49 protein-coding genes, 1 rRNA gene and 1 pseudogene are annotated in these 44,369 nt (G+C 37.7%); 49 read left to right on the forward strand and 2 right to left on the reverse strand.

Going from position 1 to position 44,369, the window contains the following annotated elements:
* Positions 1-325: 325 nt before the first annotated feature.
* Complete coding sequence (locus tag DXB63_RS15130) at positions 326-688, reverse strand: helix-turn-helix domain-containing protein (protein WP_122127240.1); 363 nt, start codon at positions 686-688, stop codon at positions 326-328.
* A 126-nt stretch (positions 689-814) separates the two neighbouring features.
* On the opposite strand from DXB63_RS15130, the gene DXB63_RS15135 reads away from it, so the two are divergent.
* The 6 genes from DXB63_RS15135 to DXB63_RS15160 are packed head-to-tail and all read left to right on the forward strand — an operon-like array spanning position 815 to position 2,455.
* A complete protein-coding gene (locus DXB63_RS15135; protein WP_122127241.1) occupies positions 815-1,027 on the forward strand; it encodes a hypothetical protein in 213 nt (70 codons plus the stop codon).
* A 4-nt stretch (positions 1,028-1,031) separates the two neighbouring features.
* Positions 1,032-1,241 carry a hypothetical protein gene (locus DXB63_RS15140; RefSeq protein WP_122127242.1) on the forward strand — a complete coding sequence of 70 codons (210 nt, stop codon included), beginning with the start codon at positions 1,032-1,034 and terminating at the stop codon, positions 1,239-1,241.
* A 10-nt stretch (positions 1,242-1,251) separates the two neighbouring features.
* A complete protein-coding gene (locus DXB63_RS15145; RefSeq protein WP_122127243.1) occupies positions 1,252-1,656 on the forward strand; it encodes a hypothetical protein in 405 nt (134 codons plus the stop codon).
* A 17-nt stretch (positions 1,657-1,673) separates the two neighbouring features.
* A complete protein-coding gene (locus tag DXB63_RS15150) occupies positions 1,674-1,904 on the forward strand; it encodes a hypothetical protein (protein WP_122127244.1) in 231 nt (76 codons plus the stop codon).
* Between the two features lie 19 nt (positions 1,905-1,923).
* A complete protein-coding gene (locus DXB63_RS15155) occupies positions 1,924-2,118 on the forward strand; it encodes a hypothetical protein (RefSeq protein WP_122127283.1) in 195 nt (64 codons plus the stop codon).
* A 10-nt stretch (positions 2,119-2,128) separates the two neighbouring features.
* A complete protein-coding gene (locus DXB63_RS15160; RefSeq protein ID WP_122127245.1) occupies positions 2,129-2,455 on the forward strand; it encodes a hypothetical protein in 327 nt (108 codons plus the stop codon).
* 81 nt (positions 2,456-2,536) lie between these two features.
* Here the strand turns inward: DXB63_RS15160 and rrf are convergent.
* Positions 2,537-2,647, reverse strand: a 5S ribosomal RNA gene (gene rrf, locus DXB63_RS15165).
* A 236-nt stretch (positions 2,648-2,883) separates the two neighbouring features.
* Between rrf and DXB63_RS15170 the strand changes: the two genes are divergently transcribed.
* The 43 genes and pseudogenes from DXB63_RS15170 to DXB63_RS15380 all read left to right on the forward strand — a co-directional run.
* Positions 2,884-3,315, forward strand: a complete 432-nt coding sequence (locus DXB63_RS15170) for a hypothetical protein (protein ID WP_004314111.1) — start codon at positions 2,884-2,886, stop codon at positions 3,313-3,315.
* A gap of 9 nt (positions 3,316-3,324) precedes the next feature.
* Positions 3,325-3,561: a hypothetical protein gene (locus DXB63_RS15175; RefSeq protein ID WP_122127246.1), complete on the forward strand. Its 237-nt coding sequence runs from the start codon at positions 3,325-3,327 to the stop codon at positions 3,559-3,561.
* Positions 3,562-3,572: 11 nt separating this feature from the next.
* Positions 3,573-3,824, forward strand: coding sequence for a hypothetical protein (locus tag DXB63_RS15180; protein WP_233522875.1), 252 nt, complete (start codon positions 3,573-3,575; stop codon positions 3,822-3,824).
* Positions 3,821-4,129 carry a hypothetical protein gene (locus DXB63_RS15185; RefSeq protein ID WP_122127248.1) on the forward strand — a complete coding sequence of 103 codons (309 nt, stop codon included), beginning with the start codon at positions 3,821-3,823 and terminating at the stop codon, positions 4,127-4,129. Before DXB63_RS15180 ends, DXB63_RS15185 begins: the two co-directional genes overlap by 4 nt.
* Positions 4,110-4,448: a hypothetical protein gene (locus tag DXB63_RS15190; protein WP_233522876.1), complete on the forward strand. Its 339-nt coding sequence runs from the start codon at positions 4,110-4,112 to the stop codon at positions 4,446-4,448. The genes DXB63_RS15185 and DXB63_RS15190 overlap by 20 nt, the downstream gene beginning before the upstream one ends.
* 21 nt (positions 4,449-4,469) lie before the next feature.
* The gene (locus DXB63_RS15195; RefSeq protein WP_122127249.1) at positions 4,470-4,748 is read left to right on the forward strand and encodes a hypothetical protein; all 279 of its coding nucleotides are present in this window, start codon (positions 4,470-4,472) and stop codon (positions 4,746-4,748) included.
* Complete coding sequence (locus tag DXB63_RS15200) at positions 4,745-5,134, forward strand: XRE family transcriptional regulator (RefSeq protein WP_122127250.1); 390 nt, start codon at positions 4,745-4,747, stop codon at positions 5,132-5,134. The genes DXB63_RS15195 and DXB63_RS15200 overlap by 4 nt, the downstream gene beginning before the upstream one ends.
* Positions 5,131-9,150: a DNA primase gene (dnaG, locus tag DXB63_RS15205; RefSeq protein ID WP_122127251.1), complete on the forward strand. Its 4,020-nt coding sequence runs from the start codon at positions 5,131-5,133 to the stop codon at positions 9,148-9,150. Before DXB63_RS15200 ends, dnaG begins: the two co-directional genes overlap by 4 nt.
* Positions 9,151-9,722: 572 nt before the next feature.
* Positions 9,723-10,205 (forward strand): hypothetical protein, encoded by a 483-nt coding sequence (locus DXB63_RS15210; RefSeq protein ID WP_122127285.1) that lies wholly within the window; start codon positions 9,723-9,725, stop codon positions 10,203-10,205.
* Between the two features lie 116 nt (positions 10,206-10,321).
* Positions 10,322-10,669: a hypothetical protein gene (locus DXB63_RS15215; RefSeq protein ID WP_122127252.1), complete on the forward strand. Its 348-nt coding sequence runs from the start codon at positions 10,322-10,324 to the stop codon at positions 10,667-10,669.
* Positions 10,670-10,726: 57 nt separating this feature from the next.
* A complete protein-coding gene (locus DXB63_RS15220) occupies positions 10,727-11,695 on the forward strand; it encodes a S49 family peptidase (protein ID WP_122127253.1) in 969 nt (322 codons plus the stop codon).
* Positions 11,696-11,713: 18 nt separating this feature from the next.
* Positions 11,714-13,732: a hypothetical protein gene (locus tag DXB63_RS15225; protein WP_122127254.1), complete on the forward strand. Its 2,019-nt coding sequence runs from the start codon at positions 11,714-11,716 to the stop codon at positions 13,730-13,732.
* Positions 13,733-13,865: 133 nt separating this feature from the next.
* Positions 13,866-14,825, forward strand: coding sequence for a hypothetical protein (locus DXB63_RS15230; RefSeq protein WP_233522877.1), 960 nt, complete (start codon positions 13,866-13,868; stop codon positions 14,823-14,825).
* Positions 14,826-14,873: 48 nt separating this feature from the next.
* Positions 14,874-15,482, forward strand: a complete 609-nt coding sequence (locus DXB63_RS15235; protein WP_147332296.1) for a hypothetical protein — start codon at positions 14,874-14,876, stop codon at positions 15,480-15,482.
* Positions 15,483-15,523: 41 nt separating this feature from the next.
* Positions 15,524-15,898: a hypothetical protein gene (locus tag DXB63_RS15240; RefSeq protein WP_122127257.1), complete on the forward strand. Its 375-nt coding sequence runs from the start codon at positions 15,524-15,526 to the stop codon at positions 15,896-15,898.
* Between the two features lie 4 nt (positions 15,899-15,902).
* On the forward strand, positions 15,903-17,234 hold the full coding sequence (locus DXB63_RS15245; RefSeq protein WP_122127258.1) for a site-specific DNA-methyltransferase: 1,332 nt from the start codon (positions 15,903-15,905) through the stop codon (positions 17,232-17,234).
* Positions 17,231-17,575 (forward strand): hypothetical protein, encoded by a 345-nt coding sequence (locus DXB63_RS15250; protein WP_178300958.1) that lies wholly within the window; start codon positions 17,231-17,233, stop codon positions 17,573-17,575. Before DXB63_RS15245 ends, DXB63_RS15250 begins: the two co-directional genes overlap by 4 nt.
* A 10-nt stretch (positions 17,576-17,585) precedes the next feature.
* The gene (locus tag DXB63_RS15255) at positions 17,586-18,227 is read left to right on the forward strand and encodes a hypothetical protein (protein WP_178300959.1); all 642 of its coding nucleotides are present in this window, start codon (positions 17,586-17,588) and stop codon (positions 18,225-18,227) included.
* The gene (locus DXB63_RS15260) at positions 18,227-19,987 is read left to right on the forward strand and encodes a hypothetical protein (protein WP_122127259.1); all 1,761 of its coding nucleotides are present in this window, start codon (positions 18,227-18,229) and stop codon (positions 19,985-19,987) included. Before DXB63_RS15255 ends, DXB63_RS15260 begins: the two co-directional genes overlap by 1 nt.
* 252 nt (positions 19,988-20,239) lie before the next feature.
* Positions 20,240-20,548: a hypothetical protein gene (locus tag DXB63_RS15265; RefSeq protein ID WP_122127260.1), complete on the forward strand. Its 309-nt coding sequence runs from the start codon at positions 20,240-20,242 to the stop codon at positions 20,546-20,548.
* On the forward strand, positions 20,545-22,026 hold the full coding sequence (locus tag DXB63_RS15270; protein WP_122127261.1) for a hypothetical protein: 1,482 nt from the start codon (positions 20,545-20,547) through the stop codon (positions 22,024-22,026). The genes DXB63_RS15265 and DXB63_RS15270 overlap by 4 nt, the downstream gene beginning before the upstream one ends.
* Positions 22,023-22,880, forward strand: coding sequence for a hypothetical protein (locus DXB63_RS15275; RefSeq protein WP_122127262.1), 858 nt, complete (start codon positions 22,023-22,025; stop codon positions 22,878-22,880). The genes DXB63_RS15270 and DXB63_RS15275 overlap by 4 nt, the downstream gene beginning before the upstream one ends.
* The gene (locus DXB63_RS15280; RefSeq protein ID WP_122127263.1) at positions 22,877-23,845 is read left to right on the forward strand and encodes a hypothetical protein; all 969 of its coding nucleotides are present in this window, start codon (positions 22,877-22,879) and stop codon (positions 23,843-23,845) included. The genes DXB63_RS15275 and DXB63_RS15280 overlap by 4 nt, the downstream gene beginning before the upstream one ends.
* Positions 23,842-24,414 carry a hypothetical protein gene (locus tag DXB63_RS15285; RefSeq protein WP_122127264.1) on the forward strand — a complete coding sequence of 191 codons (573 nt, stop codon included), beginning with the start codon at positions 23,842-23,844 and terminating at the stop codon, positions 24,412-24,414. Before DXB63_RS15280 ends, DXB63_RS15285 begins: the two co-directional genes overlap by 4 nt.
* Before the next feature lies 1 nt (position 24,415).
* Positions 24,416-24,799 (forward strand): hypothetical protein, encoded by a 384-nt coding sequence (locus DXB63_RS15290; RefSeq protein ID WP_147332297.1) that lies wholly within the window; start codon positions 24,416-24,418, stop codon positions 24,797-24,799.
* On the forward strand, positions 24,796-25,290 hold the full coding sequence (locus DXB63_RS15295; RefSeq protein ID WP_122127266.1) for an N-acetylmuramoyl-L-alanine amidase: 495 nt from the start codon (positions 24,796-24,798) through the stop codon (positions 25,288-25,290). The genes DXB63_RS15290 and DXB63_RS15295 overlap by 4 nt, the downstream gene beginning before the upstream one ends.
* Positions 25,287-25,751: a hypothetical protein gene (locus DXB63_RS15300; protein WP_122127267.1), complete on the forward strand. Its 465-nt coding sequence runs from the start codon at positions 25,287-25,289 to the stop codon at positions 25,749-25,751. Before DXB63_RS15295 ends, DXB63_RS15300 begins: the two co-directional genes overlap by 4 nt.
* A gap of 183 nt (positions 25,752-25,934) precedes the next feature.
* Complete coding sequence (locus tag DXB63_RS15305) at positions 25,935-26,873, forward strand: amidoligase family protein (protein WP_122127268.1); 939 nt, start codon at positions 25,935-25,937, stop codon at positions 26,871-26,873.
* Complete coding sequence (locus tag DXB63_RS15310) at positions 26,873-27,109, forward strand: hypothetical protein (RefSeq protein ID WP_122127269.1); 237 nt, start codon at positions 26,873-26,875, stop codon at positions 27,107-27,109. The genes DXB63_RS15305 and DXB63_RS15310 overlap by 1 nt, the downstream gene beginning before the upstream one ends.
* Before the next feature lie 92 nt (positions 27,110-27,201).
* A complete protein-coding gene (locus DXB63_RS18140) occupies positions 27,202-27,372 on the forward strand; it encodes a hypothetical protein (RefSeq protein ID WP_178300960.1) in 171 nt (56 codons plus the stop codon).
* 75 nt (positions 27,373-27,447) lie between these two features.
* A complete protein-coding gene (locus tag DXB63_RS15315) occupies positions 27,448-27,879 on the forward strand; it encodes a DUF5053 domain-containing protein (protein ID WP_122127270.1) in 432 nt (143 codons plus the stop codon).
* Positions 27,880-28,123: 244 nt separating this feature from the next.
* The gene (locus DXB63_RS15320; RefSeq protein ID WP_122348248.1) at positions 28,124-28,465 is read left to right on the forward strand and encodes a hypothetical protein; all 342 of its coding nucleotides are present in this window, start codon (positions 28,124-28,126) and stop codon (positions 28,463-28,465) included.
* Positions 28,466-28,502: 37 nt separating this feature from the next.
* A complete protein-coding gene (locus tag DXB63_RS15325; protein WP_122127272.1) occupies positions 28,503-28,847 on the forward strand; it encodes a hypothetical protein in 345 nt (114 codons plus the stop codon).
* Between the two features lie 25 nt (positions 28,848-28,872).
* Entirely contained in the window at positions 28,873-29,319 is a 447-nt protein-coding gene (locus tag DXB63_RS15330; protein WP_122127273.1) for a hypothetical protein, read from the forward strand.
* Positions 29,320-29,536: 217 nt separating this feature from the next.
* Positions 29,537-30,778 (forward strand): exonuclease domain-containing protein, encoded by a 1,242-nt coding sequence (locus tag DXB63_RS15335; RefSeq protein WP_158563695.1) that lies wholly within the window; start codon positions 29,537-29,539, stop codon positions 30,776-30,778.
* 319 nt (positions 30,779-31,097) lie between these two features.
* The gene (locus tag DXB63_RS15340) at positions 31,098-31,358 is read left to right on the forward strand and encodes a hypothetical protein (protein WP_122127275.1); all 261 of its coding nucleotides are present in this window, start codon (positions 31,098-31,100) and stop codon (positions 31,356-31,358) included.
* Entirely contained in the window at positions 31,355-31,552 is a 198-nt protein-coding gene (locus DXB63_RS15345; RefSeq protein WP_122127276.1) for a hypothetical protein, read from the forward strand. Before DXB63_RS15340 ends, DXB63_RS15345 begins: the two co-directional genes overlap by 4 nt.
* A complete protein-coding gene (locus DXB63_RS15350) occupies positions 31,533-31,823 on the forward strand; it encodes a 5-formyltetrahydrofolate cyclo-ligase (RefSeq protein ID WP_122127277.1) in 291 nt (96 codons plus the stop codon). The genes DXB63_RS15345 and DXB63_RS15350 overlap by 20 nt, the downstream gene beginning before the upstream one ends.
* Before the next feature lie 89 nt (positions 31,824-31,912).
* On the forward strand, positions 31,913-32,311 hold the full coding sequence (locus tag DXB63_RS15355; RefSeq protein WP_122127278.1) for a hypothetical protein: 399 nt from the start codon (positions 31,913-31,915) through the stop codon (positions 32,309-32,311).
* 298 nt (positions 32,312-32,609) lie between these two features.
* On the forward strand, positions 32,610-36,254 hold the full coding sequence (locus tag DXB63_RS15365; RefSeq protein ID WP_122127280.1) for a hypothetical protein: 3,645 nt from the start codon (positions 32,610-32,612) through the stop codon (positions 36,252-36,254).
* Positions 36,251-38,314, forward strand: a complete 2,064-nt coding sequence (locus DXB63_RS15370; protein ID WP_122127281.1) for a hypothetical protein — start codon at positions 36,251-36,253, stop codon at positions 38,312-38,314. Before DXB63_RS15365 ends, DXB63_RS15370 begins: the two co-directional genes overlap by 4 nt.
* A gap of 60 nt (positions 38,315-38,374) precedes the next feature.
* Positions 38,375-42,559 (forward strand): hypothetical protein, encoded by a 4,185-nt coding sequence (locus DXB63_RS15375; RefSeq protein WP_122127282.1) that lies wholly within the window; start codon positions 38,375-38,377, stop codon positions 42,557-42,559.
* 1 nt (position 42,560) lies between these two features.
* Positions 42,561-44,369, forward strand: a pseudogene (locus tag DXB63_RS15380) (hypothetical protein); the annotation flags it as partial.

Genomic DNA, 44,369 nt, shown 5'->3' on the forward strand with positions numbered 1-44,369 from the left:
TAATTGGGAGGCAAAGATAAGAATTTAGACTTAATCCCTCAGGTTTTTACGTTGATCCGTGGAAATTCCTGTTAAAGCAGAATTAGTGGCAGTGCTTCACTAGCAAAGTCCGGCATATTCTTTTGTCCGACCTCTTTTAAAGAAAAAGAGGCAAATAACTGTATTTTAGTTATTTACCCTCTTAAAAGTTGCGGAGGCCTGACCTAATTTATTTTTCTTCAAAAAAAACATATTTGAAAATCAATTGCTTACATCCATTTCATTTTGTTTTTTATATACTATTTGTCCGAAATTTGTCCGAGTTTTAACGGAAATTCCTTAGACTTCAAATGCTATTTTGTTTCATTAAAATTTGAATCGTTCTTTCTTTCTCAGAAAGTAATTCTTTCAAGTGCTCATTTTCTTTCTTGCATTCACTTAAGGTTATGTCACCGGAAACCTTATTCCCATTTCCATTCACATGATGACCAATGTTGACAGATGATGTTTCTATGCTTCTGTCAAAAAAGTAATCGATCGGAACTTTAAAGAAATCAGCTATTTTTTCAATTATTTTTCCATTTGGGATATTCTTCCCATTAATTATATTGTCCAATTGAGATTTGCTTATTCCGGCATAATTATAGATGGATACTTTTGTCGCCATCTCTTTTTCTATTAATTCATTTATTTTCTGTCCATTAAACATGATTCTTTATTTAGATTTAGTATAAATAATACTACTTATAGCAAGAAAAAGTATTATTAATTTGCTATAATGGTTAATTAATACAACCTTTGCACTATAAATATAGCACTAAAAATTATACTACGTATGAAAAAAGAGCAGAAATTGAAGAAAATAGATTTTAGAGATTATTATTCAGGATTACCGGATAATAAAAAAGAAGAAGTAAGAAATGCGATACTAACGGAAAGTGGAATGTCATATACTACTTTTTATTACAAACTTAGAAATAATTCCTTTAAACCTTTGGAATTAAAAATGATAGATGAAATAACTAAATTATCCACTTTATCCGAGTAATATAATGCTTAATAAATTATTAGTAAATCCCAAACTAATCAATGCGATCATTGAGAAAGTACATGATGATAATCTACCAATTATTATCAATATAGGTGAATCTAAAGATGAATTGGTAAGCGTTTTATTTGAATATCCTGATTCCTTCGATGAAAATTTTAATTCATTAATTGATAATACTTTTAATGAAGTTTTTAGTCCAATAGAATTATAATAAAACAAACATGGAAATACACTATTTTTACAGGAGAGAATATGATAGTTTCTTCTATAATATTGAGCTTGTTGCCTGGTTGGAAGAAACAGAAATATCAAGGCAAGGGAATAAACGTTTGAGTTTTACCCAATTAGAAAGGTTGAGAATCTTTCTATCAAAGGATAATGAATCCTACCATAACCATCTAATTAAACATGAATTTGCGGAGAACAGCTGTATGGGACATTACGCCCATACCCGTAAAGAGTTATTTGAAGCTATGAAAAAGAATTTATTATTTCCAATAGATAGTCGTAATTACGAAAGATTCCGGAAAGTTGCTATTGCGCTTTATCACAAGCAACCATTAGTCGATTTTTCTAAATTCAAAGGGAAGCAGACATACTCAATACATCAAATCATAGGTGATTAACGTATAACCAGATTGAAATGAATAAAGACAGACGTAAAATGATTCAGGACATCAGAGATCAATTGATAGACCTGCAAACCGAAATCGAAGATATTAAGGATGAAGAGCAAGAAGCCTATGACAATCTCCCTGAGTCACTACAAGATGGTGAGAAAGGTGAAAAAATGACAGACGCAGTTGATAACCTTGATTCAGCATATTCATCACTTGAAGATGCAATAGGTTATCTTGACGAAGCAATACAATAACATTCAAAAAGATACAAGTATGAGTAAAAAGAAGCAAGCAGATGACCGTAAGCAGCTATTAATACGGTATAGGATTGACGAAAAAGGATGCGTGTCTTTTATAGATCCTTGTTGTGAAGAAATGCCAATTAGACTTTTTAGCACGATCATGGAAGCCATATCCAAAATAGAGAATGAATGGAATACCCGTAAGAAAAACAAACTTAACGTATAATAAAATAGATATGAGTGAAAATAAGAAACCGTGTCCTCAATTTCCATATTGGGGCGCAAGTTATCCCGATGCGTGCTGCGTTGGTGGTATATTACAAGATTTAGACTACTGTGATGAGAATGGTAATCTTTATGACAAAGGAGAGGGCGTTCCTTGCCCGTTCTGCCGGACGGAAGAATTTATAGAGTATGACCCGTTTAGTTGGGTTGACCATTTTTGTGAGGACATGGAAGAGAACGGCGATACTATCACTGATTCAATGGAGCAACTTGCTAAACAAAAAGCAAGGCAGGCTTATTTGGATTGGATTGAGAAAGTAAGAGAAGTATATGGCTAATAACAGAACAAAGTAGAAATGAGTAAAATCAAGTTTAATATAAAAGTCCTGTCATCAAAAGAGATAACAGGACTAAAAGTAAAATGGCAGCGACCTACTCTTCCACTGTTATGCAGTACCATCGGCGCTACAAGGCTTAACTTCTCTGTTCGGAATGGGAAGAGGTGGCCCCCTTGTGCAATAACCACCATAGGTAAAACGTTAGCTTACAATTTTTTTAATCCATGCCTATATAGCATTAATTATAGACTTTATGCCTAACTCTAATTCCAGAGAAAATTCTGTACTAGATTGCTCGCCCACGTTTTCAAAGCGAACAATCTACTTTTTGAATGAAGTTTTTAATTTCATTTTATCAAATTTTAATTGTTCCTAGCAATATTGCTAGTATGACAAAAGTAGTTATAAATAATAAAATATAAAAGTTTATGGCAAAAATTTATGTAGCAAGTAGTTGGAGAAATGTATTCCAACAAGATGTTGTAGATATTCTCCGTGATTTAGGACATGAGGTCTATGATTTTAAGAATCCCCCACATGGGAATGGTGGTTTCCAATGGTCTGATATAGACCCTGATTGGCAGAACTGGACAACAGAGCAATATCGAGAAGCACTTAATCACCCAATTGCACAGAAAGGTTTTGATTCAGATTTCAACGGTATGCAGTGGGCTGATGTCTGCGTTATGGTTCTTCCTTGTGGTCGGTCTGCTAACACAGAAGCGGGCTGGATGAAAGGTGCAGGTAAAAAGGTGATGGTTTATTCTCCGAAAAAAGAAGAACCGGAACTTATGTATAAGATATACGATTTTGTGAGTGATAGCATATTTCGTATCAATGATGAGATAATTGGAGTATAATGAATAAAAATGAGTGATTCTGATAAAGCAATAAACGTTCCTCTTTGGGAACTAAGAGAAATAGCCGATACACTTCGAATGGTAGCCAATGCTCTGGAATCTCCTAAAAGAGAATCGTGTTTAGATAGAAATGTTATGCGTTCATGGAACCATGCAGTTGATTTGATAAATGGGCACTCTACATCTATCAACGAAAGTATTAGCTATTATAGTGAAGTGGGGCAAATGCCGAGTATTAACGTATAACTAGTCGAGATATGAATACTATGACACGGAAAGAATGCTTAGATAAAATTCAAGAAGTAGTTGACAATTTAGATACGCTTCTTACTGTAATAAAATCACCTTCTAAAACAACAGTTGGTTGGGATTGTGAAGTGTACGAAGATGAAGCAAAGAATCTTACAAATGCGTTAAATGATTTGCGTGTTAATTACGGCAATGAGACAAGGACAGAGTTTAGCGAAGGATTAAATAACGAAAAAAAGAAGAAAGGAATAAAAGAATGATATTTAATAAACAACTTACGGAAAACATCACCCTCCTTTACGGAGAGCTGAATAATTGGAAATATGATGAAAATGATGTTCAGTATCCAATAATGTACTATCTCGTTTTTAAGTTTTATAGTTATGAGTATGAAGGTTATTTCTCTCATAAACGATTACAGGACGATGATTCTGAACCAGTATCCTTATCAGGTAATACTGAGTTGTTCGATAGTTTCAACAAGAAGTTGGAAGATGGTGATTTTTTAGAAGAAATCAAACAAGCCTGTGCAGATATTTGGGAAGATGAGAAAGATATTGATTAATGCAAAATCAGATACCAGAGCTATGTACACAGCAGAAGTTTTTGAAAAGGCAATGAATTCTTGTGGATACATCCTTGATCGCATCATTCATACAAAAGATTCACGTAATGTTCTAAAAGTAGAAGGAAGAATAAATATACCGAAAAGGATTACTATTTCTGGAGAACGAAAAATCATTATTTGTCAAAAGAAATTCCGATGGGATGATGCAGGGCGTTGTTTTTCCTTCCGTTCTCACATTCGAAAGCGTAATTTTGATTTGCCAATCAATACGATATTGGAATATCAAAAGCAAAGAGAAATTGAATCACAGATGTAGGATCTTAATAATAAAGGGGTGATGGAAGTAAGTTTGAAAAGATATAAATTAATCACAATGGACTGGATAGATGAATATATCGAAAAACTAGGATTGGAGGGATACTGTGATTTTGAAAACCGGGTAAATAAGGCATTGGATCAATTGCGTCCTGGTAAATGCTATGATATAGCAACAGATGTGAAAGAAGAGGATCAGGAATTGTTTATTAAGATTTGTTGCTGCTATATCAACCAACACCCCGAATATGAGATGAGCGATGATTATTGTCGAATTTATAATAGATCAGATAGATTATGAATAATGGCAGATGGACCCCGGAAGAGGAACAATATGTTCGGGAAAATGCCGGGAAAAAGACTTTTACGGAATTGGCAGAACATATTGGCCGATCGGAATTAGCAGTACAACTGTTTCTACATAGAAAGAAGATTGTGATCGGGAAAACTGTGAAACGGAATTTGGTACAGGAGATTCTCCGTATTAAATTTCGTCATCCCGAGAACTTCATGCCGAACCGTAGTTTTTACAAAGAAGTGAATATTAACCAGATGCGATTTTGGGATATATATTTTGGTCGTAAACAAGTCACACAAGAAGAATACATCGCTCTCTCTGAATATTTCGGACTTACGCTTCAGGAAGCATTTGAAGCACGCCAATTAAATATATTTGATGAAATATGATTAGTAAACAAGATATTGACCGGATAAAATCAGCACTGAATATTGTTGATGTCATTGGTGAATTCGTATCACTTAGGAAAGCGGGTTCCAGCTACATAGGCATTTGCCCTTTCCATTCTGACAGTCATCCTTCAATGACTGTTAGCCCATCTAGACAAATTTACAAGTGCTTTGTCTGTGGAGCTGGAGGAGATGTGATACAATTTATCCAGGAACACGAAAATATGTCATTTGCCGAAGCTATTACGTGGTGCGCTAAAAAAACCGGTATAGAGATTCAGAATAAGGAATTGACGGAAGAGGAAACAAAAAAATACCAGGAACTAGAGTCCATGCGAATAGCATTAAGAGGAACAACCGTCTTTTTTCAAAAGTATCTTCCTGAAGTGCAAAAATACCTTGATGAACGAGGTTTCCGGTTAACGGATAAAGTTATCTCATCATTTGCAATCGGCTATGCTCCTGAAGGTAATTTGGCTGCCAAACAGATGCCTTTGGCTGGATTTTCAGAATCTTTACTGCTAAAAGTTGGAGTTTTGAGCACAACAGACAATGGAAAGATTTATGATGTATTCCGGGATAGGGTTATGTTCCCATTCATAGACTTGAATGGAAATGTAACAGGTTTTTCAGGTCGTATAGTAACAGCGAAAGAACATACTCCTAAATATGCTAATACCGGTGATACACCTGTATTTAAGAAAGGCACACAACTTTTTGGTCTTTACCAAGCCCGGAGAGCTATTGGCCGGATAAATAATGTATATTTAGTAGAAGGGCAATTTGATGTGCTTTCCATGCATGCTGCTGGTGTCGAAAATACAATCGCCGGTTCTGGAACTGCACTAACTCCGGATCAAGTAAAACTTCTATCTCGGTTCTCACAAACTATTACGTTAGTTTATGATGCGGACGCTGCCGGTTTAAAAGCTTCACTTAAAAATTGTGAACTTCTACTTCGAAATGGTCTCTCCGTGAAATGTATTATACTCCCGGACGGTAAGGATCCGGACGACATAGCACGTCAGGAGAAAGAAAATACAGCTAAATGGATGACTAATCATACCATAGATTTTGTCTCTTATTTCGCAGAAGTTTTACCCTCTAATTCTTTGGATCCGGAGGAAAATGAACAAACGATCAATACGATTTGCAATCTTATATCTTATGTATCTTCCGCAACATTAAGGCTCAATTATATTAGAATTCTAGCGGATAAACTCTCCATTACAACCGAGCTTCTTGAAAGAAAGATAAGAGATATCTTGAGGAATGTAAAAGATGCTCCTAAACAAGAGGAAATGAAGCCTGGAATTTATGGGCTTGATTTACTTCAGGAAGTAAGGAGAGAAGGAGAGTCTTGTACATTAACAAGTGATTTTGACCAGTTCATAAGGATGTATGGCGATACGCCGGTACTTTATATTCATGGCATTCCTTCCTCTACGGATATACAAAAAGTTAGAAAAGTATGCACCTTTTTTACTACGGATTGTGATAATCTTAAAGTTAACGGTGATGGTGATGAATCCGATTATTTAGAGTCTCTGGCTACCTTTTTTCGTGCCGGCATAACTAATATTACAGTAATTGTTCCTGCAACCGATCAGGAGCAAGAACAAAATGAAGATGAAGAATATGAATTTGAGCAAGAGAATCAAAGAAAGGATATCAGTTGGATTTTCATAAAATATTATATTAAGATTCATAGAGATTTCTTTATCACTTATCAAGGGGATAAAACCCCATTCATTGAACGCTGTGCAGACCTTATTAGTTACGCCGACGATTCTGTACGTGTTGTTAACTATAAATACTTCCATGATTCATTAGGGCTGACGAAAGGAGCTATGACGGATATCCTTAAACCTTATCTCGGCAAAAGGAAGTCACGCATGGCCATCAATGCGCAACGGACTGATGATGATGGTGAAGACTATGATCCCAATGTCTTACCCACTTATGTAACAGAAAATCCATCTTACAATGAAATGCACACGCAGTGTGGCTTTTATCCAAAATTGAACAAGGACGGTGAACCTGTCTGTTATATGTTCAAGAATAATAATAATTCCGGTTATAGCCTCATTGGTGATTTTTTCATGACTCCTTTATTACATATTTATTCGGATGATGACGAAGCCAACAAACGTGTGCTCAAGATAAATAGACGATATTACAAAACTCCATTATATATCGAAGTTCCTTCGAAAGCCCTATTGAAAAAATCAACCATAGAAGAAAAACTAATCAATCTGGAGGCGGTCAACTTTACCAATGGGGAAGAAAAGCATTGGACTAAAATAAAAGAATATATGAGTAGAAATTTTATCACATGTACAGAAGTACAAACTTATGGGAATCAACAAATGGATGGAACTTCAAGGCGGGAAGACAATATGTTTTATGCCTTTTCCAATGGTATATTCCATGTCGTGGATGGCTTGCCTAAATTCGATCCGGTAAATGAACTCGGAGTGGTGATGCACAACAACCGTAATTATTACCTGCCGGCATTCTCAACTATCTATGCCGGATCTGGGCGTCAGTCTGATAAATACGAACTGATATCGCAGCTTGTTTATAAGGATATCCCGAAGGAAAAGCAATGCTCTTTCGAACAATGGGCAGAGCTGATGGATCAAGTATATAAGATAAATGATAACGGAAAGTGGGCTATTCTCTTTACCATTATGTGTGCTTTCCGAAGTAATATTCATTGTATTGACCGATTATTTACAGCTCCTTTTTTCATGGGACCTATGTCCTCTGGGAAAACGCAGATAGCGATATCCATCCGTTCCATGTTTGTTTCACCCAAATATCCCATCTTTAACCTGAATATTGGTACGGATGCTGCCATGTCCACGCTGATGAGTACATTCCGGGATATGCCGGTGGTATTGGATGAGTATAATAACAAAGATATATCAGATGCTAAATTTCAAGCACTCAAGGGGATTGTTTATGATGGTGATGGTCGGCAAAAAAGGAAAGGAACTTCCGGTAAAGAGATAGAAAATGATAAGGTGTATGCACCGGTTATTCTTTGTGGCCAGGAAACCCCGCAGCGCGATGACAATGCACTTATGTCGCGTATTATTGTATGCGAAGTTCCCAAGCCTAAAAACCGTACTCCGGAGGAAGTCGAACTGTTTAATCGGCTCAAAGAAATTGAGGATCCGGATAAGATAGGACTTTCCAATGTTCTTTTTGAAATACTTAAACTCAGACCTCTGGTAATGGATCATTTTCGCAAACTCAAGCAGAATGCCTATGATGAATTAAAAGAAGCATTGGCTAATTCCGGAGAGATCGACCGTCTTATGAAGACTGCTTCTTTATTCCTGGCCACTTGTCGGCTGATTGAGGATTATACTTCTCTGAAATTACCATTTACTTATGATGAATTTTTCATTGTGGCCAGAGATAAGATTAAATTCCAAATCGAATTGATTAGCAAAACAGACAAGTTAGCAACCTTCTTCAAAGCTATGGACGTAATGATTGATACGAAAGCGGTACGTGAGGGGCGGGACTTCGCTATTGATACTCCGGACAAAGTCACGATTAAAATGCCCGGAGGTGAAAAGAAAGAGGTCGCTTTCCCTGCAGGAACACGCATCCTATTTTTACGCTTGAGTACAATTTATACGAACTTTGCACGCAGTTCTTTTAACAGCGAAGAATCGACTCAATCTACCATCGAGCAGAATTTACGCTCTCATCCGAGTTATATCGGTTTAATCCATGCCCGACGGTTTAATTGGTATGATGTCACTGAAGTACCTAGAGGGGGATTTGAAGAAGCAAAGATTGTTGATAATGGAATACAAGCCACGACCGATAATACAATGGTTCGGAAAATGGAAAAGAGAACTATGAATTCCAGCTGTATCGCTCTCAACTATGACATATTCCGTGAATTGTATGATATTGACTTACAACGTTCTGCTGACAATATTTCCTCTTTCGATCCGGATAATGAAAATGAGAAGCAGGAACTACCGTTTTAAGCAATATTTTTCTGAATGTACTCCTCTCTAGCTCACGCCGGTAGAGGAGTATTATTTATAAATATACGGACATTTTAAGAATTCAATGATAAACCGGTGTATTCTATTAACTATTTAAATCCCCCGTACCCCCTAGAATGAAAAAAAGAAAACATAGAAAGAGAAGTTTTGAAAAGAAAATATTTCAAAACACACGTCCAACTGTCCAACCGTCCAACAAAAAAATACTTTTTAAAATGTAAATGCCTGTAGTATAGTAGTATATGATTAATTTAGTAGTATATATATATACAACATTGTTGTTGTTTTGTAGGACGTTGTTGGACGTGTTGGATTTGCCTTTCTCTACAATCCAACAACTAGAAAAATGCTAAATCCAACAAAATGACTAAAAAAAGCCGTTTGTTGGATATGTTGGACGTCATCCAACACTATTTTTAAGTATATATATTTGTGTAACTAATTAATAATTAGTAACTTTAGTAGTATGATAAACGCTATGTTGGACGGTTGGACAGTTGGAAGCGAAAATGAATAAAACCATTTCAAAAATATTTTTTAATAAGAAAGCTATGATAACGACTAAAATTAATGTTACCCCGTATCTTGCCGAATATATAAAAAGCAAGTTTAATTGCTTGTCTGATGAACCTCTGAAAATTCCTGACGCAGAAGACTTGTATCATGTAATATGGAAACTAATGGTAAAACGTCCGGATGGAATAAGCCCTATCGATACTGGAAATCTGGCTATTATTTTACCGGAAAGACGTGTTGGAAAAGACCCGATGTATTATAACTATCTTAGCCCACGTTCACAAAATATAATAGAAAAATATATCAGTAGGCATTTTAATAATGAGCTTCACCAAATGCTTGAAGAGAATGAGCAAAATGGGCGTCCATTAAACAACATAGATGTCGTTCATCAATTTATGTGTGTGTATAATATTGATTCAATAACAGAAGATGCATTGTTAAAAAACTATTATCGGTGGCGTGATCTTGTTCGTCGGAAAGATCGTAGACGGGAGTATAAAAGAAGATATAAATAAAAAACAAGAAAAAATGGTCAAAATCACTCCGACCAAACTATATGTTTTGTCCCAAAAAGAGGATAAAAAGTCGTAAAATGTCGAACTTGTTAATTATCAACTAATTACCAATATATATGAATGAATTATCAATTATCTTCTCAGTCGTTCCTGTCGGAAATATGAGAAAAAGCAATTATCAGTTTGTAGCAGATCCATTTGAAATCAAAGCTACACCAGAATTATCCGATTCCGGTCTTGTGTTTAACTGCGACAATGAAATAGTAATAGAACTCCCTGATAAGAAAACATTAGAGGATTTTTCTTCGGGACAATCTGTGCTAATAAACTGCCAGGACTCGTCTGGTCGCAAATTCAAGATCGGTACTCAAAACATACCGGCGATTGCTTACATTGCTCCCAATTTGAATTCTGCAAAGCTGTTTATCAAGTGCAAAATGCTCTCTTCACCTCTTACAGTATAATATACCGTCCTTCACCTGCAGTCTTTTTCACTCTACTTTCGTGGAAAAGACCGCAGAATGAAAAGAAATTATCTTCGTAAGCTCTTACTCTCTCCGGAAAGCAGATTACTCATGACCTCAGATGCATATACTGAGGCTATGATGATTTGTTTTCCTCCATCGCTGTCCGGATCACAAATTCAGCCACAATCTTTTTGGGATGAAATTCCGAGTTATAAGGATGAAACAAAAAAGGCAATAAAGGCAATTGCGGATGACCTGAAGAAATACAGTGAAGTAGCAGCTATTCCTATTTCTGTTGAATACTCTTCAGATGAACTCCCTGAAGGTACGATCGCTTATCACCGTATTAAAGGTACAATACTTTCTGAATCGTATTATTGGTTCTCAACTAAACAATTTGAACAGGATCTTCTTACTGCCGAATCTAATCCGAACATTTCCGTTCATTTCGTCCATATCAATTCAGGAGGAGGAGAAGCCTGGTATCTTGACCGCCTAAGCGATACAATGCGCTCCCTTTCCAAACCTATATATGTGCTATTTGAGAAAATAGGAGGTTCGGCTGCATATTATATCGGTTGTCATGGCTCTACAGTCAATACTTTAACTAAGAATGACAGTATTGGATGCATAGGCACGATGGTTAGCTTCTATGATTTTGAAGGTTATTATAAAAAGCTGGGGATAAACAAAGTTGAGGAGTATGCTACGAAATCAGATCTGAAAAATAAAAAATATAAAGATCTTAAGGAAGGCCATCCGGAGCAATATATCAGGGAAGAGCTGGACCCTTTATGTGAACAGTTCATTTCGGAGGTCAAACTGTCACGTCCTGCGCTTTCCAAACTACCGGAAGATGATCCTGTTTTTCGTGGTGAAACATTCGATGCCATTACTGCCCAACAGAAAGGACTCGTTGACGGAATATCCACCATTTCTGAAGCTATCTCTGAAGCATACAATATCGGCCAGGAATGGCTCACCAAGCAAAAAACTCAGAGCCAAATTTTACAGTATTTATAATCATTAATTTAGTTAGTCATGAAAGAAAAATTAAAAAAGCAGCTGGCTGCTATCTTTTCAAAGTTAAAGTTGACAGAGAAAGCATCTGCCGGTGAAATGACACAGGAAGATTGGAATAATGTATTCGAATCTTACAAGAAAGAATTCGGAACAGATCTTCGTGCCGACATGCAAACGGCAGAACAGGAGAGGTTGCAAGCACTTGAAAGCCAGCAGTCTCAAATCTTGGATATTCTTAACGGAGGAGAAAATAGTGAGGAAACTCCTAAAGGTGATAATGAAAAACCGGATAGTGAGAATTCTGCAGACGATATCGTGAAGGGTATACAGGAACTTAAAAAGTCAAATGAGGAGTTAACCTCTAAAGTGAATAAGATGGCATCCAAGGCAATTCCGGATAGTCCTGTAGAAACATTGAACTCAGAAATTAAGGTGAATGGTCCCGGTACCAATAAAACCCATTTCCTGGGTATTGAAAGTGATATGTTTGCTTTGACTCATCGTTGGAACATGGTGGCCGTTAATCCGGCTTATGCAAGTTTGAATCCTGTTGATGAAGAAGAGGATGGGGTGAAATTCCGTTCTGCAGCAGTTAAGTTTGGTCGCTCTCTGGCAAACAGATATGCCTTTCTGAAGAATAACAATATGCTTGATCCTAAAAAACTGTCAGCTGGTGAGTTTGGCTTTGATACCTCCAAGCTTCCTGACGCTGGTTTAGGTGATCAGTATATGATCCGCCGTCAAGATGCATTGATTGCACGTATTCTTGAAATCCGAAATGTAACAGAATTCTTCCCGGTTCGCTATGGTATTCAGGATCGTGAGATGATTACCAATGCTTATTTCACCGAAGTAACCCAGGCTTATCAGAAGGGTGAGATTTGGAAAGGTGACATGAAACTTGAGCCGGAATTCGGTTATGTAGATGACGCAATGATTAAAGTGCTCTTTGGTACAATGAAAGAAATTGAGCGTCAGTACATCGGTTATTTGAATACGGATGGATCTGATCCTATTAAATGGTCGATGATTGAGTTTAACCTGTTGAATATCTACAAGAAGATGCAATATGAGCAGAATGAACGTCGTATCATGGGTATCTATGTGAAACCGGAATCGGGTGTTGCAGGAAGTTATCTGAATGCATCTACAGGTATTGTTTATACATTGGTCCGTTATTACCATGAAAACAAGATGTTGCTTCATGGTGATGATGCTTATCAAGATTATGATAACCAAACAATGTTAGAGGCCGTTCAGCAGTTTGTTGAAGATATTCAATCTACATTACCACAAAATCAGGTACTCAAGGATAAATTCCTCTATTTAAATGAGAACCATAAGTCATGGTGGAAAAAGAATATCCGTACCATTTATGGAAAGGATACGGATTTCAGCGGACCGGACAGTTATCTTAATGTTGTACCTGATACGGAAGTTCACATTAAATGGTTACCTAATATGGGACAATTGAAGCTCATGTTCATGCAGACTCCGGGTAACTTGATGTTCCTTGAATTCATTGCCGGTGAAATGTTTAACATCAAGATTAAGGATGACATGGAACTTGTCAAGGCATGGTCTACGTGGAAAGAAGGTACGGGTGCAAGTTTTGTTGGTCCTACATTCAAAAACAAGGCAGATCTCGTAGCCAATGCTTATGAGCTTCAGCAGATATTCATGAATAAACCATGCAAATCTTTAGCTGCGGATGATACAACTGTAACTACTGGTCTGAAAGAACCGTTCTGGTTTGTTACAGCAGAAAATACCAAGGCTACTGCTATTACCGATATTACCGGAGCCCGTGCGGGAGTTGCTTATATCATTGAATGCGGTTCTACAACCAATGCATCGACTATTGCCAAATCTGGAAAGTTTGATAGTATTACCGCCGCCTGGAATCCTACGGAACTTGGCGACTATATTATGGTAATCCTGAATTCAAAGAATAAATTCATAGAATTGGAGCGTTGTGTTGGTGGCGTTAGAGCTGTAAATAAGCTTTTGCAACCGAATGTTCCGGGAGCAAGATAGTTTTTCATAGGTTGTGTTTTTAAGGTTAGGGGGCGCACCATCGGCGTGCGCCTTTTATCAGAATCAATTAATTATTAACTCAAATATTATTTTTATGAAACCAAATGATTTAATTCGTTCTCTTCAAAAAGGCATGAAAGCTAGACATCGCCTTCAGTTGAAGTTTTTTCTTTCGTTAATGACTTTTTTTGCCATAATTTTTATTGTTGGTGCAATACTTGATCATGAATCTGCAGCATTTTGTATGACAGGTTTTGGAGGCGTGTCTACAGCAAGTATGATGGCAATAGGTTCTGTTGGTGATGTATCAGATAAGTTTACCTTTGGCAGCAATATTACTTATCAAGTTTATTTAATTGATATCAATCAGTTAGACAGGTCTAAAACTTTTCCGAAGCCCAATGCGAGTCGTCAGGTTTCAACTCTGCCTATGCTTAATGGAGAATATATGCAATATTTTGAAGCGCATGACTTCCCGACGTATGTAGGTAATGGAGAAAAAGGGGATATCACTTCTACCGGTACCAATACTTTTTCCATCATCATGGGAGGAATAAGGGACAAGCTGATGAATTTTGCTGAAGATCATATCGGAGGAAAATTTATTATACTGTTTAAGGAAATTGAAACCACCCAGTGGGAGATACTTGGTTCTGACGAACGGCCGATTATTCTGAAATCTTTTGAGGCAAAGAATGATAAAGACGGACGTTATATAACTTATACGTTTGAACGCAGTTCTGTAAATCAATACAACCATTATACTGGTAATATTATTACTGCTCCTCCTGCAGTTCATACGGCAGGTTCTACAGCTCTTGCCATTAAAGCTGGTCAGGATATTTATTCCATACCTGATGGAGCGTCCGCTACTTATGCAATAGCAACTGTATCGGGAGTTACGTCTTCAGACAAAGGACGTATTATCACTTTAAGGGGTACAGGAGCTGATAAGGCAGCTACTATCGCAGACAATACAACTTTCATATTGGAGGATTCTGCGACTTGGACTGCAAAAGCCGGCTCATCGATTACATTTAAAGTTTTCGATGCAAGTACGCTTGTAGAGGTATCACGTGTGCAAACAGCTTAATTTATAGCCATGTATAGTTTTAAAGAGAAAAATAAAATCTATAAGGATATGCAGAATTCAAACTTTGTTGAAGCAGATCTTGACCTGCTTCACAAAGTTTGGCCTTCGCATCCTCTTATTCCAAGAGCTAGGCGAAATCCTATCCGGTATGCGAATGAGGTGCTTTATGCTCTTTTGGATAAAGCTACGAGAGAAGATATCCGGCTTAATCGCCGGCAGTATGAACAAACTAAAGAGCTGAATGATGGAGACAATAATGCCGGGGGATCAGACACAATTCCCGAAGGAGGAGATAATAAATCCGATATCGCCAATGCAGGAGCAGACAATCCTTCCTCCGATGATGGAGACGATAACATCCATGTAGAGGATAAATCAGAGCTGGAGAAACAATTGGAAGAAGTCACTCAAGCACATGAGGAATCAGAACAACGTGTAATGGAAGCTGAAGAACGTGTGGAAGAGTTGGAAGCTGATAACGAGGAATTGCAGGAACAGCTAGAGGATGCAGCTCAGGCATGTGAAGATGCTCAAGCAGCTCTTGAGGAAGAAAAAAAAAGTCCGAAGCCATCCAAGCTCAAAACCGTAAGTTCCAAAAAGAGTCCGAATACCCGAACATCAAATGGAAAAAGCTCGAAGACAAAGACGTCCAAATAGCAACTATCATTTATAACGATCGTGTCAATACGTATCGCGAAATGAAGGTTCTAGATAAGGAACTCGACCAGAAACCAACTCCACAGAAGGTGAAAAAAATGGCAGAGTTACGCATCCGGAACCTTCTTGCTTTTTCCGAGTTGCAGAGTTACAACGATACCGGCAAGTGGAGATACAAACATCCCATCATTGCCCATCAGTCGGAACGTTCGCAATTGGAAGAATTACGTCGGACCAATCCACAGGAATTTCTAAGACAATACGCTGCCTGTCATGACAATATCAAACGTTATACAAGCTATCTCAAGAATCCATCTAGGGAAGTCCGACGGGAGAAAGATAGGATTAATCTCACTCGCCATAAGGAGCGCGAGATACTGTTCAAATCAATTTTAGAATCAACAAATAATAATTAAGATCATGGAAAAGCTAATAGAAGTATTTAATTTGGGTGGTTTGCCTACTGCCCCGCTGGATTCGTTCTTGGAGCTTCAGGAGGATTTCAAGAAGTCCGATCCTGATAAATTATCGAAACTGCAGATGCTCATCATAACTCGCGGTTTCAAGTATGCATTCAAAGCATGGAAAGATCCGGAGGGGAAACTCTGGATCATTGATGCCCATCAACGGCGTAAAGCACTCCTTGCATTACGGAAGTCAGGATTTGTAATTCCGGAGATTCCGTATGAACCGATATTCGCATCGGATAAAAAAGAGGCAGTGGAAGAGATCGCAGCGTATAATTCCGAGTTTGCAACCAAGAATCCGGATACACTCCTTTTTAAAAAGTACAATATTGATGCGGATACGCTTGAAAGGTTCAATCTCGGATTTGAAGTGAAAGCTATTGATTTCACTCCGAAACCACTCTTCGCTCAGGAATATGATTCATCCGATATAGAAGAAGATTCTGTTGACTTTACCATTCCTTCAGAAGATGAGAATGATAAACTATTTACTATTCCGGGTGATATATGGCTACTTGGGAATAACCGCCTAATGTGTGGAGATTGTCGTTCCAAATCTGATGTCACTGCGCTGATGAATGGTCAATACGCAGACCTGATCGTTACCGATCCACCCTACAACGTAGCTTATCAGGGAGCTACGGAAGATGAACTTACCATTCAGAATGACAGTATGGAAAATGATTTGTTTGCTACCTTCCTTCGCCAGGTATTTGCTGTCATGTTTTCTATTCTCAAGCCCGGAGGTTCATATTACATATTTCATGCTGACAGTGAAGGTGAGAACTTCCGTGCTTCCCTTCGGAAAGCCGGCTTTAAATTGGCTCAATGCTGTGTTTGGGTAAAGAATTCGATGGTAATGGGACGTCAGGATTATCAATGGAAACACGAACCTTGTTTGTATGGGTGGAAGCCGGGAGCAAGCCACTATTGGAATTCGGATCGAAAACAAACTACTGTCTGGAATTTTGATAAACCGCAACGAAACGCAATACATCCGACTATGAAGCCTATTGCACTGATGGCTTATCCTATATGCAATTCAAGTGTTTCAGGTCAGATTGTTGCAGACTTCTTCTCCGGTTCCGGATCTACCCTTATGGCATGTCAACAGACTGATCGTATTTGCTATGCAATGGAAATAGATCCACGTTATGTTACAGCTTCAATTTTGAGATACTGTGCGATGTTTCCTGCACAACCTATAAGGTTGATAAGAAATGGAAATCTATTGACGGTTGAAGAAACAGCTTCTATCATGAAACGTAATAATTTGAAAAAATGAAAGAAGAAATGATCTTGGATCCTGAAAAAAATACGCTTATCAGTGATGAGTATTTATCCCAAGTGCGCTCTTTCGGTGCGCTTGGGTATTCTCCTGAACGGATAGCCAACATTCTAGGCCTTTCCAAAAAAGAAAAGTTTGCCTTGTTATTGCGCATATCCATTCCCGGAGATACATATTTCCAGGCTTATACCAATGGAAAATCCATTGGCGAATATAATATTGATGCCGAACTAGCCAAGCAAGCGGAAAAAGGAGATGTAGCAGCCATTGAGACGCTTGAGCGAAGAAAGAATGATCGTATAGAACTTGATCTCCGGAAACAACTTCTCGGAGTATAACTTTATAATTATGACATACCTTGATCAAATAGACAAACTTCATCCGGATTTGATATCGGCTTTCCTCACATCCGGGCATTGTGACGGAATACCTGTAGAAATACAACTATTCCTCAAGCAGCTTCAATGGGCAGCGGAGGTATACGAGTATGAACGCAATATCAGCCGTGCTGCAAAGCAGCTCCAAACTAGGATATTGGCAATGCAAAAACTAACGATAGATGTACGTACTTGTAAAGCACGTATATATGCAGCTATCAGTTATTTCAATATTGATAACAACGTAAGCATCAAGGTATGGGAAAATAATTATGCTGATAAATATGAGGATCTTGCCAAACTAGCTGCGGTTCGTGGTGACTACAAAACAGTCGGCAACTGTTATCAGGCTGCATTGGAATGCCGACGTCGGGCAAGTGAGGCGGATCAGGCAGACAGGCAATGGGCTCCGGTATTCATCATAACTCCGAATCTTACCCCGGAAGATCTAGGTTATAAAAAGAAAAGTCTTAAGGAAATTGCCCGTAAATCCAATGAAGGATATTATATCAATCTGATTGAGAGTCTTCCGATCGAAAAGGAAGATAAAACCAGGCTATTGAATGATGCCGGTATTATTGATGTCGAACCTGAAGAAATAAATGAAGAATAATGGTTACTGATATTGCAAAGATAGATACATCACCTTTGAGTTTTGAGGAGTATTATATGAATGCTATGCAGATACTTCTTAACATTATCGATCCCAATGTCTTAATTGCAGAAATAGCACGTGCTGGCGGTAAAACAGAAGCTGTAATGACTCCACGCATTATCCGCGTAGCTAATGATATGCCCGGTGAGCTTGCATTTCTTGTGCACAAAACATACATTGCATTAATGACCAACGTATGGCCAAACATAGCGGCTTCATTCGCCCGTCCGATACAAGGAGGAACGCGCTCCATGCTGGAGTATGGATTGGACTTCATTGTAGGAGAATCTAAGATTCCTTCCCATTTCAAAAAGCCTAGATATCCGATATCTTATCCCAAACACAGCATACTTTTCAGAAACGGTTTCCATCTTCAGATGGTAAGCTCCGATCAGCCGGAATCCGTCGCCGGACGTTCCGGAGTTCACGCTTTCATTGAAGAGATGAAACACAATAAAGGAGAGAAACTAAAGTCCCGTCTATTCCCGTCACTTCGTGGATCATCTGCCAAGATACGTGAATCCCGTTATTATCAAGGAATTACTGGTGTATCCGATACTGCACGCGTGGATTTAGGTGAGGATAATTGGTTTGAGGAATATGAGAAGAATGTAAATCCCGATCTTATCGAAGAAATTATAACTGTTAGTTTATACGTAAATGCAGCCTTGTATGAAAAATACAAAATAGAGCAACTCTTCCGGCAGGAAACCAATCCTATTGCCATTGAGAAACTTCGTCTTGCTCAAGAGAAAGCAAACCGGCAGCTCGCCTTGTGGACTCCACGGCTTAACGATATGTGCCGGAATGCAACTTTCTATATGCGTGCAAGTTCATTTGTAAATAAGGATATTCTAGGTCCTAAATTTTTTAAAACTCAGCTGGATACATTGGATATTGAAGAATTTCTAACCGCTATCTGTGCTATCAGGAAAAAGGCTGTTGTAAATCGTTTCTTCGCTTACTATAATCCTAAAATCCATCAATTTAGTGATAGTCATAAATATGATGCTATTCTCAAACTTGATCTGAAAGAACATTTTACGCTGACAGCCAATTACTTAAAGCATTACGATAGACATGAAGATTTAATTATCGGTTATGATCCAGGACACTTTTCAAGCATGGTGGTTTCTCAGGAACAAAAGAATGGTACAATCAATCGTACAATCAAAGAATTCTTTTGCTATTATCCATTTGAACAACCGGAATTGGCAAAGGCTTTTAATGACTTTTTTGGTCCGGCAGCAATAAACAAACATATCCGTCTATTTCATGATCGAGCAGCTAATAAATCACGCGAAGAGTATGAACAAATAACGACAGATGCCCGTATCCTAAAACGGGAGCTGGAGTCTTACGGCTGGGTTGTAGAGCTTCAGAACGAAGGGCAGGCGACAATATATCATTGGCAGCAGTTCAAACTGTTACAGCTTATTTTTGGTGGCCATACCAATTCAATCCCGGAATGTATCATTGATGAAAATGAATGCCCTAATTTGTGCAGTGCTATTATGTTGTCTCCCCGTAAAAATACAGATGGTAAAATAGAACTTGACAAGACTAGTGAAAGGAAAGTTCCATTAAAACATCAGGCAGGCTTAACGACGCAATTACCATCGGCCTATATTTATATGCTTTATGGTCTGTATGGAGACAAGTTACCCGCAGAATGTTCTAATATTCCCGATAACTTACCCGATAATGAAGTGATTTAGTCGTTACAGGACATATAAAATACACGCTCAAACATATAATAATAGACCTGTTTGACATCGTTCTATATGCTAACCTTTTGAAATTTAGTAGATTCACTTTTGGAAAATGGAAATAAAAAAATCCATCAGACGCGAGGGTACACGCCACGCTGAGAGCTGGAGTTGTGTTGCATACTCTTGAAGGGTCTTGGAAATATGACAGAGGACTCTTTTCGTCCTTTTTATTACTTCTTTTCCATATTACTTTCGGGCATGGAAACAATTACCGGGATACAGGCAATGCAATGGGCTAAGGAGATATCAAAGCTTCCTCAAGGGTGCTTTACCATCTCGTTCTTTCCCTGTTCCACAAAGAAGGGAGAGGCATCCTCGAAGCTGATGACTAAGACTGGGTGTAAGTTCCGTGCACAGTTACCACAAGAAAGGTTCTCTATTGATAGTGATAATTTTTTTCTTTTCACAGATGCCGATGGTGAGCCTAAGATGTGTTACAGAATCCTTCTCCGATATATGGGTTTCCCAAACGATAATTTTCAACTTCATAAAGTAGATTGGCTATGAGTGAGCGAATGCAGATGGTAGGTAATGTAGGTTGTTACCTGGATGATAATAATGTTATTTCATTTCAGATCGGAGCAGATCCATTGGGATCGTCTGTTATGGATGAAGATGAAGGATTCTCATCATCTCCATCTATTAATCACTTTGGTGAAATACAATGGTTGCATATACGAGGTTACAATGTCGCTGCGCGTGGCTGGAATAACAGACAATGTGAGGAAATAGAACGCGATATAAAAGATAACCGTTTACTTCCTCGACTCATAAACAAGCAGTCCAATATGTTGTACGGTTCAGGACCTGCCGTCTATCGTCCTGCATTAAAGAATGGTAAAAAGATACGGGAGTGGGTTGAACAGCCTGCTATTCAGGAATGGCTTGAAAACTGGCTGGATAATGGTATGGAAATGAGTTATAGGGATTTTGCTTTAGCTGTAATAAAAGCCTATTATTATTATAGGGATTATTTTGTGAAATGGAGAATAGCCTACGGAAAAGCTATAGGTAAATACCCCATTGCTGGACTTGAATTAATGGAACATAAGTTATGCCGGCTTGCGACGGACAAAAAGGATATAATTACAGAAAACATCTATTATAAAGATTTTAGGTACATTCTTGTCGGAAATTGGCAATATGGAGCAGCTAAATTCCAAGTCTATCCGAAGTTTGATATTCGCGATGTAAACAACTACCGGTATGCAGCTATTTCCCACCATCGTGAAAAATCAATAGGTGATTTTTACGGATGCAACGAAACGCATCAGGGTACAAAAGGCTATATCAAAGGCAGTAACCAAACAGCTGATTATATAAATTCATTCCTAAAAAACTCCCTTGCTGCGAAAGTACACGTCATAATTCCAAGTGCATGGGTTGAATCAAAGAGGAAACAGATTAAAGCAATCTGCGATGAGAATAAACTTCGGCAGAAAGATAATAAGGATTTGTTGCTTTATAATGGTATAGATATTGGCACTACTTTTAAGGAATCCAGCCTTATCCAATATATAAGTCATGAACTTCGGAAACTTTCTAAATACCTCTCCGGATCAGGAAATCAGGGAAAGGCCTTTTCTTCCATCAGCTTCAGAACTGGTAATAATAGCGAGGAAGAAAGATGGAAGATAGAAACCGTCGATCTCAAATACAAAGAGTATATTAGTTCCTTGATTGAATATGACAAACGCGCTGATGAAGTGCTTGTCTCTTCTGTTGGTATGGATTCATCTATCTCAAGCATTAGTAAGGACGGTGTAATATCCAAATCAGGATCTGATGTATATTATAACTACCTGATCTATTTATTGACTTTGACTCCGGATGATGAGAAATGTGCTGAACCGTTCAATATGGCCATCAAAATCAATTTCCCGGAATTGTATAGAGAAGGATATCGTATCGGCTTCTATCGGGATATTCCAAGTCGTCAGGAAGAGGTATCAGAAAAAGATCGTTTAAAAAATCAGCAATCATGAAAGTATTAGAAGAATTATTCAGTACCCTAAAGGATTTCCAAACAATGGTGTCCGGAGTAGATTCCAGTGTTGATTTTTCCACACTCAACAGTTCTGCAATCTCAGCTAAGAAACAAATCGTGAATATTCTTTCTGCTGATATTTATAAGCGACTGCTTAATGGAGAAGGGGAGCTGAAGGAGATGCTGCAGCTCGCAGTTGGAAATCTTACTATGGCCAAGGATGTACCATTTGATGTTATCCGTAAAAGGAAAGCGGATGTAGATGTGTATAAGTATGAAATGGAGAATATGAGAAGATCCTACGTTGACAATTACTTCAATGCAATGGATTCTTTGATTTCTATTCTAGAAAGTGACGAAAAAGATCCGGTGAAGTGGAAGGATACACCATATTGTAAACTCCGAGAAAATTTGAAGATTAAGTCAACGGATGAGTTTAATCTACTTTATCCTATCGACAGCTCTTATTTGTTTTTCTTCCGGACAATTCCGATCCAAAATGAAATCCTGGATGATACGATGGCGGACTATTTTGTCCGTGCAGAAAAAAAAGAAGAATTGGCCAGACGTTTAAAACGGGCTTTGGCGCAATTAACTGTTGCTACAGCCATTCGTCGTTTTGATTTGATTGAGTTACCGGCAACGATTCGCAACCTGTATGAAGATAATACTTCGCAACGCCAGGCTTCAAATGAACAATCACGCCTGCTTGAGTTAGCTGCAGATCTTGCAAAATCAGCAATGGAAACGATGCAGAATGTTGACTTAACGCTATCCGAGCCTGAAACAAATAATATTGAAACCGAAACATCGTTTAATCGTCCGGAGGATAAAATTTACCTGATGTCATGAAAACAATAGATTTTTGCGTAAAAGACGAAACATTCCAGATTCCAAATGCTTGGGAACTCCTTACTCCTTCACAGTATGAAGCTCTGGTAAAGGACCTGAATAAAGTTGCTTTGGGAGAACTCTCTGTCGCTATGCTCCGTGTGAACTTTGTATGCAATGTAATGGAGTGGGATCCTAAAAAAATAAAGGGCGAGGAAAGCCTTGCCAATCTTGCATGGCTGGCAGAGCAGGTTACTTTTATTTTTAATATTCAATACCCGGAAAATAATGAAGCTTTGAAAGGATTGGATCCGGAAACAAGAGTAAAACTGCAAAAAACTCCTCCCGATCGGATTCAGGGACTTCCCATTGCCCGATATCTTGTTCGGTTGGATTATAAATATGTGTTGGATGCTTGTTTTTGCGCACAACTTATTCCAAGTATAAAGATTGTCGGTAAGGTATATGCTGGCTATAAGGTTGATACTTCTTTTGATAACCTGACGTGTTCATTAACCGCTTTACAATACATAGAGGCACGTAAATTGATCGGATGCGGTGCAGATAAGCTCCCATTGCTTGTTGCCATACTCTACACTCCCGGAACCTACAGCTCAGAGGTGGCACACGCTTTGGCCCATGATTTTGCACGGCTGCCGGAAGATACACTTCAGGCAATAGCTTTTAATTTCCAATGCTTTAATAATTTTCTGTTCACGAAAACCGATTTTTATGTCTTAACTGCCGGCAAAGAACAAAAAGAAAATCCAATCTCTACCGGTGCATTGGAGTCATTGTATAACCTGTCATCGGATGGCATGGGAGATATAAGGACTGTCGAGCAGATGAATATCATACAATATCTGACCATTCTCAGAAAAAAACTCATTGAGTCTGTGCGTAGTATGAATGATATGAAGCTTGAGCGGACGGAAATAGCATCAAAAACAGGTTTGCCACTTAACATTATAAACTCCATATTATGATACTAGACGTTTTTAAATATTATGCCCAATTCCCGAAGCTGGAAGGAGTCAAGGAGATATTTGCCAATGGAAAGAGTGAATACCCGTTATATACTCAGCTTGAGGACTATATTGATAATATGTCTTCCCATTCACTTATCCCGGAAATAGATGGTTATGTTTTCGGGCAATCTTATGATGATGTGAAAGCGCAAATAGGGAAATTGACAGGAAGTTATCTGTTCGTCGATTTTGGAAGTTTTACATCGAATCGGGATCAACGTAACTCTATACAGGAAACTTTTGAATTGGCGGTAACGATTGCATCCAAAATTCCTGATGCTTCGGATTTAGTAGAGATTGCCATCATTACCGATCAATTACTCCAGCTGACAAATAAACTACGTGCTTTTCAGATTAATGACCAGGCAAAGCACTCATGGCTGAAGGAATTATCAAATAAGCACAACATCATTCCATTTGTAGCGCCGGAATTCTCTTCGATTGGATGGACGGTTGTTCTCAGTCGTGAAGGTGCTGATTTGCTTGATGTAAAAGAATTAGCAAGTAACCTTAAAAACAATGGATAATATGGATTGGATATTAGGAATATTAGCAACGTCTCTTGGAGGAATTAATATCTTTCAATTTGTCTATTATAAGACGCAAAGGGATAAGCTCCGGGCAGAAGCTGATACAGCGACTACCGAAGCCAAACAAAAAGATATAGATCTGCAGCAGGATCAGTATGATTATCTGTTGTCGAAGTTAAGCCAATTTCAAAGAGATTACATAGAGCTTCAGGAAAAAGTTCAGTCGGAAGCTAGGACACACACCGAAACTATCACCACCAAGTGCAATGAAATTGCAGAACTGAAGTCAAAAATCATTTATTACAAAGGCCTGAAATGCTATAAAAGTGATTGTTCGATAAGAGTAGTAACTAACCCTAAAGATATGGAGGACAGAAAATGAGAAATATTGATGCAATCATCATTCATTGTTCGGCAACGAGATCCGGACAGGATTTAAGGGCCAAAGATATCGACCGGATACATAAGGCTCGTGGATTTAAGCAGATAGGTTATAACTTTGTGATAGACCTGGATGGATTGGTGGAAAACGGTCGTCCACTCTCAATGGATGGAGCGCATTGTAATACGAAAGGATTCTCAAAAGAATCTTATAACAAGCACAGTATCGGTATCTGTTACATTGGAGGTTTAGATAAAAATGGCAAGCCGGCAGATACGAGGACTGAAGCCCAAAAGAATGCCCTTCGTGATTTGGTTGCTAAACTATGTAAGGAATATGATATCATTGAGGTACTCGGTCATCGTGATACCTCTCCGGATCTGGACGGCAGCGGAGAAGTGGAACCGGCAGAATTTATCAAGGCCTGTCCGTGCTTTGACGTGCGTAGCGAGTTTTGTAATTTCATGAAAAATATAGTTATACGGCCATGAAGCAGCTCATTGTGATTTTTACGCTTATATTGGTTGTCTCTGCATTTTGCATCGGCTGCCGTACAAAATATATTCCTGTTGAGATAAAAATAACGGATTCAACTGTCGTCCACGATACGACATTCAATGAGAGGCTGATACCATATCGGGACAGTGTATCAATCAAAGATACCTTCTCATTCCTTACTAACCCGTATGCTTATAGTTGGGCAGTTTGGGATAATGGTATTCTCCATCATTCACTTGGTATATGGCCTGGTGCGGTATTGGTAGTGAGAGTTCCTTATTATACGGAAAGAATCAAAAGGATAGAGGTCCCGGTACCTTATCCGGAAGAAAAGATCATCCAAGTTGAAAAGGAATTGAATTGGTGGCAACGGTTACGGATTTGGATTGGTAATATCGTTCTTCTAGGCATTGGAATATATGGAGTTACATGGCTGATTAAAAGAAAAATATGATACCTTTGCATTGATAGTGGAAGCGTCTGCTTGTTATTAATAAATGTGGCCTCGGTTCTTCGGAATCGAGGTTTTTTAGCTTTAGCTAAACTAAGCTAAGTTGCTGATAATAAATGGGATATAACTACGTTGTTTGCCATGATAGTGTTATCTTAGCTGTATAAAAATAAAGGATAAAGCATTATGAATGAGCAAATTAGAGAAATACTGAATCAGCAAGTAACAAAGACAAGTAAGATACAGCAGTTACTTCTTTTGGGGTTAACCAGACGCCAGGTGGCAGACCTTGTAACAAATGGAAATTACGGTTTCGTTCAAAACGTATATAGGAATATGCTCGATGCCGGAATTTTTACTCCTATAATAGCTCCGGTTTCTTTCCCTACGATTGATTATACTTTCAACAGACGGTTTGGGGTTGAAATTGAAGCTTACAACTGTACGCGTGAAAGACTTGCAAGGGAGCTTAGAGAGGCGGGAATAAACGTAGTAGTAGAAGGCTACAATCATAATACCCGTAACCATTGGAAACTTGTAACAGATGGCAGTCTTTGCGGAAATAACACTTTTGAGCTTGTCTCTCCGGTACTCGAAGGAGAAGCCGGTTTAAAAGAACTCGAAAAAGTCTGCTGGGTGCTTGATTATTGCGATGTAAAAGTAAACGATAGCTGCGGGCTTCACATCCACATGGATGCAATTAACTTCACAATGGCTACTTGGAAAAACCTAGCCCTTACCTATAAAAATATAGAAATGGTAATTGATGCTTTCATGCCGAATTCACGCCGTAACAATACCTACTGCAAAGGATTACGCCACATAACAGAACGCGAGATACTTAGCGCAAACAGCTTGACGGATTTAAGACGCGCTTTTAATAACGACCGATATCATAAGCTGAACCTTGAATCTTATTCCCGCCATAATACTGTAGAATTCAGACAACATTCCGGTACCACGAATTTCACAAAGATGGAAAATTGGATACGGTTTATAGCCAACATGATTACCTTTGCCGAACAAACAATGGTAACCAACGGGACAACATTGGTAAATTTGCCTTTCCTGACGGATGACCAAAAAACATATTTCAAATTAAGAACAAAAAAACTTAGCAGATAATGAATAATACAATTTACTTCTTGCAGGATGGCGGTACAATTACCGCTGCCTGCGCAACAGAATTTGTTACTAAACTTCGTGAGGGCAGTCGTTTTGATTCAGAACATACAGATCAGGAATATATGTACCGTTTTGCCGACCGTTACCATGACCAAACGGGAAAGATTATCCGAGCTGATTCGCCGGATCATTTCCTTGAGGATTTAATAGGATTCGGATATGTAACTGTTAAATAATTATTATGATAATGATTTTATTATCAAATAATTGTTTTTATGATAATAAAATTATTATCTTTGTATCGTCAATCAAAAGAAGAGCTCTTTGAATGAATGATGAAGAAGCGCTAAAAGCGCGAGAAGCTGAGTTATTAGAAAATCTCAACTTCTTCCTGATGAACTATCGCCGGCTCATTGCGAACGGTTATAGGAAACAGGTGTTGGATGATGAAATTAAGCTGATTCAGCTTGAGCTGGAAAGACTTAAAGGAGTCACTTAACAGAAAGAAGGTTCACCGACTAGCTACCGGTGAACCTATCTTCATTAAAAAAATGGTTATTTAAATAGTGATATTATGGGAGTAAAAGAGGATTATTTCAGACTGAAGGAACAATGGATAAAAGCTCGCGGTGATGAACGCGATGCTGCCCAGCGTGAACTTGATGCTTTCTTCGATTCCCTGTCGGAATCGGACAAAGAGTTGGTAAATGAAGCCGTGAGTGAGGATTTTGCCCGGATCCACAAAAAAATAGATGAAGCTAAAGCTCTGAAAAGGGAGATTGAAGTCCGCCGTATTTTAGCTGATACCCTGCCGTTCATTTCTGTATCCGAATTTGCAAAGCAATATTTCGGAAAGTCGGCTTCCTGGTTGCACCAACGGATTAATGGTAATGAAGTGCATGGGAAGAGGGCATCATTTACTTCGGAGGAGATGAATACATTGGCAAGTGCATTAAAAGATGTGGCTAATAGGTTGACTAAAGCTGCTTCTGCATTTACTCATTAAACTAAATATTAAGATTATGAATAATAAGGATAACTTCGTAGGATAGATTGCGTTCAAAATACTTTCAATTGAAAAAGGTTTCCACAAGTTGGAAGCCTTTTTTTATTACTGTATATTCCATATTAATGGAATATATTTTATGAATCATAGCTTCAAATATAAAAAAATGTTACCTTTGTAATACCCAATAAAAACCAAACATCATCTCCTCATGTCATGTAATCCGTAAACAATCGGATTCTGGATGGTTCCAGTGGGTGCATGGCATGAGGAGTTGATTTTATTACTTATGGAATACACGGAAAATCAAATTATTGATATAATATTAAAGGATTTATACTCTGCAGGAAGTTATTCTCAATATCTTGATTCGAAGAAAAGAGAAATCAGTACGGAAATGCAAACCAAAGAACTAACCAAACATAATATAAGGCTCAATAATTGGAAATTATCCATTGCGTTGATTGCTGCTATTATATCATTAATTGTTTCCATTTTTGCAATATTAAAAAGTTCAAATACAATCGAAAGGTTAAGAGAGCTATTTCATCAGAATGGAATTAAAGATGTAACTCATTGGTTTTGATACAAAAATAAGAATATTAATTAAAAAAACACGCATCATGAAAAAAGTATTGCTATTTACGTCTTTGTTTATTCTCATTGTTTTGACCTCTTGTTCCAAAGAAGACAATGAAAGGTATTGTTGGAAGTTTACGGTAAAACAGACAACAAGTGTTTCTCCAGCAATGAGTGGATATCCTAAAACGGTAACATCTACCTCTACACAATGTGATCTTACCGAATCAGAAGCGGATGAAGTAGTTGAAAAACTAACTACAACCTCTACTTCTTCAACCAATGGATATAAAATTACAGTTAAAACCACTGTTACCAAAACGAGAACTGATAAAAAAGATAATTCTGAAGATAAAGAAACGGGAATAAGAGTCCCTACTGGAAGATAAATTGAAATCACTAAAGATATATATTATGAAAAAAGCATTATTTCTTTTAGTCAGCATGTTCATATTTGCATCATGCGCAACTTATCAACCAGCTCCGAAATCTTTCATTAGCATGATTGATTATTCAACCTTTACCAAACAGGGCATCTACGTAACTGAATCAAACTCTGTTAACTTCGATTATGAAGCCATAGGAAGTATTTGTGTTGAAGAACTTGGAGGTTGGGTTTCAAAGAAAAAATCGGAATATTCCGATCCAAAAGAACAATATTATATAGGTTCTGGCATGAGTAATAAAGTTTATATTAAACCGGATATTCAAGAAGCATTTAAAAAATTAATGGATAAGCTGTCACAGTCAGGCGCTAATGGTTTAATCAATATGAGGATAGAATTCACTACGGAGTTAGACCTTACAAGTAAATTGACCATTGATAAAATCATAGTTAGCGGTATGGCTATTAAACGATAAACTTAACAAAATCCCCGCTAAAATAGGCAGGGATTTTGTTGTAATATAAATATTTTTGCATTATATATCATTAAATTCCAATATAAGAGCTACATTTGCAATGCCCGAAATTTAACAAGCAATATGGATCCCTTTTCATTACGTAATCCGTAAAACCGGATTAAGGTATAGTTAAACCTTTGGGCACGTAATGATAAGGGATTCGCCATCTAATATAATGGAAATTATCATCATATTGTTGATAGTAGTTATTACTATACTCGGAATCAAAAAAATAAGTTCAAGTAATAAAAAAGAAACTTCCAAATCTTCATATAAGGATTATGATATTTCTAAACGTTCATCACCTCATCCCAATGATACGCCTTTGGGATATCCTCATTCCAATACATCAAAAAACAAAAAAGTCTGGAAAAGTGATTATGTAGAAAAAATACAGACACAATTAGATGTGTTATCCAAGCTTCCACATGATAGTACACAAGAAAAGGGAAAATATTTATTTTTTGATACGGAAACTACAGGTCTTCCAAGAAAAAGAGATGCCTTTCCTGAAGATTTTTCGAATTGGCCCTATATTGTCGAAATAGCATGGTTGTTAGTCGATGAAGAAGGTCTACAAGTATCTGGCGGGCATTATATCGTTAAGCAAAAGGTATCGATTCCGCAAAAAGCCACCGAAATTCATCACATAACAACAGAGAAAATGCTTTCTGAAGGAATAGATCCTAAAGAAGTTTACACTGATTTTTTGGAAAGCGTTAATAATGCAGACTACATTGTAGCCCATAATATTGAATTTGACGAACCAATTATTGAATGCGAATTGCTTCGTAATGGATTCGATAAAGCATTATCAAGCAAAAAACATTTCTGTACAATGAAAGCAGGAAAAGACTTCTGTACGGTATATAGCAGCTCTGGAAGTATTAAGAATCCTAAGCTTTCAGAGCTTTTCGGAAGTTTATATTTTGATAATCCGTATCTGACAATTGAGGGATTACACAATGCCTTATCCGATACTTTAATGCTCTACCGCTGTTTTATGAAAATGAAAGAAATAGAGCCACATCTGCTTGATGAAAAAATAGATATAAATGTTATGGCTCAAGTGCAATATTCAAAATCTGATATTCCGGATTTCAGCATGGAGAATCAGCTACCAATGATTTCTGAAGAAGATTTATTCAGTTACTTTGGAGATAGCTTATTTAATGGAAGCCAAGTGCTGGTAACAGGAGTGGATAGCGAAGATAAAGAAAACTATTGGAAGATGATTACTGATTTAAACGGAAAAGTAGTGAAATCAGTCACTAAAAACTTAGCAATTGTCGTACTTGGCCCAACTCCGGGTTGGAAAAAATTAGAAGCTATAAATCAAAAAATCCAAAATGGAGAGAAAATCATAGGCATAACTGATATTCAATTAGAACTTTTATATAAACATTCCATGAATTGATTTTATTCTATTGCTTTAACATCTTCTCCCACTTTACTTTGGCAGGGAGTTTATTTTAAAATAAAGTTTCGTAAAACGTACCTTTTATGAAACTTTATTCATATATTTGCATTGTCAAAACACTTACGGAGTGTATCCGTATCGCAGAGCGCGGTTAATGCTCAAATATTGATTGGGCTTTTTTTATGCCCTAATTTATTGATATACGGTTGCCTTTCCCATTACTATTTTGCTCTACGAGCGGAACCTGTAAGTGTTTTGACGAACTCGGGAAATGGCAGCCGTTTTTTACTGCCTACAATGTCAAAACACTTACAGTATGAAAAAACAAACAGTAACGCTTCCCATTCCAGAAGCAAAAGAATCAGCCTTTAATTTATGGCTAAGAAAAGAAGCAAAGCTTCACACCCTTTGCTTAGGTCGTTCAATCAGCAACGCCACTGTTCTCCGAATTATCCATGCCGAAATAGCTGGATTATTCATAGTGTTCTCTCCATCAGCCGGAGTCATTCCTTGCCTAATATGCTGTACATGGTTCATTGTTTCACTTTATCTTTGCAAGAAAGGAGGTATGAAATGAGTAAACTGAGGTTTAGAGTCGAAAAATCTTCTTATTATTCTGGAGGAAAGAAAGAAAATGAAGAATTTACTATTTATGGATATGGCGATATGCTTTGTTCCGGAGTACGTGAAGATATTGAGGAATTATACGAACAATTAACCATGGCATTAAACGATCATAAGGAGACAAAAAATGAAAAAGCAGCAAAATAACTCGTCAGAAGAAAATAAAGACGAAAAAATAACTGATATAAGTATTTACATAGCAGCATTGCAGGCTACCTACAAGCCTGCACCCGATGTCCGCCACACCACCCATTGGTTCACTACCAATGAAGTATACGATGCCATCAAGCAGTTAGATCCGTCAGCCGATATCTCCAAAGAACAGATATTTCGGGCTATGACCGAAGCCGGCTTCTCTTTCCGTGTTCGTCCGGGAGCTTCCGGGTGTGATTTTCGTTGGATGCTTACAGAAAAGTAAATTAGAGTATGGGGAGGTTTATTCCTCCCTATTCCTTGTCCTTCTTTATACTTTCTGCAATAGATACTTTTGAAGAAAAATAAAAAACTATGGTAACAGACGAACTCATCCGCAAACAATTCATCCACCAGATACTCCGTCGGGATGCTGCTTTTATTTATGAGACTCAAGCAAATGTCGTCCGTCAGAATTTCACGAACGAGCGTGCCAAGGCATTAGCTAGTTTTCTCGCCTCACGTCCATTTTCCCTTTCAGGAGATGGATTAAGGCCAAATTACTATTTTAACATCTTTCCTTATCTTCGTTTCTTAGATATCAAGTACAGTAACCAGGATGCTGGGCTTCGTAGTCGTTTGGCACTTTATAACCGTGTTGTATGGGGGCGTTTATACCATGAAACGATCTCTGATCTCAAATATGGTTTAAGCAAAGATATTTATGATTCTATTAAGGAAAGATTAGAGAAAATGAATCCCGAAAAGCTTTGATTATCAAAATAAAATATATATATTTGAAAATATAAAAACATTGCATTATGCTCATTGCTATTATTAATATCGTATTATGCGTGATATTTGTTCCTTTGCTTACTCTCAAATGGAAAAAGGCGCAACGCTTCATGGCATTTCTTATATCACTTTTTATAACTCCGTTCTTAGGAATTCCACTCGTACGATTACTTTTACATATGGTTGGCGAGACGCCTCAATCTGAATAATTGTCCTTTCATTCTATACCATATACTGCTACTTTCGTGATTAATCACAATAAAGTAGCAGTTTTTTTATGGGTAAATCAAAATTGTCGGAAGATCACATTAATTGGATACTTTCTCTTGACGCCAGCAATGCTGACAAAGAAATACATAAGCTCACAGTTCGTAATAATGAGCTCAAACAGAGCAATAAGGAAATAAGTAAATCTCTTCGTGAGGTAGAAATTCGTTTAGGTAAAGACAGTAAAGAATATAAAAATCTTTCTGCTGAATTAAATAAAAACAATAACAAGCTAGTAAAAAACAGAGAGGCTCTCAAACGATTAGAAAATCAACAAGATGTAAATGCTCTGTCTATGACTAGCCTTAAACGTCGGGCACAAGATTTACAAAAGCAACTTGATAATACCTCAAAATCTATTCATCCAGAAACGTATGCAAAGTTAGATACAGAACTTAACAAAGTTAAGTCTAGAATGGGTGAACTCAAGCAACAAGGTGATCAGATTAATATTTCAATGAAAAATGTAGTGAAAGGAGGTATTGCTGCATTAATAGGGAATATGATAACTAAGGTTGTCAATTGGGGTGGAGAGCTTCTTAATAAAGCAAAAGAATTTATTAATGAAAGTATTGATATGGCAGCTAAGGCCGATGGTGTCCAAAAAGCATTTAAATCACTTGATGATCCGGGATTATTAAGTAATCTGCGTAAAAGTACCAAAGGAACTGTCAACGATTTGGAACTAATGAAAGCTGCGGTACAAGCAAAAGATTTTCGTATTCCTCTACAAGATTTGGGCAAATATCTTCAATTCGCTCAATTGAAAGCGCAGCAGACTGGACAATCTGTAGAATATATGACACAATCTATTGTTACGGGGCTAGGACGTAAATCTGTGATGATTCTTGATAATCTAGGGTTATCTGCTGCCGAAATCAATGAACAGGTCGCTAAGACCGGTGACTTTATGGCTGCAGTCGCTACAATTGTTGATAAACAATTAGCTGCTGCAGGCGATAGTTATGTGTCGGCTGCCGATCGTATGCAACAACGAACGGTGCTACTTGAAAATGCAAAGCTGAAGTTAGGTAACCGCCTGTCTTGGCTACATGATAAATATATAGATTTTACATCTAAAGTGCTAAAAGGAGCTATATCAATGATGGATACAGCCACTGAAAAGTATGAAGAGCAAAGAGAAAAAACTGTAAGTTTAGCAGCGACTCTCCCTGATTTGGTCTCTCAATATAATGAACTAAAATCAAAGTCTAAACTTTCTAAAGAAGAACAAGAAAAGCTGAATTCAATTATTGTGTCTATTACGTCATCCGTACCAGGTGCTGCCATGGCATTTGATTCTTATGGAAATGCAATCGAAATATCAACAGATAAGGTTAATGAGTTTATTAAATCTCAAAAAGCTTTATTCATATATCAACATCAAAATGCTATTGCTGAAACTGAAGAAAATCTAAAAAAATACAGGAAAGAGTATGAAAATCTATTAGCAATATATAAACAGGGTGGTAAAGCGGTTTGGCGTTCCAATGGTATGTTTCAACCTTTGACAATGACCATTGACAAATCTTCTCTTAAAGAAGTCAAGGCAGATATAGAAAAATATGGTGCATTAATAAAAGGAGCAGAGCTTGAGTTAGAACGATTAAAGGGTGATTCTTTGGAGAAAGCGATAAAAGAGAATCAGCAACGTTCTGAAATGCAAAAGCAATTCATAAAGATGAATAAAGTTCAATTGGATGCTTGGCTTAAAGATGAGAAGAATGCGGCTAGTCAATATCGCGAATTAGCCCAACAAATACGTGATTCCAAAACAGAGACATCTAATGATAAATCCGATCCAAATCAGGTTGCACTAAAAAATATGGATTCAGCTCATGCTGAAGAATTGAATAAGATCCGTCTCCATGGCCAAGAAAAACAGAAAACAGAATCTGAAATCAATATTGAAATATTGCAATCAGACAGAAACTTTTATGCCAAGCGTATTATTGAACTTGAAAAATTCAAGAAAAAAGAGAAAAAATCCAGTAAACGAGCTGAATATGAAAAACAGATAGTAGAATCGAAAACTAAACTTCTTAATACCGAGGTCTCTTTGGAAAAAGAGGCAGTAGCTGCTATCTCAAAAACTCGCCAGGATGATTTAAAGAAAGAAGAAGCTGTTTCCAAAGCACAACAAATCATTCTTACTCAGAAACTGGCTAATCAAGATATTACGCAGGAGCAACATGATGCATTAATGCTTTCTTTAAACATGGCTAGTGCTGAGATGCGTTTGGCCATTGAAGAAAGATACTTGAACGACGTCAATGATCTCGAACTCAAGAATGGACAGATAAAAGTTGATGCCGTTCAGCAAGCTAATAATGCAGTCATTATTGCGGAGCAAAATGCTGCGAATTCACGTGCTGCACTTCAGACCAAAATGAATGATTTGGTAAAGGATTTCAAGAATCAATTCAAACTTACAACTGTAGATGAGGATTTACAGATGCAATTGAAGGTTCTTGAAGCCTCTTATCAAGCTCGTAAAAACTTAGCTGAAAAAGAAAATCTTGATACTACAGAGTTAGATGCTGCATATTACAGAGCTAAAGAACAAATTATTCAGGATAGCGAGAATAGGATCAATCAGATTCGTAATCAATACGGTCTTCTTAATCAGCAAGAACAATATAATTTAGAGCTGCAACAACTTAAAGATCATCTTGCTGCGGAAGAATTAACTCAGGAAGAATATGAAGAAGCCGTACAAAATTTGAAAATAAAAAGTGCGAAACAGCAATTTGATTATTATTCAAATTTGATGGGAGGTGCTGTTCAGGCTCTTCAACAGGCAGAGATGGATAACATTGATGCCAAATATGATGTTGAGATTGAAGCTGCAAAAGGCAATGCTGAAGAAGTAGAACGTTTGGAGAATGAAAAAGCTCAAAAGAAACTTGATGTTCAAAAGAAGTATGCAGATGTAAATTTTGCAATAGAAGTTTCACAAATTATGGCTAATACAGCTGTCGCTATTATGCAGGCTTTCGCACAACTTGGCCCTATCGGTGGGGCTGTCGCTGCTGCATTGATGACAGTCACCGGTGCTGCACAAGTTGCAAGTGCTAATGCCGAACGTAAAAAAGTCAAGAATATGACACTTTCTGGTAGTTCATCTTCAGGAAGGGAAACCGGTACTCGTGTTGCTACAGGTAGGGAGAAAGGAGGAAAAGTTGATGTTACTCGTGCTCAAGATGGTAAACTATTCCCGGATGCTGAATATGATCCTGACGCACGCGGCTTTATTGATCGTCCCACTGTAATTGTTGGTGAAGGACCTGCAGGTAGATCAAAAGAATGGGTAGCAAGCAATGCTGCTGTAAATAATCCTACTATTGCTCCTTTCTTGCAGTTATTGGACGCTCATCAGCAGGCGGGTGATATCTCCACAATTGATTTGAATCAAATCATGCGTCAGCGTATGGCAGCCGGTTATGCTTCAGGAGGAAGTATCTCTACCCCTGTGGCAATTCCTGCAGGAAATACTACTAATTCCAATGTCGGTGAATCTGCAGTTATAGCTGAGTTGCTTGCTTTACTGTCTTTCTTAAAAGAAAATGGCATACCGGCTTACGTCGTTTTAAGTGAATTGGAAAAGAAACAAAACTTACGCGATCGATCTCGTATAATAGGTAGCAAATCATGAAAATAACAAATTTGAAATCAGGTATCCCTTATCAATTGAAACCGGGTACACAGTTGGAAGTGGAACGTACAAATCCATTTTTTAATGAATATGGTGAACAAACGCTTCCTCTAGAAATTCCTGATACTGACCAAAACAGAGTTGCTCTTGGTTATCCGGATCAACTTGGTAGTAACAAAAAACAAGCAGATATCTCTGCATTGATTGAGGATGGAGATTATTATGCTATATGCAAACAGGCGATTCTTTCCGCTCAACGTAAAGGCAATATTTCCACATCATTTTATATAAATCAAGGATCATTCTACTCATCATTACAGAAAACTGATCTTAAGACAATCTTTGAAGGTGAGGTGATTCCCGGTATTTCTACTGTAGAAGAGGGGATCGATTTCTGTAGAGCATTACGCTATAATAAAAATGACCATTTTGCTATATTTCCTATCTTGATAAAAGATGATAGCGGAGAAGCAGGAGAGGGTGATCTTACCAAATATAAATATATAAATCGTTGGGGACATTGGTTGACTGATAAAAAAGAACTGTTCATGGATGGCACAAATACAGCAAAAGAGAATGATTTTTATAATGCAGAGCCGCGAACAGAAATTATAGACGACATTGAGATTTCATTGTCAGCAGGATATTACATTTCTCCTTTTATTCGTGCATATTATGTCCTACAACGTATTTTTCAGTATTTCGGTTATACTTTGTTGGATAACTTCTTCTCGCGAACTGATCCTTTCAATAAAATGGTATTTGTTAACAATGTGGCCGATGTATTGGTTAATGGTTCAATTCTGATATCGCAGTTGGTCCCGGATGTAAAATGCAATGATATTATTAACCTGTTCCGCCACAAGTTCTGTTGTGAGTTCATTGCGGATGAAGTAGCGAAAACAGTTTCAATAGAATTGTTTTCTGATATTGTCGCTTCATCTCCGGAAGTAGATTTAACCAAGTGCTTGGTTGGAAATTATACAGTAGAATATCCGGAGACGTATAAGCAATTGAAATTGACATCGAAATTTGAAACGGAGCATGAAGTCACTGAAAACTTTGAATCATTATCTATGTTTCTCAGTAAATATCCTCAAGCCTATTTTCGGAAGAGTGAAGGTGTTTTTATAAAAAAGGGATTTAAGGGCTTTTATAATGATGATCTTAAACTAACCGAGTCGTCTACTTCATATTATGCCGGAGGCTCTTATGAGACACATGAAATCGAAATAGAAGAATGTATTCCTGATTTTCGGATATCTTCCTATGGGTTTTATTCTTTTGTTAAGTTTTTATATATTGGAAACTATCAGATGATGAATTCAAAGTTAGTCAAAAAGACTCAAGATAAGGAAGATGTTACTCCCGCAGATAATTATCTACTTTATCCGATGCTTGCCTTTCCCTATATTGATACGTTTGGTGATGCTGCTGGTACAGTGACGAATTATGAACGTTCCTGGATATCAGAAAAACGTATATTTGATTATTCATTATGTTATTATGGTGAAGATGGAATTTTTGAGAAATTTTATCGTCCCTTAGATACTCTTCTCAGAAATTCTCTACACACAGTGAGGGCTGATTTATTATTGTCAAAAACAGATAAACGGCTTTTGCCGGCGCATAAAAAATATACTTTATGCAATCAGGAAGTATTTATCAATAAGTTATCTTTTTTGATAGGTGGAGAATCTGAACCTAAGGAATCAGAATTACTCACTTTGAAGTTGTATGAACCTATTACACAATCGCCTCACTTATCCGATATAATGGTCAATTGGGAGATGAAATATTATTGGGTAGGAGGAATAGACTATACACCTATCACAGAAGAAGAATATAATTCTTCGTCATATCCTAAAAAACCTGAGATCACAGATGTTTCAAAGTATCGTTCTCCTATGGAAACACTCTATCCACCTCCACCCACAGCCGAAGATATTGGTAAGGATAAATGTCATGAAATTAAATATCTTACTAGTTTTAAAGATATAAATAGCACACAGTATACATTGGTGAGCCAATATGTTAAAGTCTCCGTTCATGAAGAATAAAATTGTCCTTTATATATATACTATATCCACATATTTTTGAACCAATAACAGAGAATCAATATGACTATTATAATCAAGCCAGGAGATTTAAACTTATCCGGGAATCTCGACAGATTTAGAATCAGTTCAGCGGAGAAAGTGGCGTTTCGTTTAAGATTAGGAAATGAATACTTGCTCTCACAAACTTATGATCCTAATCCGGAAGGAATTATTGAAATTGATGTGAAAGATGTTGTTGAGTCCCGTCTTTCATCCGTATTTCGTGATACTACTGAGATATACACCCAAACAACCTTAGTACATACCTTTGTTGCAGAAATAAATGGGACAGAGGAAACTTTCAGGGTAGTTAGGGGAGGAGTGGATCAGTTGCAAGATCCTGCCGATAACTTTCTGCGATTTAATTTTCTTACATGGCAGCCACAAACTAAAAAAGTAACTTATTATCAACCGGAATATTTAACCTACTATGCCGTTGATGATGTAAAAGTAAAAGTCAAAGCATATTTTCAGACGCTTGGAGTCACTACATCTGTTACAATTGATTATGCTACCCTTGCTGCCGGTAATGCCTATACTATACCTATGCAATACGGAGTTATTGCCGGTAAGCTTTCACACAAGTTACCGAGTTTCTATGATGTATGGATTGAAACAACCGCCGGAGCACGCTTAACTTACATACAAAGATATGTAGTATCTAATACTTTATCAGAGCAGGAGCAATGGATAATATTCGAAAATTCGTTAGGAGGTCTTGACACTTTCAGAGCTTATGGAGCGACGGATTTCTCTGGTGAACACACTCATAATATAGCCGAGATAGATGATGTTTCCTATGATTATCGGATTGATACTGAGCGCAAATTCAAAAAGAATACAGGTTATCTAGATAAGTATGAAAGGCAATGGCTATTAGATTTTTTTCCTGCGGCAAAGAAATTTATCTATACCGGTAACACAACACGTAGCATTGTCGTCCTGGAAGATGAAGTGAACTATAATTCAAGAGAATTACCGTCATCCTATACTTTTACGTACAAATATGCGGATGCTCGTCCGTTGCTGAACCTTCCTAGAACCGAGACACTGCCGGATGTTTTGGATATTGAAATACCGGATCTTGGTTCTTTTACAATACCCCCTCGGCTTATTGAATTTCCTCACCTCCCATTGTCCGAGGGGGTAATGTTTCCTGCGCAGAATCCATATTCTGAAGATTGGGGCATTGTTACTGCAGGAGGATTGACGAATTTTGTACGTGAAAGATTAGCCGTTCTTGATGATGGTACAGGTGGAGTTGGCCACTCTCACGTAAATTTTGATCTGTTGCAATTATTGAGTTATGTAGATAAATATTTACTCGTTAATAAGGAAAAAATAAAAGCCGGATTATCGGATCGAGCCACGGTTGCCGATGAATTGAAATCCGAGAACTTTTCTTCCGGAGCTTTTGGATCCGGAATGCGCTTCTATACAAAAGATGGGATTACTTATGGTGAGATAGATCAATTATTGGTGCGAATGAAAGCCATCTTTCACGAAATAGTTATTGAGAAGCTTTCACATGTAGGTGGTGAAATCGTATTATCTCCTGCCCGGATGGTCTGTATAAAGGTGGAAGGTTTAGAAGATGCTTATCGATGCTATTTCAAATCAACAGATGGAGATAAAACTATAACGAATGACTTTGTTGTTGGGGATCAGGCTAGATGTCAGACCTTCAATATTAAAACTGGTGCTCATCAAAATGTATCTAACCGGTTTTACTGGCGATTAGTAACCGGCGTTGGTGATGACTATATCGACTTGTCAATAACTGATTGCTTGGAAGGAAGTGACATACCCGCAGCTGGAGACGAAATTGTGCAACTTGGGAATCGATATCCGGAACATGAAGATAGACAAAATGCTGTCGTATTGTCATCATACGGTCCTGATGCTCCATCTTCTAAACAATATATGTATATTGATTCCTATTCCCTAGAAGGAAAGGACTGTGAAGTCACATCTCCGCATGGTAATAAATATGTTGGTGATTTCTTTTTGAAGACAGGTGATGATCTTACTACAGAATTTCAAGTCCTAAAAAACTTGATTAAAACAGAAATTCAAAATATTGAATATGTTATCAATAATGAAGATAACTATCTTAGTAATGCGAGTTTCACGGCAGATTTGGATAATTGGGTTGCTGGAAGCGAAGTTTCTGTTTTCAATGATAGTACACAATTTTTAGCTCTTAATAGCACGCTATATGCTGTAAATGAAAGTTTTTCAGGGCTTGCAAGCTATAATGGGAAATATATGCTCCGGATTAGAAATAGCTTCATTAAACAGCTTAATGAGAATATTAAAAAGATTTCTAAAAAGTCCGTATTTTATATTTCTTTTAAATATATATGCAAAGAAGAAGGTAAGCTAACTTGCGGTTTCGTTGACCAGAGATTATATAGCGTAACTGATCTCGCAACAACACGTACTCCAAAAATGTTTGAATTTTCTGGGATATGGGATGGAAGTGGAGATTTTTTGATACAATTTACGGGAGATATTTATATTTCTTTAGTTTCACTGACCAATAGACCTCTTGATGAATTTAAAGAAGAAACACGATCTTCCATTGAACAGACAAATGAACTGATCAAGACTGAGATTGCAAAAGTCACAAAAAACCTTGAGAACTATTCGACTATTGAACAAACATCGGAACATATCAAATCGGAAGTTTCTAGCTTTCAACAAGGTATTGAAAATTTAGTGCAGAATAGCGAATGTACTACTTCAGATGTTGGCAGTTGGGTTGGTAACCCCTATGTTAAAGGGTGTACAAATATGACTGTCCCCAAAACGGTTGAAATAGGTCTTGACAGGTCTACCAAGCTACTTGATACGAATTATTACTTATCATTTAAGTTTATCAATAACAATCTTTCTGCCTATATTTACTTGTCTGGTGATAGTAAAATGAACTATAAATGTCTTACATTATCTTTCGATTACTTTATAACCAGCCTTTATCCTCGTAATGCTACATTGGACACCGCTTTTGGCGTCACTGTAGAATCTGATGGAATGCTGTACGGTTCAATTTTTAGCAAGCCATTGAGTGTAATAATGGGTACATGGGCACATGCCAGTTTTACGCTTGACTATAGGGATAATGATTCTATTACAATCAATAATGCGATGTTACTGCGTTGTAATGCTGAAACAGCTACTATTCTTGTTCGGAACATCAGTTTAAGAGAGGTTTATTGTGATTTACCTTACTCCCCATCAACGATTGACCTTGCTACAAAGAGTATAGTTGAACAAACAGCAAAAAGCTGGAGTGCTAAAATACTAAACGGGCAAGATAATATCATAGCTGCAATAAATATGGATCGTTCCGGTACCCACATGTTGGGTGTCGTATCATTCGAGAGTTTTACGGCTGATTTTAAGGAAGCATATCTACAAGCGTTTGGGAATGCAAGCATGACGGCAAAAGATGATGTTGCAAGGCAGCTTGGATTTTCCAATTATCAACAATTAGCTGAAAATGCGGCTACACAGGGAAAAGCTGTTCTTATAGGCGGATATTTGAATTTAGAATTAATCGACGTGAAAACATTACTGGCAGGGGATATTATATCTGAGATGATAAGCTCTAATGGAATAAATATTGCTGGTAAATTCTTTTTTAACAAAGACTCAAAAGCATTGACTTTGGGAAATTTGAAAGTTCTTGAGTCAGGTGCTTTAGCCGGTGGTAATGCTATATTCGATGATATAGGAAAATTTTCTATGTGGCCAAGTGGAACATCGTTTGAAAACTTAAATTTTGAAAGTTTTATTATTGATCGAATCGATAAGATGACAACGATTGTTCTTGCTCCCTGCGAAGCGGGTCTGATTAATGTAGACAAAACATTTGATGTGTATTTACCGGACAAAAAAGACTTATTTGATAAAAATATTGATATTTCTTATGGATTTAGATTGACCATTATTGCTTCGGGAAAACTCCTTAGTAATTTGGGTGAAACGAGTACTTCCCTAATCAGATATAAAATAAAATGTAGGTCTGATGAGCGGTATGGTATTCCTGTACCGGAATATGGGCTTTCTCCAATATCCAGTAAAACCTATATAAGAGATAATGATTATAAAGTAATCGATAGTATAGGGATGGCGCAGGGAGATGTTCTTGAACTCTATTTTTGTTATGGAGATTATTATTTTGTAAATCGCAGTAATTAATATGGCACTTGAATTAACACAAGAGGAATTAAGAGAATTAGCAATTAGAGTGGCACCTATCATTCAATCATCTGCATTGGATGTCGGCTTGGTGCCTGTTAGTAATTCTTTTGAAGGAGTGACTACACTTCCTGTCATCAGTAGAGTAGGAGGAATAACCAAACTTGTGCGTGTTCCAATAAACTGGTTATACGGCGGACCGAAAGGTGATCCGTTTACTTATGAAGACTTTACTCCGGAACAATTAAAATCTTTGGAGGGAAGACCCGGTACGACATGGGTTCCTCTTGTTGATGAAGAAGGGTATTTATCATGGAGCAATACTAAAGATACACCGCCTTCATCTGTCTATATTAAAGGACCAAAAGGCGATCCTTTCACTTATGACGATTTTACTCCGGAACAGCTAGAAGCTCTGAAAGGAAATCCAGGGAAGACGTGGTTTCCAAAACTCGATAAACTAGGTAACTTGTCATGGGTTCTTAGTGATGCTTTGATTAATTCGGAAGTCATCAATATTCGTGGAGAAAAGGGAGATACGCCTTTTGTTTCTTTGAGTAACGATTACTTCCTGACAGTAGATGGTATTAAGGTAGGTAATTCCCTCAAGGGTGCTACCGGAGCAAATGGAATTGACGGAAAAACACCTGTCGTTTCCCTGAGTAGCGATCATTTCCTGATGGTAGATGGTACTAAAGTAGGTACTTCTCTCAAGGGTGCTACCGGAGCAAATGGAATTGATGGAAAAACACCTGTCGTTTCCTTGAGTAGCGATCATTTCTTGATGGTAGATGGTATTAAGGTAGGTAGTTCCCTCAAGGGTGCTACCGGAGCAAATGGAATTGACGGAAAAACACCTGTCGTTTCCCTGAGTAGCGATCATTTCCTGATGGTAGATGGTACTAAAGTAGGTACTTCTCTCAAGGGTGCTACCGGAGCAAATGGAATTGATGGAAAAACACCTGTCGTTTCCCTGAGTAGCGATCATTTCCTGATGGTAGATGGTACTAAAGTAGGTACTTCTCTCAAGGGTGCTACCGGAGCAAATGGAATTGATGGAAAAACACCTGTCGTTTCCCTGAGTAGCGATCATTTCCTGATGGTAGATGGTACTAAAGTAGGTACTTCTCTCAAGGGTGCTACCGGAGCAAATGGAATTGATGGAAAAACACCTGTCGTTTCCTTGAGTAGCGATCATTTCTTGATGGTAGATGGTATTAAAGTGGGTACTTCCCTTAAGGGTGCTACCGGAGCAAATGGAATTGACGGAAAAACACCTGCTGTTTCCCTGAGCAGCGATTATTTCCTTACAGTTGATGGTACTAAAGTTGGTACCTCCCTCAAAGGTGCTACCGGAGCCACTGGCGCAAAAGGTGATAAAGGAGACCAAGGCATTCAAGGTATACAGGGAATTGCCGGAAAAAGCCCTGTTGTTTCCCTGAGTAGCGACTACTTCCTTACTGTGGACGGAACTAAAGTAGGTACTTCTCTCAAGGGTGCTGCCGGAGCAAATGGAATTGATGGAAAAACACCTGTCGTTTCCCTGAGCAGCGATCATTTCCTTATGGTTGATGGTACTAAGGTTGGTACTTCCCTCAAGGGTGCAACCGGAGCCACTGGTGCGAAAGGTGATAAAGGAGACCAGGGCATTCAAGGTATACAGGGGATTGCCGGAAAAAGCCCTGTTGTTTCCCTGAGTAGCGACTACTTCCTTACCGTGGACGGAACTAAGGTTGGTGCTTCTCTCAAGGGTGCTGCCGGAGCAAATGGAATTGATGGAAAAACACCTGTCGTTTCCTTGAGCAGCGAT

This window comes from Bacteroides sp. OM05-12, from assembly GCF_003438995.1.
Classification (GTDB): domain Bacteria; phylum Bacteroidota; class Bacteroidia; order Bacteroidales; family Bacteroidaceae; genus Bacteroides.

Excerpts from the sequence above, each read along its gene's own strand:
- DXB63_RS15250 (WP_178300958.1), top strand. The coding sequence starts at position 17,231 with ATGAAAGAAGAAATGATCTTGGATCCTGAAAAAAATACGCTTATCAGT.
- DXB63_RS15295 (WP_122127266.1), top strand. The coding sequence starts at position 24,796 with ATGAGAAATATTGATGCAATCATCATTCATTGTTCGGCAACGAGATCC.
- DXB63_RS15170 (WP_004314111.1), top strand. The coding sequence starts at position 2,884 with ATGGCAAAAATTTATGTAGCAAGTAGTTGGAGAAATGTATTCCAACAA.
- DXB63_RS15285 (WP_122127264.1), top strand. The coding sequence starts at position 23,842 with ATGATACTAGACGTTTTTAAATATTATGCCCAATTCCCGAAGCTGGAA.
- DXB63_RS15160 (WP_122127245.1), top strand. The coding sequence starts at position 2,129 with ATGAGTGAAAATAAGAAACCGTGTCCTCAATTTCCATATTGGGGCGCA.
- DXB63_RS15345 (WP_122127276.1), top strand. The coding sequence starts at position 31,355 with ATGAGTAAACTGAGGTTTAGAGTCGAAAAATCTTCTTATTATTCTGGA.
- DXB63_RS15190 (WP_233522876.1), top strand. The coding sequence starts at position 4,110 with ATGAGAAAGATATTGATTAATGCAAAATCAGATACCAGAGCTATGTAC.
- DXB63_RS15325 (WP_122127272.1), top strand. The coding sequence starts at position 28,503 with ATGAAAAAAGTATTGCTATTTACGTCTTTGTTTATTCTCATTGTTTTG.
- DXB63_RS15175 (WP_122127246.1), top strand. The coding sequence starts at position 3,325 with ATGAGTGATTCTGATAAAGCAATAAACGTTCCTCTTTGGGAACTAAGA.
- DXB63_RS15350 (WP_122127277.1), top strand. The coding sequence starts at position 31,533 with ATGAAAAAGCAGCAAAATAACTCGTCAGAAGAAAATAAAGACGAAAAA.
- DXB63_RS15305 (WP_122127268.1), top strand. The coding sequence starts at position 25,935 with ATGAATGAGCAAATTAGAGAAATACTGAATCAGCAAGTAACAAAGACA.
- DXB63_RS15320 (WP_122348248.1), top strand. The coding sequence starts at position 28,124 with ATGGTTCCAGTGGGTGCATGGCATGAGGAGTTGATTTTATTACTTATG.
- DXB63_RS15130 (WP_122127240.1), bottom strand. The coding sequence starts at position 688 with ATGTTTAATGGACAGAAAATAAATGAATTAATAGAAAAAGAGATGGCG.
- DXB63_RS15335 (WP_158563695.1), top strand. The coding sequence starts at position 29,537 with ATGGAAATTATCATCATATTGTTGATAGTAGTTATTACTATACTCGGA.
- DXB63_RS15185 (WP_122127248.1), top strand. The coding sequence starts at position 3,821 with ATGATATTTAATAAACAACTTACGGAAAACATCACCCTCCTTTACGGA.
- DXB63_RS15265 (WP_122127260.1), top strand. The coding sequence starts at position 20,240 with ATGGAAACAATTACCGGGATACAGGCAATGCAATGGGCTAAGGAGATA.
- DXB63_RS15255 (WP_178300959.1), top strand. The coding sequence starts at position 17,586 with ATGACATACCTTGATCAAATAGACAAACTTCATCCGGATTTGATATCG.
- DXB63_RS15195 (WP_122127249.1), top strand. The coding sequence starts at position 4,470 with ATGGAAGTAAGTTTGAAAAGATATAAATTAATCACAATGGACTGGATA.
- DXB63_RS15220 (WP_122127253.1), top strand. The coding sequence starts at position 10,727 with ATGAAAAGAAATTATCTTCGTAAGCTCTTACTCTCTCCGGAAAGCAGA.
- DXB63_RS15340 (WP_122127275.1), top strand. The coding sequence starts at position 31,098 with ATGAAAAAACAAACAGTAACGCTTCCCATTCCAGAAGCAAAAGAATCA.
- DXB63_RS15275 (WP_122127262.1), top strand. The coding sequence starts at position 22,023 with ATGAAAGTATTAGAAGAATTATTCAGTACCCTAAAGGATTTCCAAACA.
- DXB63_RS15200 (WP_122127250.1), top strand. The coding sequence starts at position 4,745 with ATGAATAATGGCAGATGGACCCCGGAAGAGGAACAATATGTTCGGGAA.
- DXB63_RS15140 (WP_122127242.1), top strand. The coding sequence starts at position 1,032 with ATGCTTAATAAATTATTAGTAAATCCCAAACTAATCAATGCGATCATT.
- DXB63_RS15330 (WP_122127273.1), top strand. The coding sequence starts at position 28,873 with ATGAAAAAAGCATTATTTCTTTTAGTCAGCATGTTCATATTTGCATCA.
- DXB63_RS15280 (WP_122127263.1), top strand. The coding sequence starts at position 22,877 with ATGAAAACAATAGATTTTTGCGTAAAAGACGAAACATTCCAGATTCCA.
- DXB63_RS15245 (WP_122127258.1), top strand. The coding sequence starts at position 15,903 with ATGGAAAAGCTAATAGAAGTATTTAATTTGGGTGGTTTGCCTACTGCC.
- DXB63_RS15315 (WP_122127270.1), top strand. The coding sequence starts at position 27,448 with ATGGGAGTAAAAGAGGATTATTTCAGACTGAAGGAACAATGGATAAAA.
- DXB63_RS15365 (WP_122127280.1), top strand. The coding sequence starts at position 32,610 with ATGGGTAAATCAAAATTGTCGGAAGATCACATTAATTGGATACTTTCT.
- DXB63_RS15370 (WP_122127281.1), top strand. The coding sequence starts at position 36,251 with ATGAAAATAACAAATTTGAAATCAGGTATCCCTTATCAATTGAAACCG.
- DXB63_RS15155 (WP_122127283.1), top strand. The coding sequence starts at position 1,924 with ATGAGTAAAAAGAAGCAAGCAGATGACCGTAAGCAGCTATTAATACGG.
- DXB63_RS15270 (WP_122127261.1), top strand. The coding sequence starts at position 20,545 with ATGAGTGAGCGAATGCAGATGGTAGGTAATGTAGGTTGTTACCTGGAT.
- DXB63_RS18140 (WP_178300960.1), top strand. The coding sequence starts at position 27,202 with ATGAATGATGAAGAAGCGCTAAAAGCGCGAGAAGCTGAGTTATTAGAA.
- dnaG (WP_122127251.1), top strand. The coding sequence starts at position 5,131 with ATGATTAGTAAACAAGATATTGACCGGATAAAATCAGCACTGAATATT.
- DXB63_RS15150 (WP_122127244.1), top strand. The coding sequence starts at position 1,674 with ATGAATAAAGACAGACGTAAAATGATTCAGGACATCAGAGATCAATTG.
- DXB63_RS15290 (WP_147332297.1), top strand. The coding sequence starts at position 24,416 with ATGGATTGGATATTAGGAATATTAGCAACGTCTCTTGGAGGAATTAAT.
- DXB63_RS15375 (WP_122127282.1), top strand. The coding sequence starts at position 38,375 with ATGACTATTATAATCAAGCCAGGAGATTTAAACTTATCCGGGAATCTC.
- DXB63_RS15240 (WP_122127257.1), top strand. The coding sequence starts at position 15,524 with ATGAAGGTTCTAGATAAGGAACTCGACCAGAAACCAACTCCACAGAAG.
- DXB63_RS15215 (WP_122127252.1), top strand. The coding sequence starts at position 10,322 with ATGAATGAATTATCAATTATCTTCTCAGTCGTTCCTGTCGGAAATATG.
- DXB63_RS15235 (WP_147332296.1), top strand. The coding sequence starts at position 14,874 with ATGCAGAATTCAAACTTTGTTGAAGCAGATCTTGACCTGCTTCACAAA.
- DXB63_RS15180 (WP_233522875.1), top strand. The coding sequence starts at position 3,573 with ATGAATACTATGACACGGAAAGAATGCTTAGATAAAATTCAAGAAGTA.
- DXB63_RS15135 (WP_122127241.1), top strand. The coding sequence starts at position 815 with ATGAAAAAAGAGCAGAAATTGAAGAAAATAGATTTTAGAGATTATTAT.
- DXB63_RS15230 (WP_233522877.1), top strand. The coding sequence starts at position 13,866 with ATGAAAGCTAGACATCGCCTTCAGTTGAAGTTTTTTCTTTCGTTAATG.
- DXB63_RS15300 (WP_122127267.1), top strand. The coding sequence starts at position 25,287 with ATGAAGCAGCTCATTGTGATTTTTACGCTTATATTGGTTGTCTCTGCA.
- DXB63_RS15145 (WP_122127243.1), top strand. The coding sequence starts at position 1,252 with ATGGAAATACACTATTTTTACAGGAGAGAATATGATAGTTTCTTCTAT.
- DXB63_RS15225 (WP_122127254.1), top strand. The coding sequence starts at position 11,714 with ATGAAAGAAAAATTAAAAAAGCAGCTGGCTGCTATCTTTTCAAAGTTA.
- DXB63_RS15310 (WP_122127269.1), top strand. The coding sequence starts at position 26,873 with ATGAATAATACAATTTACTTCTTGCAGGATGGCGGTACAATTACCGCT.
- DXB63_RS15210 (WP_122127285.1), top strand. The coding sequence starts at position 9,723 with ATGATAACGACTAAAATTAATGTTACCCCGTATCTTGCCGAATATATA.
- DXB63_RS15355 (WP_122127278.1), top strand. The coding sequence starts at position 31,913 with ATGGTAACAGACGAACTCATCCGCAAACAATTCATCCACCAGATACTC.
- DXB63_RS15260 (WP_122127259.1), top strand. The coding sequence starts at position 18,227 with ATGGTTACTGATATTGCAAAGATAGATACATCACCTTTGAGTTTTGAG.